This window comes from Patescibacteria group bacterium, assembly GCA_035288465.1.
Lineage (GTDB): Bacteria > Patescibacteriota > UBA1384 > DATEAH01 > DATEAH01 > DATEAH01.
Genome location: DATEAH010000005.1, coordinates 1 through 57671, shown reverse-complemented (window position 1 = coordinate 57671; position 57671 = coordinate 1). Strand labels below are relative to the sequence as shown.

General features: G+C 37.8%; 58 protein-coding genes (1 of these 58 running past the window's edge). 50 read left to right on the top strand and 8 right to left on the bottom strand.

Annotation, left to right across the window (positions count from 1 at the left end; all coding sequences use genetic code 11):
* Positions 1-39, top strand: partial view of a hypothetical protein gene (locus VJJ80_00940; GenBank protein ID HLC38684.1) — the 3' portion only. 420 nt of this gene lie to the left of the window's left edge; 39 of the gene's 459 nt are visible here — the last part of the coding sequence; the start codon falls outside the window, past its left edge; the stop codon is at positions 37-39.
* A gap of 135 nt (positions 40-174) precedes the next feature.
* Here VJJ80_00940 and VJJ80_00935 read toward each other — a convergent pair whose 3' ends face one another.
* On the bottom strand, positions 175-1080 hold the full coding sequence (locus VJJ80_00935) for a hypothetical protein (GenBank protein ID HLC38683.1): 906 nt from the start codon (positions 1078-1080) through the stop codon (positions 175-177).
* A 151-nt stretch (positions 1081-1231) separates the two neighbouring features.
* Here VJJ80_00935 and VJJ80_00930 point away from each other — a divergent pair, with 151 nt between their 5' ends.
* Positions 1232-2173 (top strand): NAD(P)/FAD-dependent oxidoreductase, encoded by a 942-nt coding sequence (locus VJJ80_00930; protein HLC38682.1) that lies wholly within the window; start codon positions 1232-1234, stop codon positions 2171-2173.
* Position 2174: 1 nt separating this feature from the next.
* Here the strand turns inward: VJJ80_00930 and VJJ80_00925 are convergent, their stop codons facing one another.
* Genes VJJ80_00925 through VJJ80_00900 form a run of 6 tightly spaced genes read right to left on the bottom strand, consistent with a single transcriptional unit; the run spans position 2175 to position 7799 of the window.
* A complete protein-coding gene (locus tag VJJ80_00925) occupies positions 2175-2309 on the bottom strand; it encodes a hypothetical protein (protein ID HLC38681.1) in 135 nt (44 codons plus the stop codon).
* 30 nt (positions 2310-2339) lie between these two features.
* The gene (locus tag VJJ80_00920) at positions 2340-3011 is read right to left on the bottom strand and encodes a cytochrome c biogenesis protein CcdA (GenBank protein HLC38680.1); all 672 of its coding nucleotides are present in this window, start codon (positions 3009-3011) and stop codon (positions 2340-2342) included.
* Complete coding sequence (locus tag VJJ80_00915; GenBank protein HLC38679.1) at positions 3008-3499, bottom strand: DUF1573 domain-containing protein; 492 nt, start codon at positions 3497-3499, stop codon at positions 3008-3010. The genes VJJ80_00920 and VJJ80_00915 overlap by 4 nt, the downstream gene beginning before the upstream one ends.
* Positions 3496-5766 (bottom strand): heavy metal translocating P-type ATPase, encoded by a 2271-nt coding sequence (locus tag VJJ80_00910; protein HLC38678.1) that lies wholly within the window; start codon positions 5764-5766, stop codon positions 3496-3498. Before VJJ80_00910 ends, VJJ80_00915 begins: the two co-directional genes overlap by 4 nt.
* A 28-nt stretch (positions 5767-5794) precedes the next feature.
* Positions 5795-7516, bottom strand: a complete 1722-nt coding sequence (locus tag VJJ80_00905) for a sulfite exporter TauE/SafE family protein (GenBank protein HLC38677.1) — start codon at positions 7514-7516, stop codon at positions 5795-5797.
* Positions 7517-7526: 10 nt separating this feature from the next.
* Positions 7527-7799: a metal-sensing transcriptional repressor gene (locus VJJ80_00900; protein ID HLC38676.1), complete on the bottom strand. Its 273-nt coding sequence runs from the start codon at positions 7797-7799 to the stop codon at positions 7527-7529.
* A gap of 297 nt (positions 7800-8096) precedes the next feature.
* Between VJJ80_00900 and VJJ80_00895 the strand changes: the two genes are divergently transcribed.
* The 4 genes from VJJ80_00895 to VJJ80_00880 all read left to right on the top strand — a co-directional run bounded on the left by VJJ80_00895 (position 8097) and on the right by VJJ80_00880 (position 12543).
* A complete protein-coding gene (locus VJJ80_00895; GenBank protein HLC38675.1) occupies positions 8097-9728 on the top strand; it encodes a putative Ig domain-containing protein in 1632 nt (543 codons plus the stop codon).
* The gene (locus tag VJJ80_00890) at positions 9718-10320 is read left to right on the top strand and encodes a sortase (protein HLC38674.1); all 603 of its coding nucleotides are present in this window, start codon (positions 9718-9720) and stop codon (positions 10318-10320) included. Before VJJ80_00895 ends, VJJ80_00890 begins: the two co-directional genes overlap by 11 nt.
* Positions 10321-10349: 29 nt before the next feature.
* Positions 10350-11033 carry a hypothetical protein gene (locus VJJ80_00885; protein ID HLC38673.1) on the top strand — a complete coding sequence of 228 codons (684 nt, stop codon included), beginning with the start codon at positions 10350-10352 and terminating at the stop codon, positions 11031-11033.
* Between the two features lie 271 nt (positions 11034-11304).
* Positions 11305-12543, top strand: a complete 1239-nt coding sequence (locus tag VJJ80_00880; protein ID HLC38672.1) for a hypothetical protein — start codon at positions 11305-11307, stop codon at positions 12541-12543.
* Between the two features lie 314 nt (positions 12544-12857).
* Here VJJ80_00880 and VJJ80_00875 read toward each other — a convergent pair whose 3' ends face one another.
* Positions 12858-13358, bottom strand: coding sequence for a hypothetical protein (locus VJJ80_00875; protein HLC38671.1), 501 nt, complete (start codon positions 13356-13358; stop codon positions 12858-12860).
* A 122-nt stretch (positions 13359-13480) separates the two neighbouring features.
* Here VJJ80_00875 and VJJ80_00870 point away from each other — a divergent pair, with 122 nt between their 5' ends.
* From VJJ80_00870 to VJJ80_00655, 44 genes are all read left to right on the top strand, one after another.
* Positions 13481-14440 carry a hypothetical protein gene (locus VJJ80_00870; protein ID HLC38670.1) on the top strand — a complete coding sequence of 320 codons (960 nt, stop codon included), beginning with the start codon at positions 13481-13483 and terminating at the stop codon, positions 14438-14440.
* 160 nt (positions 14441-14600) lie between these two features.
* Positions 14601-15998, top strand: a complete 1398-nt coding sequence (locus tag VJJ80_00865; GenBank protein HLC38669.1) for a sugar transferase — start codon at positions 14601-14603, stop codon at positions 15996-15998.
* A gap of 40 nt (positions 15999-16038) precedes the next feature.
* A complete protein-coding gene (locus VJJ80_00860) occupies positions 16039-17193 on the top strand; it encodes a glycosyltransferase (GenBank protein ID HLC38668.1) in 1155 nt (384 codons plus the stop codon).
* Positions 17194-17203: 10 nt separating this feature from the next.
* Positions 17204-19147 (top strand): DUF4012 domain-containing protein, encoded by a 1944-nt coding sequence (locus VJJ80_00855; protein HLC38667.1) that lies wholly within the window; start codon positions 17204-17206, stop codon positions 19145-19147.
* A gap of 114 nt (positions 19148-19261) precedes the next feature.
* On the top strand, positions 19262-21175 hold the full coding sequence (gyrB, locus tag VJJ80_00850) for a DNA topoisomerase (ATP-hydrolyzing) subunit B (GenBank protein HLC38666.1): 1914 nt from the start codon (positions 19262-19264) through the stop codon (positions 21173-21175).
* A gap of 19 nt (positions 21176-21194) precedes the next feature.
* Positions 21195-21407: a hypothetical protein gene (locus VJJ80_00845; GenBank protein HLC38665.1), complete on the top strand. Its 213-nt coding sequence runs from the start codon at positions 21195-21197 to the stop codon at positions 21405-21407.
* 8 nt (positions 21408-21415) lie between these two features.
* Positions 21416-24400, top strand: coding sequence for a DNA gyrase subunit A (gyrA, locus tag VJJ80_00840; GenBank protein ID HLC38664.1), 2985 nt, complete (start codon positions 21416-21418; stop codon positions 24398-24400).
* A gap of 121 nt (positions 24401-24521) precedes the next feature.
* Positions 24522-24917 carry a hypothetical protein gene (locus tag VJJ80_00835; GenBank protein HLC38663.1) on the top strand — a complete coding sequence of 132 codons (396 nt, stop codon included), beginning with the start codon at positions 24522-24524 and terminating at the stop codon, positions 24915-24917.
* A 213-nt stretch (positions 24918-25130) separates the two neighbouring features.
* Positions 25131-27110, top strand: coding sequence for a translation initiation factor IF-2 (gene infB / locus VJJ80_00830; protein HLC38662.1), 1980 nt, complete (start codon positions 25131-25133; stop codon positions 27108-27110).
* A gap of 156 nt (positions 27111-27266) precedes the next feature.
* A complete protein-coding gene (gene cdaA / locus VJJ80_00825; protein HLC38661.1) occupies positions 27267-28088 on the top strand; it encodes a diadenylate cyclase CdaA in 822 nt (273 codons plus the stop codon).
* An 11-nt stretch (positions 28089-28099) separates the two neighbouring features.
* Positions 28100-29314 (top strand): CdaR family protein, encoded by a 1215-nt coding sequence (locus tag VJJ80_00820; GenBank protein ID HLC38660.1) that lies wholly within the window; start codon positions 28100-28102, stop codon positions 29312-29314.
* An 8-nt stretch (positions 29315-29322) separates the two neighbouring features.
* Positions 29323-30375 (top strand): HEAT repeat domain-containing protein, encoded by a 1053-nt coding sequence (locus VJJ80_00815; protein HLC38659.1) that lies wholly within the window; start codon positions 29323-29325, stop codon positions 30373-30375.
* Positions 30376-30636: 261 nt separating this feature from the next.
* Positions 30637-31803, top strand: coding sequence for a LysM peptidoglycan-binding domain-containing protein (locus tag VJJ80_00810; protein HLC38658.1), 1167 nt, complete (start codon positions 30637-30639; stop codon positions 31801-31803).
* A gap of 498 nt (positions 31804-32301) precedes the next feature.
* Positions 32302-35655, top strand: coding sequence for a DNA-directed RNA polymerase subunit beta (locus VJJ80_00805; GenBank protein ID HLC38657.1), 3354 nt, complete (start codon positions 32302-32304; stop codon positions 35653-35655).
* 1 nt (position 35656) lies between these two features.
* Positions 35657-39469 (top strand): DNA-directed RNA polymerase subunit beta', encoded by a 3813-nt coding sequence (rpoC, locus tag VJJ80_00800; GenBank protein ID HLC38656.1) that lies wholly within the window; start codon positions 35657-35659, stop codon positions 39467-39469.
* A gap of 52 nt (positions 39470-39521) precedes the next feature.
* Positions 39522-39932, top strand: coding sequence for a 30S ribosomal protein S12 (gene rpsL / locus VJJ80_00795; protein ID HLC38655.1), 411 nt, complete (start codon positions 39522-39524; stop codon positions 39930-39932).
* 29 nt (positions 39933-39961) lie between these two features.
* Positions 39962-40438: a 30S ribosomal protein S7 gene (rpsG, locus tag VJJ80_00790; GenBank protein ID HLC38654.1), complete on the top strand. Its 477-nt coding sequence runs from the start codon at positions 39962-39964 to the stop codon at positions 40436-40438.
* Positions 40439-40542: 104 nt separating this feature from the next.
* The gene (gene fusA, locus VJJ80_00785) at positions 40543-42666 is read left to right on the top strand and encodes an elongation factor G (GenBank protein HLC38653.1); all 2124 of its coding nucleotides are present in this window, start codon (positions 40543-40545) and stop codon (positions 42664-42666) included.
* A gap of 40 nt (positions 42667-42706) precedes the next feature.
* A complete protein-coding gene (locus tag VJJ80_00780) occupies positions 42707-43324 on the top strand; it encodes a hypothetical protein (GenBank protein HLC38652.1) in 618 nt (205 codons plus the stop codon).
* 140 nt (positions 43325-43464) lie between these two features.
* Entirely contained in the window at positions 43465-44652 is a 1188-nt protein-coding gene (gene tuf / locus VJJ80_00775; GenBank protein ID HLC38651.1) for an elongation factor Tu, read from the top strand.
* 159 nt (positions 44653-44811) lie between these two features.
* A complete protein-coding gene (rpsJ, locus tag VJJ80_00770) occupies positions 44812-45144 on the top strand; it encodes a 30S ribosomal protein S10 (protein ID HLC38650.1) in 333 nt (110 codons plus the stop codon).
* A 54-nt stretch (positions 45145-45198) separates the two neighbouring features.
* Complete coding sequence (locus tag VJJ80_00765; GenBank protein ID HLC38649.1) at positions 45199-46173, top strand: hypothetical protein; 975 nt, start codon at positions 45199-45201, stop codon at positions 46171-46173.
* A 39-nt stretch (positions 46174-46212) separates the two neighbouring features.
* A complete protein-coding gene (locus tag VJJ80_00760) occupies positions 46213-46881 on the top strand; it encodes a PsbP-related protein (protein ID HLC38648.1) in 669 nt (222 codons plus the stop codon).
* A gap of 179 nt (positions 46882-47060) precedes the next feature.
* Positions 47061-47675, top strand: coding sequence for a 50S ribosomal protein L3 (gene rplC, locus VJJ80_00755; protein HLC38647.1), 615 nt, complete (start codon positions 47061-47063; stop codon positions 47673-47675).
* Between the two features lie 7 nt (positions 47676-47682).
* A complete protein-coding gene (gene rplD, locus VJJ80_00750) occupies positions 47683-48345 on the top strand; it encodes a 50S ribosomal protein L4 (protein HLC38646.1) in 663 nt (220 codons plus the stop codon).
* 16 nt (positions 48346-48361) lie between these two features.
* Positions 48362-48661, top strand: a complete 300-nt coding sequence (gene rplW / locus VJJ80_00745) for a 50S ribosomal protein L23 (GenBank protein HLC38645.1) — start codon at positions 48362-48364, stop codon at positions 48659-48661.
* 27 nt (positions 48662-48688) lie between these two features.
* The gene (gene rplB / locus VJJ80_00740; GenBank protein ID HLC38644.1) at positions 48689-49510 is read left to right on the top strand and encodes a 50S ribosomal protein L2; all 822 of its coding nucleotides are present in this window, start codon (positions 48689-48691) and stop codon (positions 49508-49510) included.
* Positions 49511-49525: 15 nt separating this feature from the next.
* Complete coding sequence (rpsS, locus tag VJJ80_00735) at positions 49526-49864, top strand: 30S ribosomal protein S19 (GenBank protein ID HLC38643.1); 339 nt, start codon at positions 49526-49528, stop codon at positions 49862-49864.
* An 8-nt stretch (positions 49865-49872) separates the two neighbouring features.
* Positions 49873-50391, top strand: a complete 519-nt coding sequence (gene rplV, locus VJJ80_00730) for a 50S ribosomal protein L22 (protein HLC38642.1) — start codon at positions 49873-49875, stop codon at positions 50389-50391.
* Positions 50345-50980 (top strand): 30S ribosomal protein S3, encoded by a 636-nt coding sequence (gene rpsC / locus VJJ80_00725; protein ID HLC38641.1) that lies wholly within the window; start codon positions 50345-50347, stop codon positions 50978-50980. The genes rplV and rpsC overlap by 47 nt, the downstream gene beginning before the upstream one ends.
* Before the next feature lie 29 nt (positions 50981-51009).
* Entirely contained in the window at positions 51010-51420 is a 411-nt protein-coding gene (rplP, locus tag VJJ80_00720) for a 50S ribosomal protein L16 (GenBank protein ID HLC38640.1), read from the top strand.
* Entirely contained in the window at positions 51421-51726 is a 306-nt protein-coding gene (gene rpmC / locus VJJ80_00715) for a 50S ribosomal protein L29 (GenBank protein ID HLC38639.1), read from the top strand.
* Positions 51716-52015, top strand: a complete 300-nt coding sequence (gene rpsQ / locus VJJ80_00710; GenBank protein HLC38638.1) for a 30S ribosomal protein S17 — start codon at positions 51716-51718, stop codon at positions 52013-52015. The genes rpmC and rpsQ overlap by 11 nt, the downstream gene beginning before the upstream one ends.
* A 20-nt stretch (positions 52016-52035) precedes the next feature.
* Entirely contained in the window at positions 52036-52404 is a 369-nt protein-coding gene (gene rplN / locus VJJ80_00705) for a 50S ribosomal protein L14 (GenBank protein HLC38637.1), read from the top strand.
* Between the two features lie 48 nt (positions 52405-52452).
* Positions 52453-52758: a 50S ribosomal protein L24 gene (rplX, locus tag VJJ80_00700; GenBank protein HLC38636.1), complete on the top strand. Its 306-nt coding sequence runs from the start codon at positions 52453-52455 to the stop codon at positions 52756-52758.
* Between the two features lie 13 nt (positions 52759-52771).
* The gene (gene rplE, locus VJJ80_00695; protein HLC38635.1) at positions 52772-53329 is read left to right on the top strand and encodes a 50S ribosomal protein L5; all 558 of its coding nucleotides are present in this window, start codon (positions 52772-52774) and stop codon (positions 53327-53329) included.
* Positions 53322-53507 (top strand): type Z 30S ribosomal protein S14, encoded by a 186-nt coding sequence (locus VJJ80_00690; protein ID HLC38634.1) that lies wholly within the window; start codon positions 53322-53324, stop codon positions 53505-53507. Before rplE ends, VJJ80_00690 begins: the two co-directional genes overlap by 8 nt.
* Positions 53508-53525: 18 nt before the next feature.
* Positions 53526-53915, top strand: coding sequence for a 30S ribosomal protein S8 (rpsH, locus tag VJJ80_00685; protein HLC38633.1), 390 nt, complete (start codon positions 53526-53528; stop codon positions 53913-53915).
* 8 nt (positions 53916-53923) lie between these two features.
* Positions 53924-54481, top strand: a complete 558-nt coding sequence (rplF, locus tag VJJ80_00680; GenBank protein ID HLC38632.1) for a 50S ribosomal protein L6 — start codon at positions 53924-53926, stop codon at positions 54479-54481.
* 1 nt (position 54482) lies between these two features.
* Positions 54483-54845 carry a 50S ribosomal protein L18 gene (gene rplR / locus VJJ80_00675; protein HLC38631.1) on the top strand — a complete coding sequence of 121 codons (363 nt, stop codon included), beginning with the start codon at positions 54483-54485 and terminating at the stop codon, positions 54843-54845.
* Positions 54846-54856: 11 nt separating this feature from the next.
* Positions 54857-55381: a 30S ribosomal protein S5 gene (gene rpsE, locus VJJ80_00670; GenBank protein HLC38630.1), complete on the top strand. Its 525-nt coding sequence runs from the start codon at positions 54857-54859 to the stop codon at positions 55379-55381.
* Positions 55378-55908: a 50S ribosomal protein L15 gene (gene rplO / locus VJJ80_00665; protein ID HLC38629.1), complete on the top strand. Its 531-nt coding sequence runs from the start codon at positions 55378-55380 to the stop codon at positions 55906-55908. Before rpsE ends, rplO begins: the two co-directional genes overlap by 4 nt.
* Entirely contained in the window at positions 55908-57215 is a 1308-nt protein-coding gene (gene secY, locus VJJ80_00660; protein ID HLC38628.1) for a preprotein translocase subunit SecY, read from the top strand. The genes rplO and secY overlap by 1 nt, the downstream gene beginning before the upstream one ends.
* Before the next feature lie 66 nt (positions 57216-57281).
* Positions 57282-57671, top strand: a 390-nt coding sequence (locus VJJ80_00655; protein HLC38627.1) for a LysM domain-containing protein, incomplete at its 3' end; no start/stop codon positions are given.

Sequence of the window (57671 nt, the reverse complement as noted above, 5' to 3'; positions counted from 1 at the left end):
ATTATTCTTCCTCCGCAATATCGACTAGACCCCTCCTAACAATTTAATTTAGTTCCTGAGCCGCAGCTCACAATCGAGCCTCGGCTTTTTTAAATTTTCTTTATATAAAAAAAGCCCTCGCACGATGAGGTTAGCATCCCTACGAGGGAAAATTTATAATGATTTCGCCAATAATTACGCTTTGTGAATATCTGGCGGTTCTTTCCAGTCTTCTTCTGAAACCCAGGCGGCAAAGAATGGCATGGAAAGACCAGCGCGAACAAACCAAATCAGGAAGGGTTGATCAATGATATAATCGGGTAGGGGCATTTCAATTCCCCGAAAAACCATTTTGCCGACAGTGGCACTTTGGGCGCGAGCGCCGATTTCATTGATGCGGAGTTTATTCTCTTGCAAAACTTGGACCAAATCAACCGGTACTCCATCTAAAGAGTCGATGTTGATGCCAAGCAGCCAACTCAAATCAACTTGCTGCTGCAAATTGACCATGGGAAAATGAATTCCGTCATAATCTCTATGGTAGTTAAAGGTAGATTGGCATTGGGCAGTTAAGTCAGACGCCATTTCCAGAAGTTCAAAACCATCAATATGTTCTGGATGTTGGTACATAAATACATGGACATCCGATTTGGTCTCAAGATGGACAATAGGTTCGGACAAAGACAGAAGTTTCACAAAACCAACACCTTCTTTGGGTAGGCGGACCGCATCTGGAATTACCTTAGTTCCCATTCTAATTGGTTTCTTTTCGCCCTTAATCTTCCACTCAACTAAAACATCCAAAACTCCAGCCGCCCCAAAGTGCATGGGGTTTTCTGGAAAATCGATCGAGATGCTAAAACCGCGTTGCCGCAGAAATTCGTTAATCTCCGAGGCTTTCGGGGAGGCGGTGTATTCAATTTCGGGAATTTTATCAATTTCCGCACGGCAGGGATTATAGTATTGTCGAATAAACTTTCTTTGCGCGACGTTTTTTGTTTGCCAATCAGGTTCGACTCCCCCCTCAATCCCTAAGCCTAGATATTCTTCGGCTGCCTTAAGCATGCCCGCAATAGAATAGAGACAGACCGTACGGCTCATGACTTTCACTCCACGTACAACAGGATGGTTTGCGTCATTAGAAAATATATCACTAAAACAAATTATAGTCAATGGTTTTGTTGATTTTTACAGTTCTTCTTTAAAACCAAAAATTATATAATATAATAGGAATATAAAACATGGAGGCAAAATGGCAAAAAATAATCCAAGCGAAAAAACCATTATTATTGGTGCTGGACCTGCCGGTTCATCAGTGGCTATTTATTTAGCTCGTTATAATCATCCGGTGATATTAATTGATGCCGGCATTAAGGTTCATGGCCGCACTTCAATGGCGACCACAATTGAAAACTTTTTAGGCCATAGGCGAAAAACCTCAGGCACAGATTTTTTAGCCAGAATTGATAAGCAATTGGCCAGATTTCCAATTTCCAGAATTTCAGAAAAAGTCCTCAAAGTCAGCCAAAATAACCAAGGCCAATTTTTGGTTATTACTGATACTGGCAAAAAATATCAAGCTCAATATTTGGTCGTGGCAGTGGGTTTAATTGACAAAATGCCTGAGATTTCCGGCCTTGATCCGTATTATGACCACTCGATTTTTCATTGTTTGACTTGTGATTGGTATCAAAACCGCCATAAAAAAATTGCCGTGATTGGTAATGGCGACTCAGCTATTACCACTGCTTTGGCTATTAATTCGATGCAAAAACCGCCTAAACTTGCGGTCGTACCCGCCGTTCCCACCAAATTTTCCAAGAAAATGGTACAAAAAGCGAAAAAGAACCAAATTGCCGTATTTTCAAGCCCAATTACCAAACTTAAAGGTAGAAATGGGTATTTGCAAAAAATCCAGCTTAAAGACGGCACGAAAGTCGAAGCCGAAGTTTTATTTACCGAATTAGGCTATGTCCATTTGGATGGATTTTTAGCTCGAGGTGGTCTAAAACCAAAAAGAGATGAGGACGGATTTTTAAAAGTAAATTTTGAAACTTTCGAAACCTCAGTTAAAAATTTATATGCCACAGGTCCAGTTAACGAAGGTCCAGACCAAGCGATTGTGGCTGGCGGCGAAGGTGCCTTAGCCGCCATATCAATTCATGCCAAAATCTTAAAACAAAAAGGAATCTAATTTATTTTTTCTCAATATATTTTACGAGGGCGATAATCGCCAAAACCAAAACAATCAGGATAATTATATAAATAATCCAGCCAAAAAACATCATTGAAAAGCCGTTGACGCCCATCATATTATTGACATTCATCATTTTAACTCCTTTATTTAAGTGATGACAAACTTATTTTTTCGCGATTAAAATTAGGATAATTCCCATTAAAATCATTATGATTGGGATAATATAGTGACTATATGAGCTAAGTTTAACATTGAGTTTTTGGAGTTTTTCTAAAACCGACTTGCGGCTTGCCACTAAAAATATTGCCAATAATGGCAGAATAAAACCGAGATTAAAAATAAAGATTCCCAAGACCCCGCGCCAATAACTAACTCGGCTTGCCAATAAACCAATCGCGCCTAAATAGATTCCGCCCGCGCATGGTACCGTGCACAAACCAATCAAAAAACCTAAAATTATTCCAGAAATAAAAACACTATTTTCAAGGTGTTTTTCGATATTTTTGGGAAGGTGGCAGCCCAGAATCCAGCGGATCCCGGGTAAGTTTCTAATTGGTCCAGGCGCCAAATGAATCAACCCAGCCACAATTAAAATTACACCTGCGGCATATCCGAAAAAGCCATGAATTCCAAAAAGGTGAAAAGCGCGCAACAATCCCAAGCCGATTAAAAAATAGGTGGTAAAAATTGTCGCCAAATAACTTAAGCCAAACAAAGCAATTAATTTTTTCCGACCTAAACTGAAAAGAATTGTCAAGGATATTAGTAAAACGCCAATACTGCAAGGGTTATATGAATCAGTAATGCCGGCTAAAAAAAGTGGCCATAGGTTCATTTTACCACCGTGGCTGTAATTTTTATTTCAAGGTTAGGATTTGTCGGGTCATTGGTGACAACATTGATGGTGCGATCAACAGCGCCCTCAACTGGCATAATTGAAGGTTTATAATATACTTTTAAGCTCGCTGATTCCTGAGGCTTAAGGGCCATTTGCCAAGAACTAGTGTCATGCATCGAAAATTTTGGGCTTTGTTCGCCATTCGCGTTGATGATATAAGCATATGTGCAATCGCAGGATGTGGAAACTCTGGACAGGTTTAAATCACTTTTACCGACATTGGTAATTTTAAAAATATGATCTCGAGTTTCTTTAATGTTTATTTCGCCAAAGTCAAAAGACTTTTCCGACAACTTTACATTCGGGCGGTTGGGGTCATCTTTAGAATAAGTTGGCGTTGATGATTCTGAAACAGATGAACCTATCCAAACTGCGGCAATAATGATGATGGAAATGATCGCGATAAAAATACCAAACATTTTCATTTCTTATATCCTTTCATTAAGAGGGCGTTGGTGACCACCGAAACCGAAGAAAATGCCATCGCGGCCGCGGCAATTGAGGGATTTAAAATCCAACCAAAAAAAGGATAAAGCAAACCCGCCGCCACCGGGATACTAATAATATTGTAAAAAAACGCCCAAAAAAGATTTTGTTTAATTTTGCGCAAAGTATATTTTGATAAATCAATTGCGGTGACGACATCCAAAAGATTATTTTTAATCAAGATTAGTTCGCCAGTTTCCATAGCAACATCTGTGCCAGAACCTAAAGCAACCCCCAAATCAGCTTGAGCTAAAGCTGGCGCATCATTAATGCCATCACCAACCATTGCCACTTTCCAACCCTGTTTTTGTAATTTTTTAATATTAGCCGCTTTTTCATGAGGTAATACCTCAGCCAATACTTTGTCAATGCCAACTTCTTTAGCAATTGCTTTGCCGACCCGTGCATTATCGCCGGTGAGAATGGCGGTTTTAATACCATTTTCATGAAGCAGTTTAATCGCTTTTTGGGAATTTTCTTTTAACGTATCAGCTAAGGCTAATAAACCTTGAACTTTTTCGCCAAAAGCCAAAATAATCACCGTCTTGCCCAAATTTTCAAGATTACTAATATTCTTTTCAAATTCATTAATATTGATTTTATTTTCCTGCAATAATTTCCGAGTTCCTAAAAGAATTTCTTTATTATCAATTTTGGCTTTAACTCCTTGGCCTGGGACGGCTTGAAAATCAGTGGGATTATATAATTCGATTTTTTCCAATTTTGCTTTATTAATAATTGCTTGGGCTAAGGGATGTTCTGAATTTTTTTCGATGCTGGCTGCGAGTTTTAAAATTGTTGATTTATCTCCCCCAATTTCAATAATATCAACAACTTTAGGTTCCCCTTTTGTTAATGTCCCAGTTTTATCGAAAACAACAAAATTAATTTTTTGGGCTTTTTCCAGGGCTTCGCCATTTTTAATTAAAATACCTCTTTGCGCCGCTAAGCCAGAACCCATCATAATTGCGGTTGGAGTTGCTAATCCTAAGGCACAAGGGCAGGCAATTATTAAAACTGCCACAAAAATTGTGAGGCTAAAAGAAAAAGAAAAGCCCAAAAGCAACCAGATTAAAGCTGAGATAAGGGCGATTACAATAACTGCTGGGACAAAATAAAAAGAAACCTTATCCGCCAATAATTGGATGGGGGCTTTAGAACCCATCGCTTCTTCAACGATTTTAATAATTTGTGCCAAAACTGTGTCTTTACCAACATGTTGGGCTTTAATTTTTAAAACCCCGGTTTTATTAATGGTCGCGCCGATCACTTTATCACCTTTATTTTTTTCCGCTGGAATGCTTTCCCCAGTAATGGCTTTTTCATCAACCGCTGAATATCCATCAATGACAACACCATCAACTGGGATTTTAGCACCGGGTTTAACCAAAACTATATTGCCGGGTACAACTTCAGAAATTGGGATTTTTATTTCTTGCCCGTTTTTTATCACTAAAGCATATTTTGGCGCTAAGCCCATCAATCTTTTAATTGCTAAGCTGGTGCGGCCCTTAGTCGCAGCCTCTAAATATCTCCCTAAATTAATAAAAATTAAAATAAAGGCCGCACTTTCATAATACAAATTATCCATTGTTCCAATTTGTTTTCCCATCATGATACTTATTGAGATTATAATACTATAAATATAAGCAGCAACTGTGCCGATGAAAATAAGAGAATCCATGCCCGGTCGAAACCTTAATAATTCTTTGATTCCGGAAAGCCAAATTGTAATCGAAGCGCCAATAATAATCGTCGCTAAAATAAATTCCAAGAGGATGGTATTTTTTTCTAAAAACATCGGTATCGGCGCCTGGAGCATTTTACCCATGACCATGTAGATGATGGGCAAACCAAAGATTAGGGAAATTAAAAAGCGTTGACGGAGTTTTTGAATTTCTTTTTCTTTGGTTGGTTCGGTATGTTTATGATCTGCATGGCTTTGGTCTTGTTCGTGATTTTGATGATCCATTTTGCCAGTTTCATCGTCTGATTTTTCCGGGAATAATTTATACCCTAAACTATTAATTATTTTCTCAATCTGATCAAAACTAATGATGTTCTCGTCGTAATCTAAGTAAAGTTTTTCCACGGCAAAATTAACATTTGCTTTATGAATGCCTGATTCTTTGGCGAGCCGATGTTCAATATTTGCCGCGCATGAAGCGCAGTGCATACCCTCAATCTTATAAATTTCTTTTTTCATTTCTTATCCTTTCTCGACATTAATTATATTATTTTACTGAAATTTTGCCTCTAATTGATCCCATTGCACAAGTAATATAATAGTCCCCAGGTTCTTCGGGCGTAAAAGTGAAAACGATTGTTTTGCCTTTTTCTAAAAATTGGGGCTCATCTATTAATTTTGGAATTCCGATTGTGCTCATACAGCCTTGGCCATCTTCCTTGACGTCTATTTCAAAACGGACTGGCAGTCCAGCTTGAACCATGAATTGTTTTGGAACAATATCTTCATTGAGAGTATAAGTCGTTTTGATGATTTGCTCATTCGTAATTGGCGCCGGATTAGTTTTTGGAGGAGTAACTTCGGATTCCGTTTTCGGTTTTTGATTTTGTGTTTGGGTTTGTGTATCTTGAGAATCTTTTTTTTCAATAATGGAAAAATAACCTCGATACATTCCCATTAAACAAGAAAATCCAACTTCGCCAGTTTTTTGAGGCGTGAATTCAATGATATTTTCACCAAGTTTTAAAATTTTCTTGATATCAAGGTCAGGAGCAGTAATTGCGGAAGCACAAGAAGAAGCATCTTCGGAATTGATTATCCACTGGGTAGAAATTCCCCTTTGAATTGTAAAATGGTCGGGAGCATATCCCGAACTTTTTTGTACCATATAAATCTTTTGGATTCCGTTTTCAATTTTAACATTTGGATCCTGAGCATTGGCGATTGGTGCTTTTTTTGAGGAGAATTTCCAACCCAAAAGATGATAGCCGTTTACAATATTTAAGAGCGCTAAGGAAATTACTGCTAATCCGGCAAACTTGAAAAATTTTTTAGCCATCGTCCCCTTAAAAACTGAAGTTAAAGCACCAATTCCCAATAATCCTGGGCTGGTCCCAATTGCAAATAAGGCCATAATTTCAGCACCCACTAAAAATTTTCCCGAACTCACCGCCAATAATTGCATTGCTTGTGTAAAACCGCAAGGTAGAAAAAAAGTGGCGGCCCCCAAAATTACGGCATTTTTATGACTGTATTCCAGTTGTTCTCGTTTTTTAATTCCCAAAATTTGAGAAATACCTTTAGGTAGAGTAAATCTTCCAGAACTAATCTTGGGAAAAATTTCGGTGAGCTGAATGCCTAATGTTAGCATTAATAATCCCACCCCAATCATTAAAGTTCCGGATATCCTGCTTGAAAGCTGTAAAGCTGAGCCTGCAAATCCTATCAAGCCACCTAAGATAAAGAAAGAAGCGATTCTGCCAAGATTAAAAAAGAGATGAGGACGAAATTTTTGCCAGGTCGAAGCGTTGGGATGCTTTTCTGAATGTCGGGCAGATATTCCCAAAATTAAACCACCCACTAACGCCATACAGGTCGAAAATCCAGCCAATATTCCAATTAATAAAGCTCCAGATATATTAGTTAAACTTGGTGATGACGCAAATTTGATATTGATTAAACCAGTTTTTTTCAGAAACAAAAATAATCCTAAAAGACAAATTGCGGCAATTACCAAATCAATAAAATCTTGAGGATTCTTAGAAATAAATTGTTTTTTATTGGAATTGCCTAACCTATAGCCTGCTTTTGAAATTGCTTTTTCAACTGCCGAATAATCAAATTTATGGCGATAATAAATCTTAGCTTGTGCTTTTTGATGTGAGACTTCAACTTTTTTGACCCAGCTAAGTTTTAATATTTCATCTTCTATTAATATTTCGCAAGAACGACAATGCATTCCCCTAATCGGTACAATTGTTTTTGGCATTAAGCCCCTCTTATTTATTGTAAAGTTTAGTAACTTTTAAAATTTCATCAGCCATCGCTTTTTTTCGACGATAATTGCCAGAATCTATTGCATGTTTAAAACAGGTGGCAAGGTGGTTTTCCAGCAAAGATTGATGAGCAGATTTTAACAAGCCAATTACGGCTAAATTTTGCTGCATAATATTAATGCAGTATTCGTCCTTTTCAATCATTTGGGAAATTTTAGTGATCAAGCTCTGTGCTTTTTTAAAGCAAATGGTAGTTTTTTGCTTTTGAAGATTCATTTTTTTAATCCTTGGATATTCTTCTTATATAATATATTTCTAATTACCCGCACCTATGGTATAGGTATCTAAATCCATTTTCTCAAATTGTTATATTATTGTCAAGAATATTTTCAGCGTATTTAGGCTAATCATCGTCAGTTGTAAATTTGAACGAGATAAAATATTAAGAATCGTTATATAAATTATTTCATGGGTATTTTTCAGCTTGACATTTGGAAAGGGTTTTCTATAATATATATAGGAATATGTTGTTCTAAATTTATTTAATTTATCACCAAAAAAAAGGGGGGATAAATGAGAAAAACGAAATTCGGCCCAAGAATTGTTTTTTATTTATTAATATGTTTCTTTATTATTTTTTCGTTTTTGCCCACCACCACCAAAGCCGCTGATTTATATACTTGGAGCCAAGTTAATGACGATGGTTTTGGTAATGCCGCTAACTGGGGTGATATTCGTCTTTATGTTTATGGCGGCTATGTTTTTGCCGGGGTATCAAATACTGCCGCTGGTGCTCAAATTTGGCGATCAGCCAATGGTACGGTTTGGAGTCAAGTTGTCTCTGGCGGTTTTAGTAATGCTGATAATGATGAAATTCATGCTTTTGTGGGTCATGGAGGTTATCTTTATGCCACCACCATCACCAGCGGCGCCGGAGTTTTAGAAGTTTGGCGTTCGGCCACTGGTGCCACCGGGACTTGGTCACAATCAGGCACCGATGGACTTGGCGATGCTAATAATTTAGGTTCCAGAGCTGTTGCCTCATTTGGTGGATATTTATATGTGGCAACTGAAAATATCACCACAGGTACGGAAATTTGGCGAACCACAAACGGCACAAGCTGGGACCAAACCAACACTGATGGTTTTGGCGTTGCCGCTAATACATCAACTCGTTCTTTGAGTATTTTTGGCGGTTATCTGTATGCTGGAGTCACCAATGCGACTGGGACGAAAATATATCGAAGCTTAGATGGAGAAAGTTGGACGCAAGTAAATACCAACGGCTTTGGTTCAGCTGCCAATTCTTCAACCAATTTATTACAATCATTCAATGGTTATTTATACGCCGGCACAATAAACTCTGCGACCGGCACGGAATTATGGCGATCAGCCAATGGCACTGCTTGGACTCAAGCTAATACAGATGGTTTTGGTTCTGATAACAACATTTGGGTAGGTTATGAGGGGGCGGTGGTGAATGGAGTATTTTGGCTCGGAACCAGAAATGGGGTGACTGGTGCCCAATTGTATCGCAGCACTAATGGTACCACTTGGACAAAAGAAAAAACCGATGGTTTTGGCAGTGCGGCAAATTATGCTTTATTTGCCGTCACTTTTAATGAAAGGCTTTATGTGGCTTTTTCTAACGCCGGTACTGGCACCGAGGTTTGGCGGTCAAGCCCAGTAGATTTATTGAGTATCACCACCACTCAATTGCCAAACGGAACCCAAGGTTCAAGTTATTCGACGAGCTTAGAGTCAAATTCCGGCACAAATCCGCTAAGCTGGTATGTCGCTTCATATTTTTGCCAAATTGATTACGGTGATTTGCAACCACAAGAAGCCGATCTTTTCAAAGAAGGGCTTAAAGATCTTAATTTATATAATCCCGGGGATGAAGAATGTGAGGATTATTTTGGCATCTTACCGGCCGGTTTATCTTTAGATAGTAGTTCAGGCCGAATTAACGGGACGCCAACTGTGGCCGGTGATTATACTTTTTATGTTGTTGTTTTAGATTCGGGCTCTCCACAGCAACTTGTATATCGGCAATTGAGCCTGCACATTGATGCAGCCACCCTACCAGCCACTGGGAAAATCACTTCCAATAAGCCTATTATCCCGATTCTATTATCTATTCCTTTGGTTTTAATGATGGCATCGCTAATTCGACGGAAATATAAAAGAATTTATGAACAATAAAAAAAAGCAGATTTTCCTAATTTCATCTGGGATTTTAGTTTATTTGGTAATTAATTTTATTATCGGCTATTCTATATTTTATAAATTGCACCCTAAAAATCCATTTCAAAAAACAAATAAAGTTAATGCTGAAAAAAATGCCGAGTCAAGTCTTCAAATTGATGAAGTCGCTTTCCAAAAATTTGGCCTTCAAATTGATAAAATCAATGTCAGGGTGCCAGTTGCGGGTGAAGCTGATAGTAACCAGCCAGATTTATATCAGAAATTGCTCAAAAAAGGCGTTGTCCATTATTCAGGTACACCCTATCCGGGAAAGGTTGGAAATATTTTTATCTTTGGGCATTCATCAAGTGATTTTGGGGGCCATTACCGCCAGATTTTTATTAACTTAAACGATCTGCAAGATGATGATACCATAAAAGTGGTTTATAAAAGTCGAGAATACGAATACAAAGTTATTGGGAAAAAAATTGTTCAACCTGATGATTTTTCAGTTTTAGGGCAAACTTTTGAGAAAAGATTAACTTTAATGACTTGCTGGCCGATAGGTTCCTTGGAAAAAAGATTAGTAATTATTGCCAAAATAAAATAAAAACCAAATTGAATTTAAAAAGGGGGGTTATGGGTTCATTTAACAAAGTGCAAACCGTGAAAATTGTGATGCTAATAATCGCAGTTTTAGCGTTAGGAGTTTTAGGATATTATTCCTGGACGATTATCAAGGAAAGTAAAAATACCCCGGCCTTAGTCTCTGAGATTGGTTCTGGCGAGAAAAAATCCGACAGCGCTACCACCACTAATTCAGCCACTACCGCTACTGCTCAAAATACACCCTGTGCAGATTCGCTAACCTCGACCGATAAGGCGCAAATGCCAGGCTGGAAAACATTTACTAATACTGAATATAATCATTCTTTTAAATATCCTGATGATTGGTCGATTGCTGATACTGGCGTGAACAAATGGACAGAAGTCAGTGTTGTGAGTGGCGAAGAGGATATTGCGAAGGTTTCAAATATTATTATTGTGGCTGGTGATAAAGTGAGCGGTTTTACTACCAAAGGTTTAAATCTCGAATCTGAAACAGATATGCAAATTATTTGCCAAACCGTCAAATATTCTTTCTATAATCAACCTGCCACCACTGATAATCCCAGAAATACTAATGTAATCCGCGCTCCTTTTACCCATAACGGCACTAATTTTTTGGCGACTATGTTTTTCCCAGCCTCAGGTTCAGCTTCTTTGGACTCAGATTATGGCGAACTTTTCCAGCAATTAATTCGCAGCCTTGAATTTAAATAGAAACTAAGGTAATTTAAAAGAAAATAAACTAAGGCGCAAAATGTGCGGCGGTATTACTTATAATTTAAGCTGTATCCCCCAAAATCAACTGGTAAAATATTTAGTACTCACTAAACACAATCGTCAGTTGGTTGAAGTTTAAAAACGAACCCCACAATTTATTTAGTTATCCACAAGTTTGATTATTGACCTTTGTATAACCTTTTGTATAATTAGAATATGATGGCTTGGCTAGAAATTTGTGAAAATAAAGGGGCAAAGGATTTTTTAAATGTTCTCATTGAATCAAAAACCTTGCGATTTTCAAGTTTTGTTTTTGGATATGGATTCTTTTTTCGCTTCTATTGAGCAGCAAGTGCAGCCGCCTCTTCGAGGCCAGGCAATTGGTATTGCGCCTTACACCGGCGCCACCGGTTGCGTGATTGCCGCCTCCAAAGAAGCTAAAACTGTCGGCGTGAAAACTGGCATGGGTGTTGGCGAGGCGAAAAGAATTTACCCCAAAATTAAAATTGTCGAGGCTCGACCAGCTTTGTATATGATTTATCATCAAGAAATTAAAAAAGCCCTGGAAAATATTACCCCTTTTTATCAGCCCTTAAGTGTGGATGAATTTATTTTGCCGCTCTCGCCTTCTGAACAAAATTTTCAAAAAGCTACTGAAATTGGCCGAAAAATCAAAACCAATCTCAAAAGCCAAGTCGGCGATTTCTTGACTTGTTCGGTGGGGATTGGGCCAAACCGTTTTTTGGCGAAAATGATCTCCGAAGAAAACAAGCCCGACGGTTTAGCCGTGGTGGAACTTGCCAAATTAAATAATTTTTATGTTGAATTTTCTAAATTGACTGATCTGACTGGTATAAATTGCCAACTTGCCAAAAGATTAAATTTTTTTCAGATCAAGACGCCTGAGCAATTTTTTCAAAAAAGCTCTCATCAATTAGAAAAAATTTTAAAACATTGGGGGAAATTATGGTATTTGCGTTTGCGCGGTTTTGAGGTTGACGATTATGCGAGCCAGACCCAAAATATTGGCCATTCCCATGTTTTAGCGCCTGAGTTTAGAAATCGTACATCAGCGGAGGCTGTGATTAAAAAATTAATTTTTAAGTCAAGCTCGAGATTAAGACAAAAGGGTTTTTCCGCTTCTGGCGTGAGCGTGGCGGTCAGATTTACAAACCGCACCTCATTTGCCAAAAGCCGCCGCGTGCCTACCTTTTCTGATAATTTGAGTTTTACTAAAAATATCTTCAGCCTTTTGGCAGATTGTTTGTGGCATGGTCAGCCAATTTGGGTGTCAGTATCGGCTTTTTGGCTCAAACCGGATTTAAAAAATCACCAAATTGCTATTTTTCCGCAAATGGAAAAAATCAAAAAATCAGCCGAAGCTTTGGATAAATTAAATGATAAATTTGGCGCCGAAACTATTTATCCTGCCGCGATGCATCAGGTTCTAAAAACCGCCCCAGACCGCATCGCTTTTGGCAAACCCAGATACGAAATCAGACATTGAAAAAATGTTTTTGATTTAATCTGGAATTATGATATAATTTTAAATAATACTGATAGTAGCGGTAAAAAGTCTGTCTTGGAGGTGATTGGAAACAGCCAGTGAAGTAATTGCGAAAAGGATTGGCCACTGATTCCGGGACATGTCGGTATGGATTTTGCAAATCTGGCTGATGCGAAAAGTTATCAAAGAGCAAGGTGGGGCAATGCGCAATTTTTCCATCTTAACGTATGGAGTGCGGGATTATTGTCATCGAGACAATAAAAAAAGCCTTGCGCAAGATTTGGGTTTTGGACCTGCAAGCAAGGCTGGGTTCATTATTCAACTAATGACAAATTAGGTCTTTGGTTGATTTTAACGTCAGCGGAATCGTCATGATCGGAACCATCGGATGATTCGCTTTGTTCTTCGGGCAAAATTTCAATCCCGACCAGACTGGCGGTTTGATGAAAATAAATTCTTGTAAGTAGTCCAATCACGATTGACGTGGTGCTGTTTCCGGAATCTTTAAATTCTGTCTCTACCGGCTCCATGGCATTTTCCGGCTTGCCAGCATATAGCAGTTGATTTGCAAATAATGTACATCTTTGTTGTTGTTCTTTTAATTCCTCTCGTGGTTCTTTTTCAGGGGATAAACATTCGCGAAGAATCGCCGCGAAACACTCAAACCAGCCCGGTCTGACAATCGCCTGCCAACCATGGGGTGATGTTGAAGTCAAATTGCATCGGTTCACTATTTCTTCGTTGCTCAAGGATAAATCCAAATCTTCAATAATACTTCGAGCCAGATGATAGAGTGGCGGTTCTTTTACTCCCACCAGATTTTCCTCCCCTCCGATCATTTCCGGTTCCAAGATTATCCTAATTATATCCTGAATAATCCCATTTTGTCAAGTTTTAGAAAATTAATTTTGTCTTTGTTGACTAAACTCATTAGATAATGTACAATTTATATAGTAATTCTACCCCCGCGGCAACTCAGCATACTCCAAACTGGAAGGTGATCATCGTGGCGCTTCCAAAACCAGATGAGTGGCATGAAGTTAAAGATTTTAAGCAATGGTCTGAGCTTTGGCGGCAAAATCTCGAGGGACCAAAACAATTAGAATTTGCCTGCAGTTTGCTTGATGTCCTACCCAAAGTTGCTCAGGTGCCAGGAAAATATTCTCATAACCTTACTTGTTTAACTGGCCAGGGCCAACAAGATCGAATGCTTGAACATCTTCAAGTCCTTAATCTTGCCATGGAAGTCGCTTTAAGCACGAGGGAACAAGGGTTAATTAGAAGCCAAGGAATTGGCAATCATGCCATCCGGGCAGTTTTAGACCTAGCTGATTATGGCGATCATAAATGTGCTGGATCTTGCCTGCACACGATTGATCCGCAGACTGGTCGCTATCAATTTTGGATGCCTGATATTTTTCGCCAATCCGTTGAAATGATTTTTACTTTTTGGGCCAATTATAAAACTTGGAACTATCGCCAGGACCCAGCTTTAACAATTTCTCGAAAGATGGTTGAAGCCGCCATCCACAGCCAAATTGTTTTGCAGGTTTTAGACGAGCACCTTAATGATCCGAAATATGATCCCTTTAGGGATTCTGAAGAGTCAAGAATGGAATTGCCATTCTGGCAAGAAGAGGAACGAGTTCGTCAAAGCGGTGAGTGGCAAAATAAAACAATTTGCCGAGCTCTAATTCTGGTCGGATCAGCCGAACAATTAGCTTATCACCCCACAGAAATTGGTTATTCAGTTGTTTTAGGACTAAGGAATGAGGTTTATTATGACCAATATTCCGCTGCCATACCTTTTGAGGAATTAGAGTGTGCCTTACTTAGAATTGCCGTCGCCCTTGAAAAACCCATTCAAGAATTAAAATATCCAAAAACTGACTATTAACTCTTGTGCAATTTCGCGGTCTCGGCCCAGAATGATTTTTCCCAAATCATCCCAAAGCTTAGGCCGTTTTTTTATCGTCTTATTATATGTTTAAATCAATTTTAATTTTAGTCTTGTCAAAGTATTAATTTTTTGCTATAATCAAGCTTAAACGAGGAAAATGAATCGGAATAAGTTTGAATTAATTTTTAATTTTTTGCTTTTGCCGCTTGATGCCGCCATGATTTTTTTGGCTTTTTGGCTGGCTTTTTTGGTGCGTTTCACCGGCTGGGTGCCGTTCACTTCAGTGATGTCTCAAACCGAATATTTGCGTTGGCTAATTGTTATTATTCCAGTTTGGTTGGTTCTTTTTAGCTTAAACCGTTTATATAGCTTCAAAAAACAGCCCTTTTTAGATGAATTAGTGGCGATTGTCATGGCAGTTTCAGCCGGGATCGCGGTTCTTTTTGGCATCTTCTTTTTTAGCCGCGTCTTTTTCTTTTCCAGATTAATTGTTTTATTCGCCTGGATCTTAGCAATTGTTTTGGTTACTTCGGGCAGATTATTGGCGCGGATAATTTTGAAAATTATGTATTATCGAGGCCATGGCCAAAGACTGGTTTTAATTATTGGCACCACCCGGATTGCCAGAAAAATCATCCGAGAGTTTTCGGACAAATATTTAGGCTATCGGGTTGTTGGCATAATTAGTACGAATTTGACCCCAGATAAACATTTTGTTCATATACCGGTTTTAGGCAAATTAAAAGAGCTTGACCGGATTGTCAAAGAATATCGGATTAAAGAAATTATTTTAGCTGATCCGGATTTATCGGAAAAGAAAACAAATCGAATTTTAGAATATTGTCATGATTGCCGTTTAATTTTTAAATATTCGCCCTCGATTTTTGAATTGGGAACGCGCAATATTGATATTGAAATTTGGCAAAGTTTGCCGATTTTAGAATTAAAACGGACTCCACTTGATGGTTGGGGCAGAATTGTCAAAAGAATTATCGATATCGTGGGTGCTATTCTGGCCTTAATTATTCTTTCGCCGTTTTTTATCGTTATTCCGATTATTATTAAGATTGATTCGGCAGGTCCAATCTTTTTTCGCCAAAAAAGAGTCGGTTTAGATCGGAATTTTATTTTTTTGAAATTCCGCAGCATGAAACCAGGCGCTGAAAAAGAACACTTAAAATATATGAGAAAATACGGGATTATGTTCAAACTAAAAAATGATCCTAGGGTAACACGATTTGGAAAATGGCTGAGAAAATCCAGCCTTGATGAATTGCCCCAGCTTTTTAATGTTCTTATCGGTGATATGAGTTTAGTTGGACCCAGACCGCCGATGCCCGAAGAAGTTGCCAAATACAATCATTGGCAAAAGAAACGTCTTGGCGTTAAACCTGGTATGACTGGTTTATGGCAAGTATCGGGTCGATCAAATTTATCCTTTTCCGATTGGGTCAAATTAGATAAATATTATATTGAAAATTGGTCTTTAAAATTAGACTTTCAAATACTATTGCGAACCATGATTATGGTCGTGACTAAAGTCGGCGCTTACTAAATAAAATTAAAGATAAAAAATAAAAGATAAAAGATATAAAATGCAAAATATAAATAAAAAATTAGATATTAAAAAACTGAAAATTGCCCTCATGCATGAATATTTAGTGAAAATTGGCGGGGGAGAGCGGGTTTTAAAAGTGTTAACTGATTTATTTCCTAAAGCCGATATTTTTACGATTGTCTATGATCCCGATCAAGTTAGAAAAATTCTCAAAAAACCTCATCAAATTAAGAGCTCATTTTTGCAGCATTTTTTAGGCGGTGTTTCCAAATATCAGTTATATTTGCCTTGGATGGCGAAAGCCGTTGAATCTTTGGATTTTTCAAAGTATAATCTGGTGATTTCTGATAATCATAGTTTTAGCAAAGGTGTCATTACCGGTAATAAGACTTTTCATATTAATTATTGTTATACGCCAACCAGATATTTATGGTTAAATCCAACAGAACACATCAAGCGAACTCAATTTTTCGGGCCTTTTAAGAAAATTATCCCCTACTTTATTAATCGTTTGAAAAAATGGGATTTTGAGGCCGCGAAAAGACCTGATATTTTTGTGTCTATTTGCAAAAACGTGCAAAAAAGGGTGAAAAAGTATTATAATAGAAATAGTCAGATAATTTATCCGCCGATTGATTGGGACTTTTTTAGGCCAACTGGTCAGACTTCTGATTTCTTTTTGTATATTTCTAGGCTAGAGCCACATAAAAAGCCTGATTTAGCAGTTTTAGCCTTTGTTAAAAATGGTTTACCTTTAAAAGTAGTTGGTACAGGCTCAATGTTCGATTCTCTTAAAGCCTCGGCTTCAAGTAATATTGAATTTTTAGGCGAAGTTTCAGATACGAAATTGAGAGATTTATATAGCGCTGCTAAGGCGGTCATTTTTCCACAAGAAGAAGATTTCGGTTTAGTGCCTTTGGAAGCGGCCGCTTGCGGCACGCCGACAATTGCTTTTGCTAAAGGTGGCGCCCTAGAAACCGTTATTGAAGGTAAAACTGGTACCTTTTTCCACCAACCAAACCCAGCTTCACTCAACCTGGCAATAACCAAATTTAACCGTAAAAAATACTTGGCTCGAAGTTTAAGAAGCCATGCGAAAAAATTTTCCATTCAATCATTTCAAATAAAATTTCTACAAATGATGGTGCGTGAATATAGCCGGTGGTTAAAAAATTCAAAAAATAATAAATAAAAGAGGTTTTATGGAGGGGCAGCAACATCCCAAACTCGTTGACGGCATTTATAGAGCTCGCCGTTCCCAAATTATTCCTGCAGTCGCCATCGCCCAAACTAAAACGGCGACTTTTTCCGCCAAAAGATTTTTTGCAGACTCATTTTTGGTAGTTTTTCTTTTAGCCCTCATCATATCTGGGTTTAATTTTTATTTTAAGACCCCAAAAATTAAAACCCAAATTCTAGGATTTAGTAGTGAAGCGGCGAATCATTTCGAATTAGCCAAACAAGCTATTGTACAAAATGATTTAGCCTTGGCGCAACTGGAATTAACTCAATCTGAAACCAATTTCAATCAAGCGCAACTTTTGTTGGCAAAATCTGGACAAAACTCCAATTATTTGACTAATTTTCAAAATTCCGAAAATCAAATTATCCTCGCGGATTCCGCTTTAAATAATGCTATTGAGCTTTGTTATTGGCTAAAAAAAGATTTAGCACACTTAGAGTCATTGTCCAATTTTAATCAAAATCAAAATCTGCTCACCCTTATTTCACAAATTGAAAAAGACATTACCCAAACCCAAAAAGTCGCGTTGGCGGCGGAAAAAAATCTTCAAAATTTACCAATACAAAATGCCAAAACAATTCGTTTAGAATTAGCACAAGCTTCAACTGTCCTCGCCAAATTACAAAGTGTCATTACAGTAATGCCGAGCATTGTTGGTCAATCAGGCTCAAAAAGTTATTTAATTCTCTTTCAAAATCCTGCCGAAGCTAGGCCGGCCGGTGGATTCATTGGCAATTATGGCGAAATCACTTTAACCGGCGGCAAAGTATCCAAAATGAAAGTTGATGATGTCTACAATCTCCGCAAGGAGCATTTAAACGATAAAGAGCCGATGTTGAAACCAGAAATTCCTCTAAAGTATTTAAGCGACCGATTATATTTTTACGAAGGTAATTGGAAAGCAGATTTTCCCACCACTGCCAAGGAAATGATGAGGCTTTATCAGCTTTATGGTGAACCTGCCCCAAGTGGCGTGATTGCCTTAGATCCCAAGATTTTTGAAGATATTATGGGAATTATCGGCGATATCGAAATGCCAGATTATAACGCCACCCTAAACAAAGCGAACTTTCGCGACACCTTAATGTATAAAGTTGAAGTCGATAACGCCTTTAAGCGCGGTGAAGGTATTTACGATCCCAAAAAAATCCTCCAAGATTTTACCCCACTTTTCCTGCAAAAAATTGAAAACAGCTCCAAAGACCAAAAAGTAAAAATTATCAAAAGTCTTCTTCAAAATTTAGATGAAAAACATTTTCTCCTCTATGCCAAAGATCAAAAAGTCGAAGAAGTAATTGGCAATTTTGGTTGGAGCGGGGCTTTAAAATCTTCCTCTCCGGATTATTTAATGGTCACAAATGCCAACACCTGCGGCACTAAATCGAGTTATAAAATGGGGCAAAGTTTAAATTTATCCGTGAATATTAATAATTCAGGCCAGGTCAAAAATACCCTTACCATTACCCATGACGCCACAAAATTATCAGGCTTGTTGGCTGATAAGGATTGTAGTTTTGTAGAAGTATTTGTACCGTCGGGTTCAGAATTACTTTCGGCTAAAATGGGCGAAATTGATGTTCCCGCTTCGCAAATTTTCACTTTTTCCGAACTGGATAAAACTGTTTTTGGCATTAAAGATTTTATTGTTTTTGCCGTGCAGTCTAGTAAATTAACCTTAAGCTGGGAATTACCATTTCAAATTAATAATTTAAGCGACCATTATCAAATTTATGTTCAAAAACAAGCCGGCCGCGACGCTGATCCACTGGCAATTGAAATTAATAAACCGGCCAATCTGTCAGTTTCAAATTTTAGCCCTGATTATATCACTCAAAATTTAAATAATTTTAAATATTTAGATGTTTTAAAGGTTGATCGGCAGGTTAATTTACGTATTAAATAACGCCAGAAAAATTACCGAGAAACGTCTTTTTTTATTTTTGGGCAGCTTGCAAAAGGAACCATTTTCAGCTATAATTAAGAAGTGATTTGCAATTAAAATCTATAAAGGATAATAATGTCTCCAAAAAATAATAGTTATAATGCCAGTAGCATCGTGGTTTTAGATGGTTTAGCCCCGGTTCGAAAAAGACCTGCTATGTATATCGGTTCCACCGGTGCTGTAGGCTTGCACCATTTGATTTGGGAAGTCGTTGATAACTCCATTGATGAAGCGATTAGTGGCTTTGCAAATAAAATTGAAGTCACGCTTTTGCCAGATAACCGAGTTGAAGTGATCGATAATGGTCGCGGCATTCCCATCGATATTCATCGCCAAACCAAAAAATCCGCCTTAGAAACGGTTTTGACCACTTTGCACGCTGGTGGTAAATTTGACCAAAATGCTTATAAGGTTTCTGGTGGCTTGCACGGTGTTGGCGTCTCAGTGGTGAATGCTTTATCTTCAAAATTAAGGGCTGAAGTTTATCGAGATGGCAAAATCTATGGTCAGGAATATAAATACGGTCAAGCCGTTGGTAAGGTTGAAGTTTGTGGTCAGTCTGAACGAAACGGCACCAAGATTGTTTTTGAACCTGATACGAAGATTTTTTCCACCCTTGAATTCGACTGGAACACGATTGTCGAGCATCTTCGCCAACAAGCTTATTTAACGAAAAAGACCGAAATAATCATTAAAGATTTCAGAACCTCGCCGGAAAAAAGTTATAATTTTTATTTTGAAGGTGGCATTAAGTCCTATACTAATTTTTTGAATCAAAATAAAAATGCGGTTTCACCCGTGATTTATTTTGAAAAAGAAAAAGACAATGTTATTGTTGAAGTCGCTTTTCAATATACTGATGGATTTGTCGATCATAGTTTGAGCTTTGCCAATAATATTTATAACCAAGAAGGTGGCACTCATTTATCAGGTTTTCGAGCCGCTTTAACTCGAATTATGAATGATTATGCGCGGAAAAACGGGATTGTGAAAAATGAAAATGATTCGTTTTCTGGTGAAGATGTTCGCGAGGGTTTAACCGCTTTAATTTCCATAAAATTGCCTGAACCTCAATTTGAAGGCCAAACCAAAACCAAATTAGGCAATGCCGAAATTAGACCTTTGGTCGAAAATACTGTCGCCACCGAATTGTCTTGTTATTTGGAAGAAAATCCGCAAGAAGCCAAATCAATTATTGAAAAATGTTTATTAGCCTCTCAAGCTCGAAAAGCCGCCAAAGCCGCCCGTGAAACTGTGATTCGAAAAGGCGCTTTAGAGGGGATGACTTTGCCGGGAAAATTAGCCGATTGTTCATCCCGTGATCCAGAAAGATCCGAACTCTATATTGTTGAGGGAGATTCGGCGGGCGGTTCCGCCAAACAAGGCCGAAACCGCGAGTTCCAAGCGATTTTGCCTTTACGCGGAAAAATTTTAAATGTTGAACGAGCCAGGTTGGACCGCATGCTTCAAAATAATGAAATCAAGGCTTTAATTGTCGCTTTAGGTGTGGGGATTTCTGAAGAACTGAATTTACCTAAATTAAGATATCACCGGATTATTATTATGACTGATGCTGATGTTGACGGTTCTCATATTAGAACCTTATTATTAACATTGTTTTATCGCCATTTCCAGCCTCTAATTGATGCTGGCAAGGTTTATATTGCTCAACCACCTTTATATCGAATTCAAATTAAAAACAAAATTGAATATGTTTATTCGGACGAGCAAAAAGAAAAAATCTTAGCCGAAATACCAAAAGGCCAAAAAGCCGCTACTATTCAAAGATATAAAGGTTTAGGTGAAATGAACCCGGATCAGCTTTGGGAAACCACCATGAATCCGAAAAATCGAGTATTACTCAAGGTTACCCTTGATGATGCTGAAAAAGCTGATGAAGTCTTTGTAAAATTAATGGGTAGTGAAGTTGAACCAAGGAAAAGATTCATTCAGTTGCGTGCCAAACAAGTTCAAAATTTAGATATTTAATAATTTTAAGAGTAAATTAATGAAAAAATTTCCAACCGAAAATTCAAAAAGATTAAAATCCACAAAATTGTCCAAAAATAACCAAGCCAAAACTGCTGTCGAAAATACTTATTTAGAAACTCAACGAGCCCATAATAAGTGGTATTTGGCTAATGCTATGGGAAAACAACTCGGTAAGCCCAGATTAGATATGGCTGGGAAAAAAATTAAAAAAGCTAAAAAAGATTATTAGGATTCAACATGCCAGATATTAAAAATCCCAACAACAACCTAGAGCCGACAAAGGAAAAATCAGATTTAGGCACGGTTTTACCCCGCCGCATCGAAGAGGAAATGGAAACCTCTTATTTGGATTATGCTATGTCAGTCATTGTTTCTCGAGCTCTTCCAGACGTTCGCGATGGTTTAAAACCGGTGCATCGCCGAATTTTGGTAACTATGAATGATTTAAATTTAAAACACACCGCCAAACACCGAAAATCAGCGAAAATTTGTGGTGATGTTTCCGGTAATTATCATCCTCATGGTGAAGCGATTGTTTATCCTTCTATGGTGAGATTAGCACAAACTTTTGCGATGCGTTATCCCTTGGTAAATGGCCAGGGCAACTTTGGTTCTGTTGATGGTGATAACCCGGCGGCGATGCGTTATACCGAAGCCAAAATGACCAAAATCGCCGAAGAAATGTTAACCGATTTAGACAAAGATACCGTTAATTATCAAGACAACTATGACGGCACCCGCAAAGAACCCCAATTTTTACCCGCCAAATTACCAAATCTGTTAGTAAATGGCGCCATGGGCATTGCCGTGGGTATGGCGACCAATATTCCGCCACATAATTTAGGCGAAGTTTGTGATGCCACCATTCGTTTAATTGATCATCCAGATTCGACGGTTGAAGATTTGTGCCAATTTGTCTTGGGTCCGGATTTTCCCACCGCCGCACAAATTTATGATTCAGATGAAATCAAAAATGCCTATGCGCAAGGCAAAGGCAGGATCGTGATGCGCGCCAAAGCGGAAATCGTTGAAGGCAAAAAATCCGCATTTAAAATTATTATTTCCGAAATCCCATATCAGGTTAACAAATCGGTTTTGGTCACACAAATTGCCGATTTGGTCAAAAATAAAAAAATCGTTGGCATTGCCGATGTGCGCGATGAATCTGACAAAGACGGTATCCGGGTTGTCATTGATCTCAAAAAAGACGCTTACCCTAAAAAAATTTTGAATCAACTTTATCAATATACCCAAATGCAGGAAGCTTTTCATATTAATATGTTAGCTTTGGTGGACGGCATTAAACCAACCGTTTTAAACTTAAAAAATATATTAGAAGAATATTTAAAGCATCGCCAAAAAGTAATTTTTAGACGCACCCAATATGAATTAAACCAAGCTAAAAACCGTCTCCATATTTTAGAAGGTTTGTTAATTGCTTTAAAACAAATCGATGAGGTGATTAAAACTATCAAAGCTTCGGAAAATCGCGAAGAAGCTAAAGTTCGTTTAGAAAAGAAACTTGCTTTAACCGAAATTCAAGCCAACGCGATTTTGGAGATGAAATTAGCCACCTTAGCGCATTTAGAGCGGACTAAAATAGAACTTGAATTTGATCAGCTCAAGAAATTAATCACCAAATTAACTGAGATTTTAGAAAATCCGCAAATGATTTTGGATATTATTAAAGAAGAGTTAAAAAATCTCAAAAAGAATTTTCCTTCCGAGCGAAAAACTCGCATTTATCGACAAAGAATTGAATCTTTTGAAAAAGAAGACTTAATTCCAAACCGCAAAGTGATGATTACTTTGACTCGCGGCAATTATATCAAAAGAATGCCGATTTCAGTTTGTCGCAGCCAACATCGGGGCGGCAAAGGTGTTATCGGTATGACCACCAAAGAAGAAGATTTAGTCGAGCATTTATTAATTGCCAATAATCATGATGATATTTTATTTTTCACCAGTTCGGGTCGCGTTTTGAGTTCAAAAGCCTACGAAATCTCTTTGGGATCGCGCCGTTCTAAAGGTCAGGCGATTGTTAATCTCTTACAGATTAATCCCAATGATTTTATTACCGGTATTATTAATGTTGCCAAAAGCAATCATGCCAAATATTTATTAATGGTCACAGAAAAAGGCCAAATCAAAAAAACTCCTTTGGCAAATTTTCAAAAAATTAGAAAATCTGGTTTAAACGCGATCAAATTGCGCAAAGACGATTTTCTAAAATGGGTCAGACCCACCACTGGCGAAGATCAAATCATCATTGTTTCCAAAAATGGCCAAGCAATTAAATTTAAAGAAAGTTTAATCAGACCTATGGGCAGATCAGCGGGTGGTATGAGAGGCATTCGCTTAAAACCAAAAGATGCTGTCGTGGGTATGGATGTTTTAAGTCCGGCAAAAATATCAGGGGTTAATATTGATGCTGATACCGCTATCATGGCTCATGATGTAAAATTGAAAAGTTTTTCTTCGGATTTGTTGGTGGTGACAGAAAAAGGTTATGGCAAAAAAACCGCTCTTAAAAATTATCCTTTGCAATCTCGCGGTGGCATTGGTTTAAGAACCGCCAGAATTACCGAAAAAACTGGACCAATTATCCAAACGAAAATTACCGAAAATGAAAAAGCGGATTTAATTATCTTTTCTAAAAGAGGTCAGGTGATTCGAACGCCAATTAAAAATGTTAAAAGGTTGGGTCGCGCCACCTCTGGTGTTCGCTTAATGAAATTAAATTTAAGAGATAGCGTCGCTTCAGTAACAATTCTAATTAAAGAACCGATGGATGAAATTGAGGATAAAGAAAGAGCCAAAGATCGCCAAGAAATTGCAAATCAGGTTGCGGCTCGAAAACTTAAAAAATCAGTCAATAAAACCGCCCCAAAAAAGCCAAAACAGGCAAAAATAAAGAAAAAACCAGTTCGTAAAACTTCAACCAAAAAGCAGATTGTTCAGAAAAAAACCACAAAAGCTAAACCTAAAAAGTTGACCAAGAGACAACCCGCCCCTGGCGGAAAGACTCAAAAATTAAGTCGAGCGAAAAAACCGAAAAAAACCGCCCTAAAAACCAAAACCGTTAAACCCCCAAAACCAAAAACCATTGTTCCTGGTTTTGTGGAGAAAAAAATTACCCCGCCAACTCCCAAAGTCGTTCAAAGCGATGAACCTAATTATTGGGGTAAAGACTCAACGCTTTGGAAAAAACGCAAGATCTAAATATATAAACAATTTAATTTTCAACCAATTCGATAATTGTCAAAAACCTTGACATCTTTAATGTTTTTTAATATAATATTTTTGTTCGCTTTCAGAACATCAGTTCTGGGAGGCGAGATGGATGCCAGCAACAAAAGATATAGCTATTATGGTTATGATTGTTTTAGCGGCATTTGCCATATTGAGTGCATTATTTTATGCACCTCATAATATGGTCGCGACAGATACAGAACTTCAAGGCAGAAACCCCTACGAAATTATTGTTCCCAATGAAATTATTATTCTAAGACCTACAAGAGCCGGTAATTTATCATATTTTAATCCTATAGATTATCTTAAAGCCATTTCTATTGATAATAGGATTAAGAATATTGTTGTATTTCAGGAAATATGGATAGTATTAATAGAACCTCGAACTGACGCTAATCCAACTTCCAAATTGCCCGAAATGTCAGTACCAATTACTCCAAATTCAACACTTTCTGTTCCAAGCCCTGCTCCCACTTCCAATAATTAATTTTTTCATCCCTTGGTGTTGCCAAGATTTACCCCCCCACAAAACCAATCTTGCGTGACGCCTTTTTTTATTGCTTCGTTCGTGATATAATAAAGCTAAATCAAAATTTAAAAATCAAAATGTAAAATAGGAATTTAAAATATAAATTTAAATTAGATAATTTTGCACTTTAAACTGCCACTTTGATATTTACATTTTACACTTTAAATTATTATGAAGATTGCTGATTTAGCCAAAAAATTAGATTTTACCCCCAAAGAACTTAGAGAGAAAATCTCGGTTTTTGGCTATGAAGTTGGCAAAAAATCACGCACCATAAAAGATAAAATTGCCGAAGAAGTCATTGATAAAATCAATAAAGAAAAAGAATTTTTAGAAAAATCAGAAGCGGCCAGCATTAAAGATATTGCACCTCGAGATGAAAAAAAGTCTCCCAAAACTAACCTAAAAACAAAAACCGTTGTTTTGCCACCCATCGTCACCGTGAAAGATTTTTCAACCCGACTTAATTTACCAGTCACTGAGGTAATTAAAGAATTAGTCAAAAATGGCGTCATGGCTACTATTAACGAAAATATTGATTTTGAAACTGCCGCGATTATTGCCGAAGATTTAGGTTACAGCGTTAAGCCGGCTGAGGAAGAAAAAATTGAGGTTAAAGAAAAAGTTTCCGCCAAAGACCTGCAAACCAGACCACCAGTTGTCACTATTATTGGTCATATTGACCATGGCAAAACATCTTTATTAGATTATATTCGAAAAACAAATATTGTTGGTGGTGAATCTGGGGGAATTACTCAGCATATCGGCGCATATCAAATTGAAATTAAAAAAGAGGGCAAAAAGCGCTTGATTACTTTTTTAGACACACCCGGCCATGAAGCTTTTGTAGCGATGCGTGAACATGGCACCAAGCTTTGTGATATGGCAATTTTAGTGGTGGCTGCCGACGAAGGGGTGATGCCGCAAACCATCGAAGCGGTTAATCACACCAAAGCCGCCGGCGTGCCGATTATTGTGGCTATTAATAAAGCTGATAAACCCGAAGCAGACATTGAAAGAGTTAAAAAGCAATTAGCCAAAATAAATCTTACTCCAGAGGAATGGGGTGGTGCCACGATTATGATTCCAGTTTCCGCCAAGACCGGTAAAGGCGTATCAGGTTTGCTGGAAATGATTTTGCTTTCCACGGATTTAGAGGGTTTAAAAACCAGTTATTCCGGAACCGCTAAAGGCGTGGTGATTGAATCACATTTAGATCCGCAAAAAGGTTCCACTGCTTCCATATTAATTCAAAAAGGAATTTTAAAAGTTAGAGATATTGTAGTTTCCGGGGATAGAATTAGTAAAATTCGAAGCATGGAAAACTTTTTAGGCCAAAAAATTCGCGAAGCGAAGCCTTCTGATCCAGTTCGAGTTTATGGCTTTAGCGCCGTGCCAGATTTTGGCGAAGAAATGACCGCTTTTGAGACCGAAAAAACCGCCAAAGAATATCTTTTGGAATTAGACAAGCGTCGGTCGTATAAGGGGATGATTGCCCAAATGGCAAACACAGTTTCGAGTCAAAAACCGGGCGTGCAAAAATTAAATGTTATTATCAAGGCTGATGTGGCCGGTTCCCTAAAAGCAGTTTTAGACGCGGTGAAAAAAATTAAAAATGATCAAGGCGAAGTTTTTGTCATCATGGCTGGGGTTGGCGCCGTTTCCGAATCAGATGTGATGTCTGCTGATGCTTCTGGCGCGGCTATTTTAGCCTTTCGTGCTTTAATCTCGCCAGCTGCCAAAGAATTAGCACAAGAAAAAAGAATTAAAATTGCTTCCTTTTCCATAATTTATGAACTTATTGATGAAGCTAAAAAAATGTTAGCCAAATTAATCGGTCCAATTCGAACTCGCAAAGAAATTGGCACTGCTAAAATTTTAGCCGTTTTCAAACATGGCAAAGGCGAGAAAATTATCGGTGCCAATATTACTGAGGGGAAATTAGTTAATGGCGCCGAAGTCGAGGTTTTTCGAGGTGAAGATCAAGTTGGTATCGGTAAAATTGATTCCTTGAAAATAAAACAAGAAGACGTGCGAGAGATAGAAAAAAATAATGAGTGCGGAATTGGTTTAGAGGCAAATTTTGAAATGCTGGTTGGCGATAAGATCAAGGCTTTCGAAATCGAAGAAAAAATGCCCGAAATTAAATAGCGATCTCAAATCCACGATATTGATTTGCTAAATTTGTGCAAAGTTGTAAAATATAACTAAGTCTAGTTTTTTCGACCCAAATTTTGAGTATGATTAATTTATTTCTAAATTTTGAACTTAAGAAGTAATTTTTAATGGATAATGCAAGGAGGGGATTTGCTCCAAAATCTTGGAGATACCTTAACTGAACTCTCAAAAAACTTATTGTTTAGCCTAACCCAATGGTCGTCTCGAATTTTTGCCACCACCCACATTGAGGGTAATTATTGGATTATTTTAGATATTTTAGTGACAGCTTTCATAATTTACTGGTTCTTGTCCAAAATTATGGAATCTAAAGCGGTGCGAGTTTTATATGGGATTATCATTATTATTTTATTACTAATTGTTGGCCATTTATTAAATTTAGCCACCTTAAACTGGCTTTTAAAATACTTAGGAGTAATTTTAGTGGTGGCAATTCCCATTATTTTTCAGCCCGAAATTAGAGCCGCCCTCGACAAACTCGGTCGCGCTGGTTTTGCGAATAATCATAAATTTACTCGCCAAACTCTATCGGAAATTTTAACCGCCGTACAAACCATTCAGCAACGTCATTTAGGAGCTGTCATCGCCTTAGAACGAAAAATACCTCTTTCAGAATATAACAAATCAGGTCATACCTTAAACGCTGATGTTTCGCAGGAATTAATTTTAAGTATTTTTACGCCACCTTCGCCTCTACACGATGGGGCAGTTTTAATATCTGGCAATAAATTAATAGCCGCTGGCTGCGTTTTGCCGGTTTCCGAGGAAAAAGAGCAATGGGGCGCCAGGCATCGTGCGGCCCGCACCCTTTCCCGACATACCGACGCTTTAGTAATTGTGATTAGTGAAGAAAGAGGGGTAATTTCGGTGGCCTTCGAAGGCGAGTTAGAATCAAGTTTAACCATGACTGACATTAAACAAATTATTGAAAAATTATTTCATTTAAATTAACGGAAGCCCAAATGAGTTCAATCAAGTCGTTTTTTACCAAGAATTTATCACTCAAATTTTTAAGTTTGTTATTGGCAATTTCATTGTGGCTTTTTGTGGTGACCGTTGAAAATCGTACTGATTATTTTCCAGGTGAAATTAATATTGAAACTCAAAATTTAGCTCCAAATTTAGCGCCAGTTTATGATCAAGATACAGTTCGAGTGAAAATTTCTGCTCCCGCCTCGGTTTGGAAAAAATTAGTTTTGGAGGATTTTGTCGCTTTTGTGGATTTGGGGAATTTGAGTTTGGGAACTCACCAAGTGCCGGTCAAAGTGACGAGTTCTGTGCCTGGTGTGCAAATTGTCGAATTAGATCCAGCGGAAATTAGGGTGCGTGTTGAGACTGCCGTCACTGCCCAATTAAATGTATCTTCTCGGCTTGAAGGCCAATTAGCCGCAGGCTATGAAGTGATGGAAACCAAGCTTGATCCAGTCAAAATTGAAGCTCGAGGAGCCAGGGACCTCATTGACAGCGTTTCCCAGGCAACGGCAGTTGTAAATTTAGCCGGACAGGATCGAGATATTGAACAAAAGGTAAAATTGTCAGCCTATGATGAATATGATAAACAAGTGAAAAATATCATCTTTTCACCCGAGAAAGTAACCATAAAAATTAGTGTGGCAAAATCTGGTGGCGGTAAAGTCGTCGGAATTAAGCCAAAATTTGCAGGATCGGTTGCATCTGGGTATTGGATTTCTAATGTTAGTTTTGAGCCAGCCTCTATTCGCGTCACCGGAAATGAGGATGTGGTCGAAAAATTAGAATGGATCGAAACACAACCGATTAATATCGCCGGTTTAAATCAAGACAAAGAATTTGAAATTACCCCGGCCTTACCCAAGGGTGCGGTCATGGTTGAAGGAGAAACCGAAACAATTATTGTCAAAGTTAAAGTTTCGCTTTCTGCTCAAACTCGCGAGATTGCCGCCGGATTTTCTTATTCTGGTTTAGGTTCAGGGGTAACTGTTCAGGGTATGACGCCACAAAATGTGATCGTGATGGTTTCGGGTCCTCCAGGATTATTGCAAAATCTGTCAGCCGATAATGTCGTGATCAATTTGGATTTGTCTGGACGTTCTTCTGGAAGCCATATGATTGGTATTGGTAAAGACTCAATTTCAGTTCCCAACGGTGTTTCAATTATTAGTTATATTCCTAACAATGTCGTGGTAAATATTAAATAAAGGTAAGCATGGAAATTGATTTTAGTGATTTTGCCGATCCTAAAAATAATAATCTTGAAATAAAAAATCCCCCTCAAAATGTTGATGGTTTGGTTTTGCAAAAAAAACTAAGAAAAAGTACCTTTTCGAAAATTAATGATCCGAACCAGAAAATCGAACTTTTACGCCAATCTGGACAATCTGGTTTTTTGCCCTTAAATAAACAATTATCTGAGCTCAAAAATGAAGAAAAAAATTTTCATGTTCGAAATGAAATCTTGCTCGCTCAAGGACAGTTAGCCGGGGACGAGGTGGTTGATGAATTAATTAATTTACTTTTTTCTAATATTGACCTTGAAATTAAAAAGAAAATTATCGCGATTTTAGCTTCAACGAGGCCGAATAAAGAAATTATTGAGGCTTTGGAAACTATTTTATTCTGGCATCTGGAAAACGAATTAAAATTATCAGCGCTTGATGCTTTAGAAAAATTGCATTCTCAAATTAGCATTTTTAGCCTCGAAAAATTATATTTAGAAGATAACAATTTGCAGGTTAAGTCTAAAATCATCAAATTATTAGCCAAGATTGATCCCGCGGAAGCTGCCGAATTCCTAGAAAAGCAATTTAATTTACAATTGGAGCCAGAAATTTTAAATGAATATGTAGATTATTTTGTCCAAAATGAGAAATATGGACAAATTAAAAAGCTTCTTGAAGAATTTAATAACTTACCAGAAATCATCCAAAAAAATCTAATTTGGTCAATGGCTGCGGCGAGAAAAAATCAATATGATTTAGAATTAATTAAATTTTTATTAACTCAAGAGCTGGTTGAAGAAATTTTATTTGAAGCAGTTTTAGCTTTTAATAGCTTTAAAGTTGATCAATCATTACCATTCTTGCTCAAACTTTTAAAGGGTACCAATCGATCTTTACAGCTCCAAGCAATTTTAGCAATTTCCAATTTGCGCAATCCAAAAGCCATCCCACATCTTCGAAAACGTCTTAAAAAAGAGCTTAATCCTGAAATTCGCGATGAGCTCAAAAAAACCCTCCATTTTTTGGTAATTTTCAGTTGATATTGTCAAATTTTAAACCTAAATTTGTAAAAAAACACCAAAAACCCTTGACATTATTTTTAAAGCCTATACAATATTTGTTGTATTCGGAATCATAAATTTAGGTTTTGGGAGGTGACAATTTTTACTTTAAAGCCGAACTCTAAAAAGTCCAGGCTTATAAGACATCTTCGCACCCAAAGTTATTTGATAATTTTCAGTAAAATTAAATTTTTATTTTTGAATTTTATAAACCATACCCTAAGAGTATGGTTTTACCGTTTGTCTCAAATTATTTTACACCAGCTTAGACCAAATCAATTAGTCAAAAGATTTGTGGCAAAAAATAAATCAACGCCAAAGCAAATTATTAGCCCAATACCAATTCAAACTTTTCAAATTAATTTTGCTAACAATTTTGTGACTCGGCATTTAGGCCTTTTTATCTTAGCCGGCATAGTTTTTGCCGCCAATTTTATCAGCGCTCGGGGTTCAAAAATTATTACTGAAGAATATTACACTGACATTGCTTTGTCTGAATCTTCGGCAGTTTCTGAAGAAGATTTAGTCGCGCTAGTCTCAAAAATCCAAAAATATACTCCGCAAACCGTGAAAGCCCAAAAACCAACTGCCATTGTTCAAAGAATTGTCTTAAAAAATGCCATCATCACCGATGATAGTCAATTTGTGGCTAGCCCAGCCGTGATTCAAACCACATACGCGCAAGGCAATAACGCGATACAAACCGCGACAGCCACCCAAAGAGCTGGTATTACCTATTATATAGTCAAAGGTGGTGATACCTTAGCCTCAATTGCGCAAAAATTTGGAATTTCCTATATTACAGTTAAAAATGCCAATAATTTATCTGGCGATACGATTCAACCTGGACAAAAATTAACCATCTTACCTACAGATGGAATCGTACATACAGTGGCAAGGGGAGAAACCTTAAGCGAGATCGTTGCTGCCTACAAGGGAAATTTGCAAGGCACTATTAAAGCCAATAATTTAGGAGGATCTGCTGCCATCTTTGCCAGTCAAAAATTAGTTATTATTGGCGGCACTAAACCTGCTCCAACTCGAACTAAACTTGCCAGCAATCGTTCTGGGTCTGGTCAGGTTGCCGGTATTGTGGTTCGAAATCAACGTGGTCCGAATAGTTTTCCGTTCGGCTGGTGCACTTGGTATGTCGCTTCGAGAAGATACGTACCGTGGCGTGGCAATGCCGAAACTTGGCCCTATCAAGCTTCCAGATATGGTTATCGAACCGGCTATGCTCCCGCCGTGGGTGCAATTTTAGCCACTCGTGAAAGTAGGTGGGGCCATGTCGCTTATGTTGAGGCAGTCCATGGTGGCACGATCACAATTTCTGAAATGAATTATGTTGGTTGGGGTCGAGTAAATTATCGCACCGTCCCAACCAATTATGGCATTTATATTTATTAAATTATATTTAAAACCGCTAAATTTCCCAAAAAAATTCCCGAAAAATCCATTTTATAAAATTTAGGGGCTTGACCCCACAAATCTTATCTTTCGCCTTTCCCACCTGCTAGTGCCTGAAGTGCAGCTGATGGCGGGCAGGTGAGAACTATTCGTTCACGGCTCAAGATGCGATTAAGAGGGGTCAATACCTGTCAATTATTATTTTTTAAGGTGGAGGTATTGACAAGGATTTAGCGGTATGCTAAGATAAAGATAGAATTAATTAAAATTGATTTGACCAGTTCTGCTAAAGAACTTTTTCTTTAGTGTTTTTAGTGGTCAAAGCATTTATTTAGCCTCGATTTTTGCCATTTTATTTTATCAAAATTATTGAATGGCAAATTGAGGAGCGGGTTAAGGCTTAAACTTGGCATCAGATTTTTGCGAAACAAATTAAATTAGATTAAACTCTATTATTTTAATAGTGTCTTTTTTGTGTCAAAATTTTGAGGAGGTCGAATGATTCAGAATCAAATCGGCAGAAAGTTTTTGTCCAAAGAAAATTTTCCTTTTCCTAATTTGATTGAAATCCAGCTTGATTCGTATAATTGGTTCTTAAAACAAGGCTTGGGCGAACTTTTTGAAGAGATTTCTCCAGTCATTGACTTTACTGGTGAAAAAATGGAACTCAGATTTGGGGATTATTTTTTTGAAAAGCCTAAATTTGATGAAATCTTTGCTCGGGAAAATTATTTAACTTATAAAGCGCCTCTTAAAGTTAAATTATCACTGGTTAATAAAGAGACCGGCGAGATTAAAGAGCAAGAAGTCTTTTTGGGCGATTTTCCACAAATGACTAACCGAGGCACCTTTATTATCAACGGCGTGGAAAGAGTCGTCGTAAATCAAATTATTAGATCTTACGGGGTTTTATTCGTCGCCGATGAAGTTAACGGCCGAAATTTATTTGGCGCCAAAATTATTCCTCAACGCGGCGCCTGGCTAGAATTAGAAACCAATCAAAAAGATGTCATTTCTGTTCGAATCGATCAAAAAAGAAGATTGCCAATCACCACTTTTTTAAGAGCCTTGGGATATGGCTCAGATGAAGAACTCAAGAAAATTTTTGATGCTGCCGGTTCGGATCCTGACCATGATTATTTTAAAGCGACTCTTGAAAAAGATCCTTCCAAAAACCACCAAGAAGCAGTTTTAGAAACCTATAAAAGAATTCGACCGGGTGAAATGGCAACTTACGAAAATGCCAAATCTTTATTTGATAGCATGTTTTTTGATTTAAAAAGATACGATTTATCCAAAGTTGGCCGATATCGCCTCAACCAACGTTTACACCAAAAAATTGCCATCAGTTTTGAAAATCGAGTCCTAAAACCCGAGGATGTTGCCGAAGTTACCAAAGAGGTCGTGCGCTTAAATTTGACTCCGGGATCTGAACCAGATGACATTGACCATTTGTCAAATCGAAGAATTCGCTCGGTGGGTGAATTAGTTCAAGATCGCACCCGAGTCGGTTTAGTGAGACTAGAAAGAATTGTCAAGGACCGCATGAGTGTCGTTGATCCAAATTTAGCCACGCCGGCGATGATGATTAATGCTCGTCCGATTATTGCGATTTTGCAGGAATTTTTTGCCTCTTCGCAACTATCTCAATTTATGAACCAAACCAATCCTTTAGCTGAACTTGAGCACAAACGATGTTTGTCGGCGATTGGTCCGGGTGGCTTGTCTCGAGAAAGAGCTGGTTTTGAAGCCCGCGATGTTCATAGTTCTCACTATGGCAAAATCTGCCCAGTGGAAACTCCCGAAGGTCCAAACATTGGTTTGGTCGGTTATATGGCTTCATATGCTAGAATTAATGAATATGGTTTTATCGAAAGTCCCTATAAAAAAATTATAAATCTTTTACCCACAAAATCTTCCAAAATAATTGGCAGATTAGCTTTCGAGAAAGTCACGGATCCCAAGACTAATCAAGTGATTATTGAAAAAAATCAACCAATCACTCAATCTATTCAAAAATCTTTAAAGAAAATCCAAGAAAATATTAAAGTGCGACCATTTATTTCCAGCCATTTGGAATATTTGGATGCCGCCGAAGAAGAGCAATGCACTATTGCCCCTTCGCCTTATGCCGACACTGAAGTTGTTGATGAAAAAAATCAGTTAATTGAATCAAAAATGGTGGTTAGAAAATTTGGCAAACCCGACATTGAGTCAATTGATAAAATTGATTATATTGGTATTTCTCCAGAACAAATCATTTCTATTTCCGCCGCTCTAATCCCATTTTTGGAACATACTGATGGTGTGAGAGCTTCAATGGGTGCTAACATGGAACGTCAAGCCGTACCGTTGATTCAAGCCGCTTCACCAATTGTCGGGACTGGTATTGAAGAAATTTGTGCTAGAGATTCTGGCCAGCTTTTAATTGCCCAAGAAGCCGGTACCATCACCGAGGTAGATGCTTCTAAAATTGTGGTTAAGGGTTCTAAGGAAGAAAAAACTTATCATTTAATAAATTATTTACGTTCTAACCAAGGTACTTGTTTGCACCAACGACCAGCCGTCACCCTAAATCAAAAAGTGGAAAAAGGCACGGTTTTGGCAGATTCAATGGCAACTGATTTAGGAGAATTGGCTTTAGGTCAGAATGTGGTTGTCGCTTATATGCCATGGGAGGGTGCTAACTGTGATGACGCGATTGTCATTTCTTCAAAATTAGTTGAAGATGATGTTTATTCTTCAATTCATATCGAAAAATATGCGATTGAAGTTCGTGATACTAAATTGGGTCCAGAAGTGGTCACCCGCGATATCCCCAATGTTTCCGAAGAAACTTTACGCAACCTCGATGAAGGGGGGGTTGTTCGAATCGGCGCCGAAATTAAAGCTGGTGATATTTTAGTTGGAAAAATTACCCCCAAAGGCGAAACCGAACTTTCCGCTGAAGAAAGACTTTTAAGAGCGATTTTTGGTGAAAAAGCCAAAGACGTTCGCGATACCTCTTTGAGATTGCCGCATGGCGAAAGAGGCAAGGTTGTCGATGTAAAAATCTTTTCCAAAGAAAAAGGTGCCGAACTCTCCGCCGGTGTTTTTCAAATGATTGAAGTCTCCGTGGCCCAATTAAGAAAAGTCTCAATTGGTGATAAATTAGCCGGACGCTACGGCAACAAAGGTGTTATTTCTCGAATTTTACCACAAGAAGATATGCCCTTTTTACCTGATGGCACTCCAGTTGATGTGGTTTTAAATCCGTTGGGAGTAATTTCTCGAATGAACATTGGTCAGATTTTCGAAGCCCACTTGGGGCGGGCACTTCAGGTTTTAGGCTATAAAATTGCCAATCCGGTTTTTAGATCTGTTGACGAAACCATGATCCGCCAAGAACTTAAAAAAGCTGGTTTATCTGAAAATGGTACGACCAAACTATATGATGGCCGCACTGGTGAACTTTTTGAGCACGAAGTCACCGTGGGTGCCGTTTACATAATGAAATTAATCCATTTAGTCGATGATAAGATGCATGCTCGTTCCATTGGCCCATATTCGATGGTCACGCAGCAACCATTAGGCGGTAAAGCTCAATTCGGCGGTCAGCGTTTTGGAGAAATGGAAGTTTGGGCCCTCGAAGCCTATGGCGCCGCCTATACTTTGCAGGAAATGTTGACGATCAAATCTGATGACGTCACTGGTCGCAGCAAAGCCTACGAAGCCATTATCAAGGGCGATCCCATTACCCAAGTTTCTATTCCGGAATCATTTAATGTTTTAGTTAAAGAATTGCAGAGCTTGGGTTTATCAGTCGAATTATTAAAAGCCGGTCAAAATACTCAAATTAAACCTAAGGGGTAAAATGCCAGAAGAAAATATTGATTTTGACTCAATTCGAATTTCGGTTTCTTCTCCGGAGGATATTAAAAAATGGTCATATGGGGAAGTGACAAAACCTGAGACGATCAACTACCGCACCCAAAAACCAGAACGCGATGGTTTATTTGATGAACGAATTTTCGGTCCGACCAAAGACTATGAATGTTATTGCGGAAAATATAAAAAGATCCGATACAAAGGTGTAATTTGTGATAAATGCGGGGTCGAAGTCACCAGAGCCTCGGTGAGACGTGAACGAATGGGCCATATTGCGCTTTCCGTTCCCATCACCCATATTTGGTATGCTCGCGGCGTGCCATCTAAAATTGGTTTAATTTTAGGTTTATCGGTTAAAGAATTAGAAAAAGTGATTTATTTTGCTAATTATATTATTTTAGATGTTTTTGAGGATGTTCAAAAAAAAGCCTTAACCGATCTTGATTCAGAAATGAAAAAAATTAAATCACAAATGCGCGCTGGCGCCAAAATTTCCACTAAAAATTTAAAAATTGAAACCACCAAAGCCGATAGTCCAAAATCGCGCAAAGAAGTTGAAGAGCTCGAAATTTCTTATCTTTCTGCAAAAAATGAAATTAAAAATTTAAAACCTAAACAAATTATTTCCGAAAGAAATTATTTGGACTTGTCTTTAAAATATGGTCAAGTCATTAAGGTTGGTATTGGTGCCGAAGCGATTTACGAATTGCTCAAAAGAATTGATTTGGACCGGGAAATTAAAGATATTCAAAATCGTTTAAGAAAAAAGACTGAACAAGAATCCAAAAAGAACCTAAAAAGATTAAGAACCCTAATTGAATTCAAAAAAGCCGGCTTAAGACCAGAATGGATGGTGCTGACAGTCTTGCCGGTGATTCCTCCGGATTTGAGACCAATGGTCCAATTAGATGGTGGTCGTTTTGCCGCTTCGGATTTAAATGATTTATATCGACGCGTCATTAACCGCAACAATCGTTTAAAGCGTTTAATTGATCAAAAAGCCCCTGAAGTCATTTGTCGAAACGAAAAAAGAATGTTACAGGAAGCCGTCGATGCTTTAATCGACAATTCGGCGCGCCGAGACCGCTCCGTGGTTACCACCGCTGGCCGTCGCAAATTAAAATCATTATCAGATATGCTTAAAGGCAAGCAAGGCCGTTTTCGACAAAATCTTTTAGGAAAAAGAGTTGATTATTCTGGCCGTTCTGTGATTGTGGTTGGTCCTCAATTGAAATTAAATCAAGTCGGTTTACCTAAAATGATGGCTTTGGAACTCTTTAAGCCTTTTATTATTTCCAAATTAATTTCGAATGGTTTTGCTCATAATGTTAAAAATGCAAGCCGATTATTAGAAAAACAAACCCCTGAAGTTTGGGATATTTTAGAAAGCATTATTAAAAATCATTTAGTTTTCTTAAATCGCGCGCCAACCTTGCATCGTTTAGGAATTCAAGCCTTTCAGCCAGTCTTGGTTGAAGGTAAAGCGATTCAGATTCATCCTTTGGTTTGCCCAGCTTATAATGCTGACTTTGATGGCGACCAAATGGCAGTTTATATTCCTTTATCTCGACAAGCAAATTTTGAAGCCGATCGCATGATGTATTCAATTCGAAACTTATTAAAACCAGCCTCAGGTGAACCAATCATTGCCCCTTCTCAGGAAATAGTTTTGGGTTGTTACTATTTAACTAAAATTGAAGAAAATGCCAAAGGTGCCGGTCGTATTTTCGCTGATACTGATGAGGCTTTATTGGCCTATGAAAACGAAATTATTGGTTTGAAAGCGCTGATTAAGGTTAAAATCGATGGTGCAAATATTGACACTTCAGTAGGCAGAATTATTTTGAATCAAGTTATCCCAATCGGCATGCAATTTAAAAATCTTTTCATTGATAAAAAAATTCTAAAAGCCTTAGTTTTAGAATGTTTTGAAAAATATGGCAATAAAGAAACCGTCAGATTTGTCGATGATATTAAAAAATTAGGTTTTCATTACGCCACCCAATCTGGTATCACTTTTTCGGTAAATGACGTGAAAGTTCCTGAACAGAAAAAGGAATTAATTGCTGAAGCTGAAAAACAAATTGCGGAAATTACTAAACAATTTCAGCAAGGTTTAATTACTTCTTTTGAAAGATATTTGAAAGCAGTTGATTTATGGATTGACGTGAAAGCGCGTATCAAAAAAGCGATGTTAGATAATTTTTCGACCGATAACCCAATTTATATGATGGTAAATTCAGGCTCAAAAGGGACTCCGGACCAGTTGGTCCAGATTGCCGGCATGAGAGGTCTGGTGGCTAACCCGGCTGGTGAAATTATTGAGTTGCCGATTTTAGCCAACTATAAGGATGGTTTATCTGAGTTTGAATATTTTATTTCTTCACACGGTGCCAGAAAAGGAAAATCAGATACGGCTTTAAGAACGGCTGACGCTGGATATTTGACCCGCCGTCTAATTGATGTTTCCCAAGATTTAATTGTCGATTCTGCAGACTGTAAAACCACTGACAGTATTACCGTTAATTTGGCTGAAACCGAAGAAGCCGGCGACGATTTTGAAACTAATGTCCTCGGAAGATATACTGCCAAGCCCTTAGTTGACCCTAAAACTGGTGAAGTAATTTTAGAAAAAGATCAAGAAATTGGTAAAGTTGCCGTTGAGACGATTATGAAAAATCGGATTCCCGAGGTTCAGGTTCGCTCCGTCCTAACCTGTAAAGCTAAACCCGGCATTTGCCAAAAATGTTATGGTCGCAATTTAGCCACCGGCACTTTAGTAGAAACTGGTACTGCCATCGGTATTATTGCCGCGCAAGCCATTGGTGAACCTGGTACGCAGTTGACGATGCGGACGTTTCATATTGGTGGTATTGCCGGTGAAGATATTACTCAGGGTTTACCTCGCGTTGAAGAACTTTTTGAAGCTCGGAACCCTCGCAATCCTGCCCAAATTTCGGAAATTTCCGGTCATATCAGTCTTGCGAACGAAAAAGACCATAAAATTATTCGCATTAAATCAAATGTAAAAAGCACTCAAGAATATAAGCTCGCCAAAGGCTACAAAATGGTCGTTAAAAATGGCGATAAAGTTAAAGCTAAACAAATTTTAGCCAATTGCCCAAGCAAGTCTCCGCTTAGAGCCATCTTTGACGGCGAAGTAAAAATCGAAAAAGATAAACTCACTTTAACCTCCAGAGAATATAAGGTTGTCGAATATCAAGTTTCTCCTTTGGTGCATTTGCGGGTTGCTAATAGTGATCTGGTCGAAAAAGGGACTGCTTTAACTGAAGGGGCTTGGAATCTTAACCAAATGTTGAAGATTTCTGGCCGACGCATGGTTGAAAAATATATTGTTAAAGAAATCCAAAATATTTATAGCTCACAAGGTCAGACCATTAACGATAAGCATATTGAATTAATTGTCAGACAAATGTTGCAAAAAGTTCGCATTAAAAGTCCCGGCGCCACCGCTTGGCTACCCAACCAAATTGTGGATCGGTTTTTAGTGGTCACTGAAAATGAAAAATTAAGCCATAAAAATAAGCCACAAGCGATTATGGAAGATATCGTTTTAGGTATTACCAAGGTCGCTTTGAGCACGGAAAGTTTTCTTTCTGCGGCCTCTTTCCAAGAAACCACCAGAACTTTAATCGATGCCGCCACTAAAGGTAAAATCGATCATTTAAGAGGCTTAAAAGAAAATGTCATTATTGGTCGAATTATCCCGGCCGGGACTGGCTTTAGCCACAGCATAATTGGTCAAGAATTAGGAAAATATTTAAAAAACTACAAATAGGCTTGCCAAAAGTTAAATTTTAGGATAAAATAAGAAAGTTAAGGAAACCAAAATGCCCACCATATCACAATTAATTAGAAAACCGCGTCGGAAAATCCAGAAAAAATCCAAAGTGCCAGCTCTTTTAAGGGGTTTTAACACCCTTAGACGAAAGTCATATTCTCATCCCTCACCATTTAAAAGAGGCATTTGCATTAAAGTCACCACCGTCACCCCTAAAAAACCAAACTCAGCCCTGCGAAAAATTGCTAGGGTCAGGCTTACTAATGGCCAAGAAGTCACCGCTTATATTCCCGGCATTGGCCATAATCTTCAAGAACATTCTGTGGTTATGCTGCGCGGTGGCAGAGTCAAAGACTTGCCTGGTGTCAGATATCATATAGTGAGAGGGAAATTAGACACCGCTGGTGTGGAAAATCGGCAGCAAGGACGTTCTAAATATGGTGCCAAAAGAGGCAAATAATATCTTAATTGGATTTAAAAAGGAATTTTATGAGAGGTAAGGCTCGAAATTATAAAAAAAATCAAATTGAACCGGATCCCAAATATAATTCTACGCAAGTAGCTAAATTTATTAATCAATTAATGAGACGGGGCAAAAAATCCACCGCTCAAAAAATTGTTTATGCCGCTTTTGCAATTTGTGAAGTAAAACTTAAAAAACCAGCCGTTGATATTTTTGAGACCGCTATTTCCAATTCCTGCCCTCAACTTGAAGTGCGCTCGCGTCGAATTGGTGGTGCGACCTATCAAGTACCCATGGAAGTGAAAAGGGACCGCCAACAAACTTTAGCGATGCGTTGGATTATCCAAGCGGCTCGCGATCGCCAAGGTAGTCAAATGGCAGATTATCTTGCTCAAGAATTAATGGATGCCGCTCAAAATATCGGGGCGGCGGTCAAGAAAAAACAGGAAATGCACAAATTAGCTGAAGTTAATCGTGCTTTTGCCCACTATGCCAGGCTTTAAGCCTGAGTTTCAAGCTAAAAGTTAAAGGAGAGGCTTTTTTATTCCTATAATATAATCATTAATTTAGGCTCAATAAAATTTATAACTTTTCCAAAGGACTTATTATGGCTCGCGAATACCCGATCGAAAAAATTAGAAATATTGGTATTATTGCTCATATTGATGCTGGCAAAACCACTGTCACAGAGCGCATTTTATATTATTCTGGAAAAACCTATAAAATTGGTGAAGTTCACGAAGGTACGGCGGTGATGGACTGGATGGAACAAGAAAAAGAACGCGGCATCACTATTACGGCGGCGGCGACCACCAGTTTTTGGCCAATCCCCAAATGGTTAGATGATTCTAACGGTAATTGTTTGATTAATATTATTGATACTCCGGGCCACATTGATTTTACCGCTGAAGTCCAACGCTCACTCCGTGTTTTAGATGGTGCGGTGGTAGTTTTTGATGGTGTCGCCGGTGTTGAACCACAATCAGAAACTGTTTGGCGTCAAGCTGATAAATTTGCAGTGCCTCGAATTTGTTTTATCAATAAAATGGATCGTATGGGTGCCGATTTTGAAAAATCATTTAAATCAATCAAAGATAAATTAGGTGCCAAAGCCGTTGTCATCCAAATCCCAATCGGTTCTGAGGATAAATTTGAAGGCATTATCAATTTATTTGAAATGAAAGCCTATAAACACGCTGATGAATTGGGCAAAGACTTAACCACCAGTGAAATGCCTGAGGAATATCACGCTCAAGCTGAGAAATGGCGTCATAAAATGATTGAAGAAATTGTTGAGACTTCAAACGATCTTTTACAAAAATATTTAGACGGCAAAGAAATTACTAATGATGAGTTATATCAAGCTTTGCGAAAAGCCACTATTGAAAATAAAATTTATCCAGTTTTAACCGGTTCTGCCCTAAAAAACAAAGGCGTTCAGCCTTTATTAGATGCGGTGGCTGGATTTTTACCATCACCCTTGGAAGCTCCTCAAATTAAAGGTACTAACCCCAAAGATGAAACCGAAATTGAAATTAAACCCGAAGATTCCGCCCCATTTGCGGCTTTAGCGTTTAAAATTGCCGCTGATCCTTTTGTCGGCAAATTAGCCTTTTTTAGGGTATATTCTGGAACCTTATCCTCGGGCTCATATATTTTAAATGCCAGCACCGGCGCGAGAGAAAGAATCGGCCGAATTTTAAGAATGCACGCTAATCATCGCGAAGAAGTCAAAGAGGTCTATGCGGGTGATATTGCCGCGGCCGTGGGCTTAAAAGAGACCACTACTGGCGATACCTTGTGTGACCCCGCAAAACCGGTTATTTTGGAAAAAATTAATTTTCCAGATCCGGTCATTTCCATTGCCATTGAACCGAAAACAAAAGCCGATCAAGAAAAATTAGCCCAATCGTTAAAAAGATTGGCCGAGGAAGATCCCACCTTCAAAGTCAAAGTTGATGAAGAAACCAGCCAAACAATTATTTCTGGCATGGGTGAATTACATCTAGAAATTTTGGTTGACCGCATGAAGCGTGAATTTTCCGTCGAAGCTAATATTGGCAATCCTCAAGTAGCTTACAGAGAAACCATTTCCGCACCTGCCAAGGCTGAAGGCAAATTTATTCGACAAACCGGTGGTCGCGGTCAATATGGTCACGTTTTACTTAATATTGAGCCCAAAGAACGGGGCGAAGGCGTTGAATTTATTGATAAAATTGTCGGTGGCCGCATTCCTCGAGAATTTATTCCAGCAGTCGAAAAAGGTATCAAAGAAGCTTCGCAAAGAGGGGTTCTTGCCGGCTATCCTTTGACTGATTTGGCCGTGACTCTTTATGATGGTTCTTATCATGAAGTTGACTCTTCGGAAATTGCTTTCCAAATTGCCGGTTCCATGGCCTTGCAAAGTGCGGTTAAAAAAGCTACCCCACAAATTCTCGAACCGATTATGAAATTAGAAGTTATTATCCCCAGTGATGATTTGGGTGATGTCACCGGTGACCTGAACAGCCGCCGTGCTCAGATTGAACAAGTTTCAGACCGCACCAATATGAAAGTCATTGATGCTAAAGTGCCCTTGGCAACCATGTTTGGTTACACCACCGCCTTGCGAACCCTTACTTCTGGTCGCGGTTCATCCACTATGGAATTTGATCATTATGAACCGGTTCCACACCATATTTTTGAACGAATTGTGGGAGATTTTGAAAAAACTAAAACTGAAAAAAGTTGATAAACTCAACCGGTTTTGTATATAATGTATTTGAGGGGCAATGAGAAGAGTTCATCCAATTCCAGCCTTATTTGTGCTAATAACCTGCGCCACTGTCGCGGCAATTTTGATTTGGGCCGCCGGTTTAAGTTTGGTGCCAGCTTCAAACCAAGCCGCAGCCGATGCCGCTAAAAACAAAACTTCAAATTTGCAAAAGACGCTAACTTCAAGTTGGATAAAATATTCCAATTTAACTTATAGTTATAGCGTTCGTCACCCTTCAACTTGGAAAGTTAGCGAAGATAAAGATACCACTAAATCGCCAGCTCAGGATTTTGTTAGTTTTTCTAGCTCAGACTTGAATTGGGGTAGCACTCCCCAGAAAAAAATCGAAAATGGTTCACAAATTGTCGTCCGCATTTTGCCCATCGGAATTTTTGAAGGTTACACCGACAACAGCGATCGATTCCAAATTAATAAGAAAATTACTCTCGGAAAATTTTTAGCCTCAGAATATTTAATTAGCAATATAGATGTTGCAGAAGATACCGCTCCTGCAGAAATTAAATTCGAAAATAAAGATGAATTAATAATAATCGATGGTTGGTTTGCCTCTCAAGATAAAGATGAATTCTGGCCAATTTTTGAAGCATTTGCAAAATCATTTCAATTTAATTAGTTTAAAATTTAAAAATTTTCCCAAAAAGCCAAAAGTTGGCGCTTGACATATAATTTAAAGTTTGTTAAAATAACAAAAGTCTGATAAAATAGAATCATCAATTTATAAAAATCCATTAAACTAAAATTTTGAGGAGAAAAATGGCAGAGAAAAAATCCTTCGAAAGAACCAAGCCCCACTTAAACGTAGGTACGATTGGTCATGTTGACCATGGAAAAACTACTTTAACTGCGGCCATTACCCATGTCTTATCCAAAAAAGGCAAAGCTGAGCCTTTTAAAGTTGACCAAATTGACAACGCTCCCGAAGAAAAAGAGCGTGGACTCACAATTTCACTTTATCATTTGGAATATGAAACCGACAAGCGACATTATGCACACATTGACGCTCCAGGTCATGCAGACTACATCAAAAACATGATTACTGGTGCCGCGCAAATGGATGGCGCCGTTTTAGTCGTGGCCGCGACTGATGGCCCAATGCCACAAACTCGAGAACACATTTTGTTAGCCAGACAAGTGGGTGTGCCTGAAATTGTTGTTTTCATCAATAAAGTTGATCAAGTTTCAGATCCAGAATTAATTGATTTGGTGGAAGAAGAAATTAGAGATCTTTTAACCAAATATAAATATCCTGGCGATAAAACCCCCATTATTCGAGGTTCTGCCTTAAAAGCCTTAGAAGGCGATGCGGAAGCGGAAAAATCAATCGAAGAACTCTTAAAAGCCATGGATGATTTTATCCCAGATCCCAAGAGAGAAACCGACAAGCCATTTTTGATGCCAGTTGAAGACGTTTTTTCAATTAAAGGTCGCGGTACTGTCGTGACCGGCAAAATTGAAAGAGGCATTGTTAAAGTTGGCGAGGAATTAGAAATAATTGGTTTGCATCCGACTAAAAAAACCACTGTCACCGGCGTAGAAATGTTTAGAAAATCCCTAAACGAAGGTCAAGCCGGCGATAATGTCGGGGTGCTTTTGAGAAGTATCGAAAGGGACCAAGTTGAGCGAGGACAAGTTTTAGCCAAGCCCAGCTCAATTACGCCTCATACCGAATTTGAAGCCGAAGTTTATGTTTTGACAAAAGAAGAAGGTGGTCGACATACCCCGTTTTTTAAAGGTTATAAACCACAATTCTATATTCGCACCACTGATGTGACCGGCGAAGTTGAATTATCAGAAGGTACGGAAATGGTTATGCCGGGCGACACCACTAATTTAAAAATTAAATTAATTCAACCGGTTGCCATCGAAGAAAAAATGAGATTTGCCATTCGAGAAGGTGGCAAGACTGTTGGTGCCGGTGTCGTTACTAAAGTTATAAAGTAATCTACGAAATACAAAAATTATACCAAAATACAAAAATAAAATTTTACGTTTCGTATTTTTGTCAGAATTCGTATTATATAAAATCAATCAACTTCAATCAACTTTTTGTATTTTTGTGCCGATTCGTATTTTGTAGAAAATATTTAGGAATTTAAAAAAATGTCTCCCAAGACCACTAGTATTAAAAAGAAAACCAAGATTCGCATTAAATTAACTGCCTTTGATTATCGAATTGCCGATAATGCCGCGGAGAAAATTGTTGAAACCGCGGAAAGAACCGGTGCCTTAGTGTCGGGTCCAATTCCTTTGCCCACGCAACGGACTCTTTATACCGTCCTAAAATCGCCGAATGTCCATAAAGATGCCCGAGAACAGTTTGAAATGCGTGTTCACAAACGTTTAATTGATATTGTCAATCCCACTTCAAAAACCGTAGATTCTTTGATGACACTCGATTTACCCGCCGGAGTTGATATTGAAATTAAAATGTAGTTAATATATAATATCTATTTTTTTATTTTTAAATTGAACTAAAAGGAGGAACCCATGGGCGAAGAACAAGATCAATTTCATGTGGCTAATCCCGCACCTGATCCAACTCCACCAACCGAACAAGCACCAGCTGCACCAACAAGCGAGCCAACCAATGGAGAAAATCCACAAGAGGGCATTTCCACAATTACTGGAATTTTGCTCTTATTATTAATTGCGCTATTAGCTGGTGGTGGCGTTTGGGCGTATTACAACTATCGAGTCATCCCAGACCTCAACAAAGCCTCGACTTCAACAACCACCACCCCGAAAACTGACGAAACTGCAAATTGGAAAACTTTAACCCTAGATTTTTCTAAAGCAACTTTAAAATATCCAGAAACCTGGAAAATTACTAGGGAGAGTGGAAGGGAGAGTGGATGGGAAAATAACACCAAGGAAGATATTTCATTTTATATGGTGAATAAAAAAGAAACCGAATCAAATGTTATTGGAGAATATGCTAATTTGACAAAATGGAGCAACTATTCGTCCAACGAACCATATACTATGCCCTCAGCGGAAAGAAAGCAAGCATTAACCTTGATGAAAGAAATATATAGTAATCAAAAGCTAGCCCCCGAATTGATAAATCGTTTAAGTAAATTCAGTATTGAATTTTTTCCATATAATGGTTCGTCCGCCATTAGCTGGAAATACATTGCTTCCACAGACAATAAATCACGCGGTTTCTCTTGCATTAATACTTCCGGACAAGATGTCGGGATTTATCCTACCTATTATGTAGTACTTTTTAATCAAGACGAAAACGCGGTTGTAAACATTGATTATAGTATGTCTTCCTTTACCAAAGAAACCAAAGCTCTCAATGATCAATTAAATAATACCGCCCTCAATCAACAAGAAATCGTTAATACAAGAATCCATGCTGAATTTAAAACTTTAATTGAATCTAAAACACGAAGTCAATTGAGTTTTGGTGAATTAATGGACACCATTGATTTGGCAATGAAATCATTAAAGTTTTAGAATATTCTAAATTATAAAACAATTCATCAAGGAGGGAAAATGGAACCAAATTCCGAAAAAGGGATTTCCACAATTTTGGGTATTTTATTGGTGCTTTTAGCTGCTGCGGCTGCCGGCGGTGGTGTCTGGGCTTATTACAATTACAAAATCATTCCAGATTTAGAAAAAAAGAGCGCCACCGTGACTGTAAAACCTAACTCAACCTCAGATGATGAAAGTAGTTCCGGGATCGATAAAAAAACTGCCGACTGGAAAACCTATATTAATGAGCCTCAAAATTATCAATTCAAATATCCAACAAATTATTTTGTCGCTGAAGGTTGCTATGATACCCAAACCTATAGTAGAAGAGTTGGCACCAAAGATTTAGTTTTAGTTGATGATACTGATTTTGGCAATACTCCTCCTTGCGAATCAGAATATAAAATTACTAAATTGTCCGTGGTAATTCCTTCTGAAACACAAACCTTTGCCCAATTAAGAAGCCAAGACTCAGCCGATATCGAATCTACTATTACTGTTGATGGTCAAAGTGCTTTAAAATTAGTCTCCACCACCCCCAGCATGTTGGACGGCAGCTTTCAAACGACGATTTATATCATTTATAAAGGTAAAGAATATTCGATTATGTGGGAAAATTCAAATGCGGCTGGCACTCACGATTCAATCTCTGATGATATTCTTGCCACTTTTGAATTTACCACCTAAAAAATACTATAAATACTATAAATGTTGACTTTCTAAAAATTTTGAGATAGAATATAAATAATTGCTAAATTGATAATTTTAAAGTTAAAGTCCAGATAACAGCCTTGATACTTTTAGATAATTAAAAGATAAAATTAAGGCTAGTTCCGGACGATTAATTTATTTTTTAGAGAGATAATATGAATTTTATTCTCGCCAGAAAAATTGGCATGACCCAAGTTTATGACGATAAAAATCATCCTCAGCCAGTCACCGTCGTTGAAGCTGGGCCATGTTATATCTCGCAATTAAGGACGCCAGAAAAAGATGGTTACACCGCCGTCCAATTAGCTTTTCGTGAAAAAAAGCATCTTTTAAAAACCCAAAAGGGTCATCTCGCTAAAGCTAAAATTTCGAAAAATTTAAGTTTTGTTAGAGAAATTCCCGCCAAGAAAATTGATAATTTGGAACTTGGGCAAGAAATCAAAGCGGATATTTTTCAAACTGGCGATAAAGTCAATGTTCAAGGAGTTTCAAAGGGAAAAGGCTTTGCTGGTGTAATCAAAAGACATGGCTTTTCTCGAGGTCCAGAGACTCATGGTTCACACCACCATCGTCGTCCAGGATCAATTGGTTCCATGTTTCCACAACACGTCGTAAAAGGCAAAAAAATGCCGGGACATATGGGCAGTGATAATATCACCATTAAAAAAGCCGTCATCATTGATGTTCAAGCTGATAAAAATATTATATTAATCAAAGGGGCTGTTCCGGGTGCAGCCAAGAGTAATTTAGTCTTAGTTAAAGCTGAATAGGAGTCTAATGCCAAAAACAATTGCTCAAAAAATCCCCACCAATAAAAAAGTTTTAAAGATTCAGGTTTTTAAATTAAACGGCGAAAAAGCTGGCCAAATTTCAATTCCTGAGGTTTTAAAAATTACCCCCAAAGAACACTTGATTTTAAAAGCCGTTCAATGGCAATTAGCCAAGAAACAAATTTCCACGGCCCACACCAAAAACCGAGCCGAAAGACGGGGCGGTGGTAAAAAACCTTGGCGGCAAAAAGGCACCGGACGTGCTCGATTTGGGTCGTCTCGAAACCCAATTTGGCGAAAAGGTGGCGTCGCTTTTGGGCCAACTCCTGAAAATAATTATCAAATTCAAATGCCCAAAAAAGAACGAAAAAGTGCCGTCCAAGCGGTTTTGTCTGATAAAATTGCCCATCAAAAATTAATCATTGTCGAAAAATTGGCTTTATCTGAAATTAAAACTAAAAAAATGCAGGAAATTTTATCAAATTTGAATATTTTTGACACCGTGTTATTGCTTCCTGATGTTCGTGATGAAAAGATCATTAAATCTGCACGGAATTTAGCTTATGTAAAGATTTTATCGCCTGATAGTTTAAATATTTTAGATTTATTAAATTTCGAATATATTTTAACTACCAAGGCTGGTTTTGAACAAATAGTTAAAACATTTTAATATTCCTGGAGCATTAATGGAAAGTTATGAAATAATTATCGGCCCGAAAGTAACCGAAAAAACCGCCTTTTTAGCTAACAGCGGTAAATTTACGATTTTAGTTGCTAAAACTGCTACCAAAAATCAAATTAATGCGGCAGTCAAGAAAATATATAAAGTTAATCCGCTTAAAATAAACATTACCAAAAATCCCGGCAAACAGAAAGCAACTCCTACCAAGCATGGGATGATGGTTCGAAAAATCAAAGGTCAAAAAAAGGCCATCGTGGTTTTGAAAAAGGGTCAAAAAATTCCCGGCTTTGAAACGATTAAATAATTTTAAACATCTTTAAAAAGGATTCTTATGGGAATTAAGAAATATAAAAATACTTCACAAGCGCGTCGAAAAATGTCCGGCGCAGATTTTAAAGAAATTACCGCCAAAAAGCCGCAAAAATCTTTAATTGTTAAAAATAATCGCAAGAGAGGTCACACCAAAGCTGGAATTTCGGTTGGTCAAAGAGGCGGTGGTGCCAAAAGACTTTTTCGAAAAATTGATTTTTTACAGAATAAATTAAATCTTTCAGCCAAAGTAGTTTCAATTGAATATGATCCTAATCGAACCGCTCGAATTGCTCAAATTGTTTTTTCGGATGGTGAAAAAAGATATATTTTAGCGCCACAAGGTTTAAAAGTTACAGATTCGGTAATTTTTGCCGATAAAACCCCGGTCAAAACTGGAAATCGCGCCAAATTAAAAAATTTACCCACTGGTACGGTTTTACACAATATCGAGTTAAATCCTGGTCGTGGCGGACAAACTGTTAGATCGGCAGGTGCTTCGGCTCAACTCTTGTCAAAAGAGGGAAAATATGTTACAATTCAGTTTCCATCCCGAGAAGTTAAAAAAGTCTTAGCCGAATGCTCAGCCTCAATTGGCGCCTTGTCATTTCCAGAAAATTCACTCATCAAGATTGGTAAAGCTGGCCGAAAACGCTGGCAAAATATTAGACCCAAAGTCCGAGGTGTGGCCATGTCCCCAAACGCTCACCCTCATGGTGGTGGTGAAGGTCGCTCATCGGTTGGTATGCCATCGCCAAAAACTCCTTGGGGCAAACCTACAAAAGGTTATAAAACCAGAAAACGCCAAGCTTCTGACAGATTAATTGTTAAAAAAAGAAAATAATATCTTAGGAGTATCATGTCCAGATCCCTTAAAAAAGGTCCATATATTGATGAAAAATTATTGAAAAAAGTTGCCAAAAAAGCCGCTGGCGATTCAAAACCAATTAAAACTTGGTCAAGATCAGCCACAATTACCCCGGAGATGGTTGGTTTTACTTTTGGCGTTCACAATGGCAAAGAACACATTTCAGTCAAAATTTCCGAGGAAATGGTCGGACATAAATTAGGTGAATTTTCAAAAACCAGAAAATTTACCAGACATGGTGGTAGAATGGCTCGTGAGGAAGAAATGGGTCAACGCCAAGCCGGAGCAATTAGCACAACTAGCGAAAGTGCAACTGCGACTAAAAAATAAAGGAAAAAATGGAAAAAACAGAGATTAAGGTTTGTTTCAAATATGCCAGAGTTTCACCCAAAAAAGCGAGATTAATCGCCGATTCCGTTCGTGGCGAAAAGGCAATTTTAGCCGAAGAATCGTTGAAATTTTCACCCACCAAATCGGCAAAATATATTCATCAATTGTTAAAATCCGCCCTCGCAGCTGCCAAAGAAAAGGATTTAGATGGTGAAAAACTTTCTATTAAAGAAATTAGAGTTGACGGCGGTCCATCCTTAAAAAGAAGAAAAATTCGCGCCAAAGGCCGAGCCGACATTATCAAGCGTCGCACCTCTCATCTGACCATCATTTTAGCAGACGTTAAAGCTCCCCAAAAACCATCCAAATATGAAGATAAAGTTGAATCTACAAAAACCGAAAAAAACACTTCAAAAAAATTAACCGACCATAAAAATAATAAACCAACCATAACCCCAGCTGCAAAAAAAGGAGAAGAAAATGGGACAAAAAGTCAATCCAGAAAGTCTAAGACTGCCTCTAAATAAAAATTGGCATTCAAAATGGTATAGCAAAAAAAATTATCCTCAAATCGTGATGGAAGATTTAAATATTAGAAAAGAAATCAAAGCCAAATTTAGCCTTGGCACGATTGAGTTAATTGAAATTGTTAGAGAACGAGGTGGGGATATTAAAATTTTAATTTATACCCCGAAACCGGGTGTCCTCATTGGTCGCAGCGGTAAGGGGACTGAAGATTTAAAAAATTATTTAGACAAAAAAATCGGTAAAAAAGTCAAAATTGAAATCTTTGAAGTTCACGATCCAGACACGAGAGCGCAAATTATTGCTGAAAATATTGCTTTTCAACTTGCCCGTCGGGTCGCATATCGCCGCGCCGTTAATATGGCAATTGAGCGTGCTAAAGATGCTGGCGCCATCGGGATTAAAATTGAAATTGGGGGACGTTTAAATGGTGCTGAAATTGCGCGTCGAGAAAAATTTGGTTCAGGCTCGATTCCGACGCAAACCCTCAAAATCCCCTTAGATTTTGCCAAAGTTGATGCTTTTACTAAATATGGCACCATTGGTATTAAAGTTTGGGTTTATAAAAAAATCGAAGAAAATAATAAATAACCTAAAATAAGTATTAAAAAAGAGTTATCATGTTAATGCCACGAAAAATGAAATATCGAAAACAGCAAAAAGGCACTTTGAGAAAAGTTGCCACCAAAGGTCAAAATTTGGTCTTTGGCAGATATGGCTTAAAAGCTTTAGAAGCTAGATTAATTTCCGCTCGTCAGATTGAAGCTGCTAGACGTGCCATGACCCGGGAAATTAAGCGTGGCGGAGAAGTTTGGATTAGAATTTATCCGGACAAACCTAAAACAGCTTTGCCTGTTGAAACTCGAATGGGTGGTGGTAAAGGAGCGGTTTCACATTTTGTGGCTCGCGTAGCACCTGGGACAATTTTGTTTGAAATGGATGGAGTTACCCGAGAATTAGCTAAAAGAGCCATCACTCTAGCCGCCTTTAAACTACCAATTCGAACCAGATTTGTGGAAAAGGAAGAATAAATGAAGACTAAAGAGGAATTAAAGAAAATTCGAAATAAAAACTTACCCGAGTTGGTCAAAGAATTACAAGTTGAGCGGGAAAAATATTTTCAAATGCGAAAGGATCATTTAATGGAAAAATTAAAGAAAACCGCTGATTTAAAAAAAGTCAAAAAAAATATCGCCCGTTGTCAAACTGTGATTCGAGAAAAAATAGCCGCAGATTTAATTAAAGATTCTTCCTTAAAAGAAGAAACAGCAGATAAAAAAATTAAAAATAATCAATCCCAAAAAATAGATAACCATAAGGATCAAAATGAAAACTAAAACTACTCCTATTAAAAAATCTTCCCAAAAATCTAAAAGTTTACCTAAATTTTCCAATAAAAAGATTTTAAAAGGCGTTATTATTTCCGATAAAATGGATAAAACCGTGGTAGTTTCAGTTGAGCGCTTGAAAGAACATCCTGTGTATCGCAAGAAATTTAAAATTAATCGACATTTTCAAGCTCATGATCCCAAAAACGAATTCAAAGAAGGCGAAACCGTCGAAATTATTGAATCTCGGCCAATTTCAAAAAATAAACATTGGCAAGTCTTAAGACGCCTCGCCTAAACTGTGATTTTAGGAGTATTATGATTCAATTATATTCAAGATTAAAAGTTGCCGACAATTCTGGTGCCAGAGAATTATTGTGTATTCAAGTTGTTGGTGGCACTAAGCGTCGTTATGCTCGAATTGGCGATTTAATCACTGCATCTGTAAAGAGTGCTATTCCAAATGGTCAAGTTAAGAAAAAGCAGGTGGTGAAAGCCGTCATTGTCCGACAACGCCAGAATTTTAAACGCCGAGACGGTTCGTCAATTAAATTTGATGATAACGCCGTGGTGATTATTAATCCTGATAAAAATCCGAAAGGCACCCGAATTTTAGGGCCAGTCGCTCGAGAATTAAGGGAAAGGGGTTATAAAAAAATTATTTCCTTAGCCCCAGAGGTAGTATAAAAAATGAAAATTCATAAGTTTCAGAATAAAAATTTAAAAAATATCAGCATTAAACTTAAAAAAGGCGACAATGTTTTAGTAATTTCAGGCAAAGATCGTGGTAAAACCGGTAAAATCGAAAAAGCATTTCCCAAGAATCGCAAAGTTCAAATTTCAGGCATTAATATTATTAAAAAACATGTCAAACCGACTAAAAAAAATCCCAAAGGTGGTAAAGTTGAAATTGCCGTTCCGATCACCACTTCGAATTTAATGTTGATTTGCCCAAAATGTCACAAAGCCACCAGAACAGGTTTTAAAATCACGGCGCAAAAAAAAGTTAGAATTTGTAAAAAATGCGCTGAAGAAATTTAAACAAATGAGGTTTATGGACAAATTACAAACCAAATTCCAAAAAGAAATTATCCCCTTTTTCAAGAAAAATTTTGGATATAAAAATAATTTAGCCGTTCCCAAAGTTACTAAAGTGATTGTTAATGTTGGAATTGGCCGGATGATGTCTGAAGATTCTAAAAGTTTAGAGCCTATAATTTTGGATTTATCCCATATAACCGGCCAAAAACCCAAGGTTGCCAAATCAACTAAAGCCATTTCTGGTTTTAAATTGAGAAAGGGCATGCCGGTCGGTTTGGTGGTAACTCTAAGAGGCAAAAGAATGTATAATTTTATGGATAAAATTATCAATATTGTCTTGCCTCGAATTAGAGATTTTCGTGGAGTAAAACCATCAGCTTTAGATCAAGGTTTTAATTTAAATTTAGGCATTCGTGAACAAATTGTGTTTCCTGAGATTAAACCAGATCAAGTTGTCAAAACCTTTGGGCTTCAGATTAATTTTGTCACCAATGCCAAAAATAGAGAAGAAGCCGAATTATTATTTCGACAATTAGGAATTATTTTCCAAACTAAGGAGAAAAATGGCTAAAAAATCGCAAATTTTAAAATCACAACGTAAACCAAAATATTCAACCAGAAAAGTCAGCCGTTGTTTAAAATGTGGTCGAAAAAGAGCTTTTATGCGGGATTTTGGCTTGTGTAGAATTTGTTTCCGCGAATTAGCTTCAAAAGGGGATTTACCAGGAATAACCAAAGCGAGTTGGTAAGATCAAAGGAGATTCAAAATGACAGACCCAATATCAGACATGATTGCCAGAATCAAAAATGCCCAGAATATTCAAAAAGCGAAAGTATTCGTGCCTCATTCCAAATTTAAAGAAAATTTTGCCAAAGTTTTAGTAACATTAGATTTTATCGATAGTTTTAAAAAAGTTACCAGGGCTAAAAGAATGTTTTTGGTGCTAACTTTAAAATATCAAAATGAGCGACCGGCAATTTCTGATATAATTCGTATTTCGAAACCTGGCCGCCGGTATTATATTTCAACCAAAGAAATTTCCAAACTCACCCGAGGTTATACCCGATTAGTTATTTCCACGCCAAAAGGTTTAATGAACGATATGGATGCAAAAAAAACTGGTTTAGGCGGTGAAGTAATTTGTCGAGTTTGGTAAGGAGATAAATGTCAAAGCTTGGCCGAAGAATAATTACAATTCCAGAAGGGGTACAAGTCACGGTTGGTGATCAAAAAGTCAAAGTTTCAGGTCCGAAAGGGAACCTTGATTTTAAAATGAAATTAGCTTGTGAGATAAAAATTGAAAATAATTTATTGCAGATTATCCCTAAAAATCAAGATACCAGATCAAAAAGATTGTGGGGGTTAACTCGTGCCCAAATTAAAAATATGGTCGTGGGGGTTTCCGAGGGGTATCAAAAAACTTTAGAACTGATTGGCGTTGGTTTTCGGGCTAAAACCGAAGACGCTCGTCATTTAGTTTTAAGCCTTGGTTTTTCTCATCCGGTTGAATTTGAAGCTCCAGAAGGCATCGAATTAGTGGTTGAAAAAAACAAGATTAAAATTTCCGGGATTGATAAACAAAAAGTCGGACAAACCGCCGCGATCATCAGATCAATTAAAAAGCCTGAGCCATATAAAGGCAAGGGAATTAAATATTCTGACGAAATTATTCGCCGAAAAGCTGGCAAGGCCGTGGCCAAAATTGAAGGCGGGAAGGAATAAAATGAATGCAAATTTTAAACTTATGCAACGAAAAAAAAGAAGAAAAAATATTAGAGCCAAAGTTAAAGGTACCGCACTTCGTCCCAGATTAGCAGTTTTCAAAAGTAATACCCATTTTTGGGTTCAGTTTATCAATGACGAAAAAGGTCAAACTTTAGCCACTGCCAGTGATATTAAATTGGCAAAAAGTACCATTACCAAAAAAACTAAAACCCAAATTGCTTTTTTGGTTGGCGAATTAGCCGCTAAAAATGCTAAAGCGAAAAAAATCAGCAAAGTAATTTTTGATCGGGGCGGTTATAAATATCATGGTCGCGTTAAAGCTTTTGCAGGCGGTGCCAGAAAAGCTGGCTTGGAATTTTAGAAAGGTTCAATATGCCAAAAAGAATACCAATGGGTCCACAAAATATGCCCGAAGTTAGAATGAGAAAAGCTCGTTTTAACAAAAAAGAACGTCCCAGGGATGAATTTTCTGAAAATGTCGTTCAAGTTGATCGTGTCACCAGAGTTGTGGCTGGTGGTAAAAGAATGAGATTTCGAGCTACAGTTGTGGTTGGCGATAAAAATGGTAAAGTAGGATTAGGGGTTGCCAAAGCCAATGATGTCGCGACAGCAGTTCAAAAAGCGGCCCGTAAAGCTCGCCAAAATTTAATCCAAATTCCGATTAAAAACGAAACAATTACCCGCGAAATTAGATTTGAATTTGGAGCCGCGGTTGTTCTCTTAAAACCGGCTGCTAAAGGTACTGGCATTATTGCTGGTGGTCCAGTTAGAATTGTGGCTAATTTGGCTGGCGTCAAAAATATTCTTGGGAAAATTTTAGGTTCGCCCAATAAAATTAATAATCTTAAAGCGATTATGGGAGCTTTGGAAGAATTAGCAGAAAGGGCGAGACAATGAAACAACATACCTTAAAACCAATTATGCCTCGGAAAAAGAAAAAAAGAGTCGGACGCGGAATTGGTTCCGGATATGGCAAAACTGCCGGTCGAGGGACTAAAGGCTTAAAATCTCGAACTGGTTATAATTTACCAATCGGTTTTGAGGGTGGCCAAACTCCGCTCAAAATGAGATTGCCCAAGAAAAAAGGATTTTTTAGAAACAGACCCAAAACCAGAGTCATTAATTTAGAACAAATAAATAAAACTTTTACTGCCAAAGAAATAGTTTCTCCAAAAACACTTTTAGAAAAAGGGCTTATTAAGACCGAAAATACTAAAATAAAAATATTAGCCAATGGTAAAATTGACCATGCTTTAACTTTTGAGGGTTTGGCAATTAGCAAAAATGCTCAAAAGAAAATTGAAAAAACCTCAGGTTCAATTAAAGTTGTCTCCAAAAAAGTTACCAAAACTCCACCCAAAAAATCAACTCCCAAAGCGACGAAACAATCAACCAAAGATAAAATAAATACCAAAGGAAACTAATGTCTCTATCGTCTCAATTTAAAAGTTTCTTTCTCTATCGCGATTTACGTTTAAAAGTCATTTATACTATCGCGATTTTAATTTTAGTTCGAATTTTAGCCCACCTTCCTTTGCCAGGTGTTGATTTATCAGCTTTAAGGGAATTTTTTGGACGCAACCAAATTTTTGGCCTCTTAAATCTTTTTTCTGGCGGCACCATGGAAAATTTTTCCATCATCTTAATGGGTGTTGCGCCCTATATCACCGCTTCTATTGTGATGCAACTTTTAACCATGGTCATTCCCGCTCTGGAAGAATTATCCAAAGAAGGCGAATCTGGCCAACAGAAAATCAATCAGTGGACAAGGTATTTAACCGTTCCCTTAGCTTTAATCCAATCATATGCCATGATTTCGTTGTTAACCAAAGGTGCTTCTGGTCAGCCGGCGATTCTTACAAGCGGTTTAGGCGGCGTTAACATGGTCTCGGCTTTATTAACCGTCACTGCTGGCACGATTTTATTAATGTGGTTAGGCGAGCTAATTTCAGAAAATGGTTTAGGCAATGGCGTTTCCTTAATTATTACTTTAGGAATTATTTCTGGTATTCCTAAAATGTTGCGCGATACTTTTGCTTTAATTTTTACCGGCGGAGCGATTGATTGGACCAAACTCTTAGGCTTGACCGTTTTTGCCTTAATTGCTGTCGCGGTGGTAGTTTTTATTATTATTGTTTCTGAAGGTGAGAGGAGAATTCCTGTTACTTATGCGAAAAGAGTTCGAGGCTCAAATGTCACTGGCGGCGCTTCAACATATTTGCCAATGCGTGTCAATCAAGGCGGCGTTATTCCAATCATTTTTGCCCTCTCAATCATTATTTTTCCTGGTACGATTGCCAAATTTTTAATGAATGCCAAATCCGAAACCTTAGTTGACATTGCCACCAAAGTAAATAGTTTCTTTAATAATCAAACTATTTATGGAATTTTATATTTTGTGTTAATCATTGCCTTTACCTATTTTTATACCGCGATTGTTTTTAATCCGGAAAAAATTTCTGAAAATCTCCAAAAACAAGGCGGTTTTATTTCCGGAATTCGGCCTGGCCGAGAAACCAAACAATATCTGTCAAAACTTTTGCACCGGTTAAATTTATCAGGCGGTCTTTTTTTGGGGATAATTGCTATTTTACCTTTTATCGTCCAAGCAATTACTCAAATTCCTACTTTAGTAATCGGTGGAACAGGTGTTTTGATTTTGGTTTCAGTAGTTTTAGATACTTTACGGCAAATCAAATCACAATTAGTAATGAGAAGTTACCAATATTAAATTTTTAACAATTTATCTTTTTTTAGCCTTCGATAATATCAAATTTTTCAATTTTTCGGAGGAGCAATGAGCAGGATTGAGGAAAAAATTGATAACAATTTGCGCAAAGGTCCAGCTGGCTTTGGAATGTTAGTGGCAATGTTTGTTTTGGTTTTTTTAGTCGGAGCTGGTGCTGGAATTTTTGGCGGAATATTTTGGGGCAAGAAAATTGCCAACAAAAATAATGCCAAATCTGAAACCGCAAATTCCGGCGAAGTCAAGGGCGAAACAAATACCAATAAGTCCAAAACCCCAGTCACGGACGGATCTTCGGTTCAGGAATATACTGTTAAAGCCGGCGAAACCTTGTTTACGATTGGTTTAAAATTTAATTTACCCTGGACAAAAATTGCCGAATATAATGGTTTATCCGAAGATAGTGTCATCAAACAAGGTCAAGTTTTAAAAATCCCCGCC

Bases quoted from the DNA above. Each gene is read 5' to 3' on its own strand.
- VJJ80_00935 (HLC38683.1), bottom strand. From the start codon at position 1,080: ATGAGCCGTACGGTCTGTCTCTATTCTATTGCGGGCATGCTTAAGGCA.
- VJJ80_00930 (HLC38682.1), top strand. From the start codon at position 1,232: ATGGCAAAAAATAATCCAAGCGAAAAAACCATTATTATTGGTGCTGGA.
- VJJ80_00925 (HLC38681.1), bottom strand. From the start codon at position 2,309: ATGATGAATGTCAATAATATGATGGGCGTCAACGGCTTTTCAATGATG.
- VJJ80_00920 (HLC38680.1), bottom strand. From the start codon at position 3,011: ATGAACCTATGGCCACTTTTTTTAGCCGGCATTACTGATTCATATAAC.
- VJJ80_00915 (HLC38679.1), bottom strand. From the start codon at position 3,499: ATGAAAATGTTTGGTATTTTTATCGCGATCATTTCCATCATCATTATT.
- VJJ80_00910 (HLC38678.1), bottom strand. From the start codon at position 5,766: ATGAAAAAAGAAATTTATAAGATTGAGGGTATGCACTGCGCTTCATGC.
- VJJ80_00905 (HLC38677.1), bottom strand. From the start codon at position 7,516: ATGCCAAAAACAATTGTACCGATTAGGGGAATGCATTGTCGTTCTTGC.
- VJJ80_00900 (HLC38676.1), bottom strand. From the start codon at position 7,799: ATGAATCTTCAAAAGCAAAAAACTACCATTTGCTTTAAAAAAGCACAG.
- VJJ80_00895 (HLC38675.1), top strand. From the start codon at position 8,097: ATGAGAAAAACGAAATTCGGCCCAAGAATTGTTTTTTATTTATTAATA.
- VJJ80_00890 (HLC38674.1), top strand. From the start codon at position 9,718: ATGAACAATAAAAAAAAGCAGATTTTCCTAATTTCATCTGGGATTTTA.
- VJJ80_00885 (HLC38673.1), top strand. From the start codon at position 10,350: ATGGGTTCATTTAACAAAGTGCAAACCGTGAAAATTGTGATGCTAATA.
- VJJ80_00880 (HLC38672.1), top strand. From the start codon at position 11,305: ATGTTCTCATTGAATCAAAAACCTTGCGATTTTCAAGTTTTGTTTTTG.
- VJJ80_00870 (HLC38670.1), top strand. From the start codon at position 13,481: ATGTACAATTTATATAGTAATTCTACCCCCGCGGCAACTCAGCATACT.
- VJJ80_00865 (HLC38669.1), top strand. From the start codon at position 14,601: ATGAATCGGAATAAGTTTGAATTAATTTTTAATTTTTTGCTTTTGCCG.
- VJJ80_00860 (HLC38668.1), top strand. From the start codon at position 16,039: ATGCAAAATATAAATAAAAAATTAGATATTAAAAAACTGAAAATTGCC.
- VJJ80_00855 (HLC38667.1), top strand. From the start codon at position 17,204: ATGGAGGGGCAGCAACATCCCAAACTCGTTGACGGCATTTATAGAGCT.
- gyrB (HLC38666.1), top strand. From the start codon at position 19,262: ATGTCTCCAAAAAATAATAGTTATAATGCCAGTAGCATCGTGGTTTTA.
- VJJ80_00845 (HLC38665.1), top strand. From the start codon at position 21,195: ATGAAAAAATTTCCAACCGAAAATTCAAAAAGATTAAAATCCACAAAA.
- gyrA (HLC38664.1), top strand. From the start codon at position 21,416: ATGCCAGATATTAAAAATCCCAACAACAACCTAGAGCCGACAAAGGAA.
- VJJ80_00835 (HLC38663.1), top strand. From the start codon at position 24,522: ATGCCAGCAACAAAAGATATAGCTATTATGGTTATGATTGTTTTAGCG.
- infB (HLC38662.1), top strand. From the start codon at position 25,131: ATGAAGATTGCTGATTTAGCCAAAAAATTAGATTTTACCCCCAAAGAA.
- VJJ80_00820 (HLC38660.1), top strand. From the start codon at position 28,100: ATGAGTTCAATCAAGTCGTTTTTTACCAAGAATTTATCACTCAAATTT.
- VJJ80_00815 (HLC38659.1), top strand. From the start codon at position 29,323: ATGGAAATTGATTTTAGTGATTTTGCCGATCCTAAAAATAATAATCTT.
- VJJ80_00805 (HLC38657.1), top strand. From the start codon at position 32,302: ATGATTCAGAATCAAATCGGCAGAAAGTTTTTGTCCAAAGAAAATTTT.
- rpoC (HLC38656.1), top strand. From the start codon at position 35,657: ATGCCAGAAGAAAATATTGATTTTGACTCAATTCGAATTTCGGTTTCT.
- rpsL (HLC38655.1), top strand. From the start codon at position 39,522: ATGCCCACCATATCACAATTAATTAGAAAACCGCGTCGGAAAATCCAG.
- rpsG (HLC38654.1), top strand. From the start codon at position 39,962: ATGAGAGGTAAGGCTCGAAATTATAAAAAAAATCAAATTGAACCGGAT.
- fusA (HLC38653.1), top strand. From the start codon at position 40,543: ATGGCTCGCGAATACCCGATCGAAAAAATTAGAAATATTGGTATTATT.
- VJJ80_00780 (HLC38652.1), top strand. From the start codon at position 42,707: ATGAGAAGAGTTCATCCAATTCCAGCCTTATTTGTGCTAATAACCTGC.
- tuf (HLC38651.1), top strand. From the start codon at position 43,465: ATGGCAGAGAAAAAATCCTTCGAAAGAACCAAGCCCCACTTAAACGTA.
- rpsJ (HLC38650.1), top strand. From the start codon at position 44,812: ATGTCTCCCAAGACCACTAGTATTAAAAAGAAAACCAAGATTCGCATT.
- VJJ80_00765 (HLC38649.1), top strand. From the start codon at position 45,199: ATGGGCGAAGAACAAGATCAATTTCATGTGGCTAATCCCGCACCTGAT.
- VJJ80_00760 (HLC38648.1), top strand. From the start codon at position 46,213: ATGGAACCAAATTCCGAAAAAGGGATTTCCACAATTTTGGGTATTTTA.
- rplC (HLC38647.1), top strand. From the start codon at position 47,061: ATGAATTTTATTCTCGCCAGAAAAATTGGCATGACCCAAGTTTATGAC.
- rplD (HLC38646.1), top strand. From the start codon at position 47,683: ATGCCAAAAACAATTGCTCAAAAAATCCCCACCAATAAAAAAGTTTTA.
- rplW (HLC38645.1), top strand. From the start codon at position 48,362: ATGGAAAGTTATGAAATAATTATCGGCCCGAAAGTAACCGAAAAAACC.
- rplB (HLC38644.1), top strand. From the start codon at position 48,689: ATGGGAATTAAGAAATATAAAAATACTTCACAAGCGCGTCGAAAAATG.
- rpsS (HLC38643.1), top strand. From the start codon at position 49,526: ATGTCCAGATCCCTTAAAAAAGGTCCATATATTGATGAAAAATTATTG.
- rplV (HLC38642.1), top strand. From the start codon at position 49,873: ATGGAAAAAACAGAGATTAAGGTTTGTTTCAAATATGCCAGAGTTTCA.
- rpsC (HLC38641.1), top strand. From the start codon at position 50,345: ATGGGACAAAAAGTCAATCCAGAAAGTCTAAGACTGCCTCTAAATAAA.
- rplP (HLC38640.1), top strand. From the start codon at position 51,010: ATGTTAATGCCACGAAAAATGAAATATCGAAAACAGCAAAAAGGCACT.
- rpmC (HLC38639.1), top strand. From the start codon at position 51,421: ATGAAGACTAAAGAGGAATTAAAGAAAATTCGAAATAAAAACTTACCC.
- rpsQ (HLC38638.1), top strand. From the start codon at position 51,716: ATGAAAACTAAAACTACTCCTATTAAAAAATCTTCCCAAAAATCTAAA.
- rplN (HLC38637.1), top strand. From the start codon at position 52,036: ATGATTCAATTATATTCAAGATTAAAAGTTGCCGACAATTCTGGTGCC.
- rplE (HLC38635.1), top strand. From the start codon at position 52,772: ATGGACAAATTACAAACCAAATTCCAAAAAGAAATTATCCCCTTTTTC.
- VJJ80_00690 (HLC38634.1), top strand. From the start codon at position 53,322: ATGGCTAAAAAATCGCAAATTTTAAAATCACAACGTAAACCAAAATAT.
- rpsH (HLC38633.1), top strand. From the start codon at position 53,526: ATGACAGACCCAATATCAGACATGATTGCCAGAATCAAAAATGCCCAG.
- rplF (HLC38632.1), top strand. From the start codon at position 53,924: ATGTCAAAGCTTGGCCGAAGAATAATTACAATTCCAGAAGGGGTACAA.
- rplR (HLC38631.1), top strand. From the start codon at position 54,483: ATGAATGCAAATTTTAAACTTATGCAACGAAAAAAAAGAAGAAAAAAT.
- rpsE (HLC38630.1), top strand. From the start codon at position 54,857: ATGCCAAAAAGAATACCAATGGGTCCACAAAATATGCCCGAAGTTAGA.
- rplO (HLC38629.1), top strand. From the start codon at position 55,378: ATGAAACAACATACCTTAAAACCAATTATGCCTCGGAAAAAGAAAAAA.
- secY (HLC38628.1), top strand. From the start codon at position 55,908: ATGTCTCTATCGTCTCAATTTAAAAGTTTCTTTCTCTATCGCGATTTA.